The organism is Hydrogenophaga laconesensis, from assembly GCF_031457235.1.
Classification (GTDB): Bacteria; Pseudomonadota; Gammaproteobacteria; order Burkholderiales; family Burkholderiaceae_C; genus Hydrogenophaga; species Hydrogenophaga laconesensis.
Genome location: NZ_JAVDWE010000008.1, coordinates 56,132 through 113,225 on the forward strand (window position 1 = coordinate 56,132; position 57,094 = coordinate 113,225).

At 66.2% G+C, this 57,094-nt stretch carries 48 protein-coding genes (2 of these 48 cut by a window edge); 23 read left to right on the top strand and 25 right to left on the bottom strand.

From position 1 onward, the window contains the following. Together J2X09_RS14825 and argC are read right to left on the bottom strand one after the other, a co-directional pair. Positions 1-1,211, bottom strand: the 5' portion of a protein-coding gene (locus J2X09_RS14825; RefSeq protein ID WP_204734165.1) for an MFS transporter. Its footprint begins 331 nt before the window's first position; 1,211 of the gene's 1,542 nt are visible here — the first part of the coding sequence; the start codon lies at positions 1,209-1,211; its stop codon lies beyond the left edge, outside the window. Between the two features lie 130 nt (positions 1,212-1,341). Then, complete coding sequence (argC, locus tag J2X09_RS14830) at positions 1,342-2,253, bottom strand: N-acetyl-gamma-glutamyl-phosphate reductase (protein ID WP_204734166.1); 912 nt, start codon at positions 2,251-2,253, stop codon at positions 1,342-1,344. Positions 2,254-2,419: 166 nt separating this feature from the next. On the opposite strand from argC, the gene sucC reads away from it, so the two are divergent. The 9 genes from sucC to tfpZ all read left to right on the top strand — a co-directional run bounded on the left by sucC (position 2,420) and on the right by tfpZ (position 13,225). Next, positions 2,420-3,580, top strand: a complete 1,161-nt coding sequence (gene sucC, locus J2X09_RS14835; RefSeq protein WP_204734167.1) for an ADP-forming succinate--CoA ligase subunit beta — start codon at positions 2,420-2,422, stop codon at positions 3,578-3,580. A gap of 15 nt (positions 3,581-3,595) precedes the next feature. Then, positions 3,596-4,489, top strand: a complete 894-nt coding sequence (gene sucD / locus J2X09_RS14840) for a succinate--CoA ligase subunit alpha (RefSeq protein WP_204734168.1) — start codon at positions 3,596-3,598, stop codon at positions 4,487-4,489. A 290-nt stretch (positions 4,490-4,779) separates the two neighbouring features. Next, positions 4,780-7,407: a CHASE2 domain-containing serine/threonine-protein kinase gene (locus J2X09_RS14845; protein ID WP_310308656.1), complete on the top strand. Its 2,628-nt coding sequence runs from the start codon at positions 4,780-4,782 to the stop codon at positions 7,405-7,407. A gap of 9 nt (positions 7,408-7,416) precedes the next feature. Beyond that, a complete protein-coding gene (locus J2X09_RS14850) occupies positions 7,417-8,202 on the top strand; it encodes a Stp1/IreP family PP2C-type Ser/Thr phosphatase (RefSeq protein WP_204734170.1) in 786 nt (261 codons plus the stop codon). A 42-nt stretch (positions 8,203-8,244) separates the two neighbouring features. Then, entirely contained in the window at positions 8,245-8,874 is a 630-nt protein-coding gene (locus J2X09_RS14855; protein ID WP_204734171.1) for an FHA domain-containing protein, read from the top strand. A 194-nt stretch (positions 8,875-9,068) separates the two neighbouring features. Beyond that, positions 9,069-9,872 carry a 3',5'-cyclic-nucleotide phosphodiesterase gene (locus tag J2X09_RS14860; RefSeq protein ID WP_204734172.1) on the top strand — a complete coding sequence of 268 codons (804 nt, stop codon included), beginning with the start codon at positions 9,069-9,071 and terminating at the stop codon, positions 9,870-9,872. A 189-nt stretch (positions 9,873-10,061) separates the two neighbouring features. Beyond that, positions 10,062-10,550, top strand: coding sequence for a pilin (locus J2X09_RS14865; RefSeq protein WP_204734173.1), 489 nt, complete (start codon positions 10,062-10,064; stop codon positions 10,548-10,550). Positions 10,551-10,627: 77 nt separating this feature from the next. Continuing rightward, positions 10,628-12,448 (top strand): PglL family O-oligosaccharyltransferase, encoded by a 1,821-nt coding sequence (locus J2X09_RS14870; RefSeq protein ID WP_204734174.1) that lies wholly within the window; start codon positions 10,628-10,630, stop codon positions 12,446-12,448. A 15-nt stretch (positions 12,449-12,463) separates the two neighbouring features. Continuing rightward, positions 12,464-13,225 carry a TfpX/TfpZ family type IV pilin accessory protein gene (gene tfpZ / locus J2X09_RS14875; protein ID WP_204734175.1) on the top strand — a complete coding sequence of 254 codons (762 nt, stop codon included), beginning with the start codon at positions 12,464-12,466 and terminating at the stop codon, positions 13,223-13,225. On the opposite strand, the gene moaC is transcribed toward tfpZ, so the two are convergent. Then, the gene (gene moaC / locus J2X09_RS14880; protein ID WP_204734176.1) at positions 13,222-13,725 is read right to left on the bottom strand and encodes a cyclic pyranopterin monophosphate synthase MoaC; all 504 of its coding nucleotides are present in this window, start codon (positions 13,723-13,725) and stop codon (positions 13,222-13,224) included. The genes tfpZ and moaC overlap by 4 nt on opposite strands. Before the next feature lie 57 nt (positions 13,726-13,782). On the opposite strand from moaC, the gene J2X09_RS14885 reads away from it, so the two are divergent. After that, positions 13,783-15,474, top strand: a complete 1,692-nt coding sequence (locus J2X09_RS14885) for a M48 family metalloprotease (RefSeq protein ID WP_310308659.1) — start codon at positions 13,783-13,785, stop codon at positions 15,472-15,474. 28 nt (positions 15,475-15,502) lie between these two features. Here J2X09_RS14885 and J2X09_RS14890 read toward each other — a convergent pair whose 3' ends face one another. Next, on the bottom strand, positions 15,503-15,853 hold the full coding sequence (locus J2X09_RS14890; protein WP_204734177.1) for a phage holin family protein: 351 nt from the start codon (positions 15,851-15,853) through the stop codon (positions 15,503-15,505). A 103-nt stretch (positions 15,854-15,956) separates the two neighbouring features. Continuing rightward, the gene (locus J2X09_RS14895) at positions 15,957-16,709 is read right to left on the bottom strand and encodes a TerC family protein (protein ID WP_204734178.1); all 753 of its coding nucleotides are present in this window, start codon (positions 16,707-16,709) and stop codon (positions 15,957-15,959) included. A 463-nt stretch (positions 16,710-17,172) separates the two neighbouring features. Between J2X09_RS14895 and J2X09_RS14900 the strand changes: the two genes are divergently transcribed. Next, entirely contained in the window at positions 17,173-17,595 is a 423-nt protein-coding gene (locus J2X09_RS14900; protein ID WP_204734179.1) for a DUF3717 domain-containing protein, read from the top strand. 16 nt (positions 17,596-17,611) lie between these two features. Here the strand turns inward: J2X09_RS14900 and purB are convergent, their stop codons facing one another. After that, positions 17,612-19,039 (bottom strand): adenylosuccinate lyase, encoded by a 1,428-nt coding sequence (purB, locus tag J2X09_RS14905; RefSeq protein ID WP_204734180.1) that lies wholly within the window; start codon positions 19,037-19,039, stop codon positions 17,612-17,614. 123 nt (positions 19,040-19,162) lie between these two features. On the opposite strand from purB, the gene J2X09_RS14910 reads away from it, so the two are divergent. Further along, the gene (locus tag J2X09_RS14910) at positions 19,163-19,777 is read left to right on the top strand and encodes a glutathione S-transferase N-terminal domain-containing protein (RefSeq protein ID WP_204734181.1); all 615 of its coding nucleotides are present in this window, start codon (positions 19,163-19,165) and stop codon (positions 19,775-19,777) included. Between the two features lie 93 nt (positions 19,778-19,870). Here the strand turns inward: J2X09_RS14910 and J2X09_RS14915 are convergent, their stop codons facing one another. The 9 genes from J2X09_RS14915 to J2X09_RS14955 all read right to left on the bottom strand — a co-directional run bounded on the left by J2X09_RS14915 (position 19,871) and on the right by J2X09_RS14955 (position 28,051). Further along, the gene (locus J2X09_RS14915) at positions 19,871-20,320 is read right to left on the bottom strand and encodes a nuclear transport factor 2 family protein (RefSeq protein WP_204734182.1); all 450 of its coding nucleotides are present in this window, start codon (positions 20,318-20,320) and stop codon (positions 19,871-19,873) included. A gap of 6 nt (positions 20,321-20,326) precedes the next feature. Beyond that, positions 20,327-21,106, bottom strand: coding sequence for an SDR family NAD(P)-dependent oxidoreductase (locus J2X09_RS14920; RefSeq protein ID WP_204734357.1), 780 nt, complete (start codon positions 21,104-21,106; stop codon positions 20,327-20,329). A gap of 80 nt (positions 21,107-21,186) precedes the next feature. Beyond that, the gene (locus tag J2X09_RS14925; RefSeq protein ID WP_204734183.1) at positions 21,187-21,726 is read right to left on the bottom strand and encodes a DUF3833 domain-containing protein; all 540 of its coding nucleotides are present in this window, start codon (positions 21,724-21,726) and stop codon (positions 21,187-21,189) included. A gap of 9 nt (positions 21,727-21,735) precedes the next feature. Beyond that, positions 21,736-23,052 (bottom strand): MFS transporter, encoded by a 1,317-nt coding sequence (locus tag J2X09_RS14930; protein ID WP_204734184.1) that lies wholly within the window; start codon positions 23,050-23,052, stop codon positions 21,736-21,738. Beyond that, on the bottom strand, positions 23,049-23,627 hold the full coding sequence (locus tag J2X09_RS14935; protein WP_204734185.1) for a chalcone isomerase family protein: 579 nt from the start codon (positions 23,625-23,627) through the stop codon (positions 23,049-23,051). Before J2X09_RS14935 ends, J2X09_RS14930 begins: the two co-directional genes overlap by 4 nt. A 9-nt stretch (positions 23,628-23,636) precedes the next feature. After that, complete coding sequence (locus J2X09_RS14940; protein ID WP_204734186.1) at positions 23,637-24,866, bottom strand: SAM-dependent methyltransferase; 1,230 nt, start codon at positions 24,864-24,866, stop codon at positions 23,637-23,639. After that, complete coding sequence (locus J2X09_RS14945; RefSeq protein WP_204734187.1) at positions 24,863-25,693, bottom strand: DUF1365 domain-containing protein; 831 nt, start codon at positions 25,691-25,693, stop codon at positions 24,863-24,865. The genes J2X09_RS14940 and J2X09_RS14945 overlap by 4 nt, the downstream gene beginning before the upstream one ends. Further along, the gene (locus J2X09_RS14950; protein ID WP_310308665.1) at positions 25,690-27,111 is read right to left on the bottom strand and encodes an NAD(P)/FAD-dependent oxidoreductase; all 1,422 of its coding nucleotides are present in this window, start codon (positions 27,109-27,111) and stop codon (positions 25,690-25,692) included. Before J2X09_RS14950 ends, J2X09_RS14945 begins: the two co-directional genes overlap by 4 nt. Positions 27,112-27,445: 334 nt before the next feature. Then, positions 27,446-28,051, bottom strand: a complete 606-nt coding sequence (locus J2X09_RS14955) for a glutathione peroxidase (RefSeq protein WP_204734188.1) — start codon at positions 28,049-28,051, stop codon at positions 27,446-27,448. A 181-nt stretch (positions 28,052-28,232) separates the two neighbouring features. On the opposite strand from J2X09_RS14955, the gene J2X09_RS14960 reads away from it, so the two are divergent. After that, on the top strand, positions 28,233-29,075 hold the full coding sequence (locus tag J2X09_RS14960; RefSeq protein ID WP_204734189.1) for a ferritin family protein: 843 nt from the start codon (positions 28,233-28,235) through the stop codon (positions 29,073-29,075). Between the two features lie 26 nt (positions 29,076-29,101). On the opposite strand, the gene J2X09_RS14965 is transcribed toward J2X09_RS14960, so the two are convergent. Both J2X09_RS14965 and glnE read right to left on the bottom strand, forming a co-directional pair. Further along, positions 29,102-29,710, bottom strand: a complete 609-nt coding sequence (locus tag J2X09_RS14965) for a rhomboid family intramembrane serine protease (RefSeq protein ID WP_204734190.1) — start codon at positions 29,708-29,710, stop codon at positions 29,102-29,104. A gap of 14 nt (positions 29,711-29,724) precedes the next feature. After that, entirely contained in the window at positions 29,725-32,544 is a 2,820-nt protein-coding gene (glnE, locus tag J2X09_RS14970) for a bifunctional [glutamate--ammonia ligase]-adenylyl-L-tyrosine phosphorylase/[glutamate--ammonia-ligase] adenylyltransferase (RefSeq protein WP_204734191.1), read from the bottom strand. Positions 32,545-32,558: 14 nt separating this feature from the next. Here glnE and J2X09_RS14975 point away from each other — a divergent pair, with 14 nt between their 5' ends. The 4 genes from J2X09_RS14975 to J2X09_RS14990 are packed head-to-tail and all read left to right on the top strand — an operon-like array spanning position 32,559 to position 40,373. After that, on the top strand, positions 32,559-36,767 hold the full coding sequence (locus tag J2X09_RS14975; protein WP_204734192.1) for a YhdP family protein: 4,209 nt from the start codon (positions 32,559-32,561) through the stop codon (positions 36,765-36,767). A gap of 57 nt (positions 36,768-36,824) precedes the next feature. Next, the gene (locus tag J2X09_RS14980; protein WP_204734193.1) at positions 36,825-37,631 is read left to right on the top strand and encodes a carbon-nitrogen hydrolase family protein; all 807 of its coding nucleotides are present in this window, start codon (positions 36,825-36,827) and stop codon (positions 37,629-37,631) included. A 22-nt stretch (positions 37,632-37,653) separates the two neighbouring features. Then, positions 37,654-39,720 carry a two-component system sensor histidine kinase NtrB gene (locus tag J2X09_RS14985; protein WP_204734194.1) on the top strand — a complete coding sequence of 689 codons (2,067 nt, stop codon included), beginning with the start codon at positions 37,654-37,656 and terminating at the stop codon, positions 39,718-39,720. Between the two features lie 23 nt (positions 39,721-39,743). Further along, positions 39,744-40,373 (top strand): response regulator transcription factor, encoded by a 630-nt coding sequence (locus tag J2X09_RS14990; protein ID WP_204734195.1) that lies wholly within the window; start codon positions 39,744-39,746, stop codon positions 40,371-40,373. 13 nt (positions 40,374-40,386) lie between these two features. Here J2X09_RS14990 and J2X09_RS14995 read toward each other — a convergent pair whose 3' ends face one another. After that, the gene (locus tag J2X09_RS14995) at positions 40,387-40,530 is read right to left on the bottom strand and encodes a hypothetical protein (RefSeq protein WP_204734196.1); all 144 of its coding nucleotides are present in this window, start codon (positions 40,528-40,530) and stop codon (positions 40,387-40,389) included. Here J2X09_RS14995 and mltA point away from each other — a divergent pair. Then, complete coding sequence (mltA, locus tag J2X09_RS15000; protein ID WP_204734197.1) at positions 40,463-41,734, top strand: murein transglycosylase A; 1,272 nt, start codon at positions 40,463-40,465, stop codon at positions 41,732-41,734. The two genes, J2X09_RS14995 and mltA, sit on opposite strands and share 68 nt — an antisense overlap. Positions 41,735-41,740: 6 nt before the next feature. On the opposite strand, the gene J2X09_RS15005 is transcribed toward mltA, so the two are convergent. From J2X09_RS15005 to J2X09_RS15035, 7 genes are all read right to left on the bottom strand, one after another. Beyond that, positions 41,741-42,214 carry a hypothetical protein gene (locus J2X09_RS15005; protein WP_204734198.1) on the bottom strand — a complete coding sequence of 158 codons (474 nt, stop codon included), beginning with the start codon at positions 42,212-42,214 and terminating at the stop codon, positions 41,741-41,743. A 64-nt stretch (positions 42,215-42,278) separates the two neighbouring features. Continuing rightward, on the bottom strand, positions 42,279-44,261 hold the full coding sequence (locus J2X09_RS15010; protein ID WP_204734199.1) for a carboxypeptidase-like regulatory domain-containing protein: 1,983 nt from the start codon (positions 44,259-44,261) through the stop codon (positions 42,279-42,281). A gap of 8 nt (positions 44,262-44,269) precedes the next feature. Continuing rightward, positions 44,270-45,100 (bottom strand): hypothetical protein, encoded by an 831-nt coding sequence (locus J2X09_RS15015; RefSeq protein ID WP_204734200.1) that lies wholly within the window; start codon positions 45,098-45,100, stop codon positions 44,270-44,272. A 6-nt stretch (positions 45,101-45,106) separates the two neighbouring features. Then, positions 45,107-45,568, bottom strand: coding sequence for a hypothetical protein (locus tag J2X09_RS15020; RefSeq protein WP_204734201.1), 462 nt, complete (start codon positions 45,566-45,568; stop codon positions 45,107-45,109). Next, positions 45,565-46,218: a hypothetical protein gene (locus J2X09_RS15025; RefSeq protein WP_204734202.1), complete on the bottom strand. Its 654-nt coding sequence runs from the start codon at positions 46,216-46,218 to the stop codon at positions 45,565-45,567. The genes J2X09_RS15020 and J2X09_RS15025 overlap by 4 nt, the downstream gene beginning before the upstream one ends. 175 nt (positions 46,219-46,393) lie before the next feature. Continuing rightward, complete coding sequence (locus J2X09_RS15030; protein ID WP_204734203.1) at positions 46,394-46,993, bottom strand: hypothetical protein; 600 nt, start codon at positions 46,991-46,993, stop codon at positions 46,394-46,396. A 201-nt stretch (positions 46,994-47,194) separates the two neighbouring features. Next, positions 47,195-47,707, bottom strand: a complete 513-nt coding sequence (locus tag J2X09_RS15035) for an Lrp/AsnC family transcriptional regulator (protein ID WP_204734204.1) — start codon at positions 47,705-47,707, stop codon at positions 47,195-47,197. Between the two features lie 183 nt (positions 47,708-47,890). On the opposite strand from J2X09_RS15035, the gene J2X09_RS15040 reads away from it, so the two are divergent. The 5 genes from J2X09_RS15040 to J2X09_RS15060 form a co-directional block, all read left to right on the top strand. Next, positions 47,891-51,487: an indolepyruvate ferredoxin oxidoreductase family protein gene (locus tag J2X09_RS15040; RefSeq protein ID WP_204734205.1), complete on the top strand. Its 3,597-nt coding sequence runs from the start codon at positions 47,891-47,893 to the stop codon at positions 51,485-51,487. Between the two features lie 117 nt (positions 51,488-51,604). Beyond that, positions 51,605-51,928, top strand: a complete 324-nt coding sequence (yajC, locus tag J2X09_RS15045) for a preprotein translocase subunit YajC (RefSeq protein WP_204734206.1) — start codon at positions 51,605-51,607, stop codon at positions 51,926-51,928. 117 nt (positions 51,929-52,045) lie between these two features. Next, positions 52,046-53,920 carry a protein translocase subunit SecD gene (secD, locus tag J2X09_RS15050; protein WP_204734207.1) on the top strand — a complete coding sequence of 625 codons (1,875 nt, stop codon included), beginning with the start codon at positions 52,046-52,048 and terminating at the stop codon, positions 53,918-53,920. A 15-nt stretch (positions 53,921-53,935) separates the two neighbouring features. After that, a complete protein-coding gene (gene secF, locus J2X09_RS15055) occupies positions 53,936-54,889 on the top strand; it encodes a protein translocase subunit SecF (protein WP_204734208.1) in 954 nt (317 codons plus the stop codon). Between the two features lie 82 nt (positions 54,890-54,971). After that, a protein-coding gene (locus J2X09_RS15060) for a DUF1631 family protein (protein WP_204734209.1) crosses the window boundary here: on the top strand, positions 54,972-57,094 show its 5' portion. Its footprint extends 217 nt past the window's final position; the window shows 2,123 of its 2,340 coding nt (coding positions 1-2,123); its start codon is at positions 54,972-54,974; its stop codon lies off the right edge, out of view.

Below are 57,094 nucleotides of genomic sequence, written 5' to 3' on the forward strand. Positions count from 1 at the left end.
GCCGACGCGGCCCCGGCGCGCTCGGGCGGGGCCGCGCTGATGACGATGTCGTTGCCCAGCGTGAACACGGGCGCCATGCCGATGCCCATGAGCGTCATGCCGACGATCAGTGCCACCAGCCCGTGCGGCCCGTCGACCAGCGTCACACCCGCGAAGCCGATGGCCGCCACCGCCAGGCCCGACACCATGGTGGTGGGCGCCGTATGGCGCTGCGCGATGGCGGGTGTGAGCATCGAACCCACCACGAACGACAGGGCCCAGGGCACCGTGCAAAGGCCGGCCACCAGCGGCGACAGGCCCAGCACCAGTTGCAGGTGCTGCGAGATGAAGATGTAGACGCCAAACATCGCGAACGAAGTGAGGGCGTAGGTGCAGATGGCGGCAGCAAAACGCGGTTGCCCGAACAGCTGCAGATCCAGCAGTGGGTAGTCGATCCGGCGTTGACGGCGAACGAATGCAACGCCGGCGGCCAGCCCGGCGGCGGCCACCATCCAGGTGGTTGCACCAAGCTGTCCCTCGGCCGCCTGTTTGAGCGCGAACACGCCGCCGAGCACGGCCGCCAACGAGAGTGCCACACTGACAAAGTCCAGCCGGCCGGCCTCCGGATCCCGGTACTCCGGCAACAGGAAGGGCCCCAACGCAAGCAGCAGCAGCATGACCGGCACCGCGGCCCAGAAGATCGCCGGCCAGGCGAAGTATTGCAGGATCACACCGCCCACCAGAGGCCCGATGGAGCCACCGACCGAATAACTCGATATCCAGATGCCGATGGCGACGCGGCGCTCACGTTCGTCGCGGAACATGTTCGAGATGAGCGAAAGTGTGGAGGGCGCCAGCGTGGCGCCTGCGACACCGAGCAGGGCGCGCGTGGCAATGAGCGCGTGCGCGGAGGTCGACAGCGCGGCAGCCACCGAGGCCGCTGCGAAGGCGGCGGCTCCAACCATCAGCAGCCGGCGGCGGCCGAGCTTGTCACCCAGCGTGCCCATGGTGATCAGCAACCCCGCCACCATGAAGCCGTAGATGTCGACGATCCAGAGCAGCTGGGACGCCGTCGGCCGCAGATCGGCGCTGATCGCCGGCAGGGCGAGGTTGAGCACGGTGAGATCCATCGCGTAGACCAGGCACGGCAGGGCGATCACGCCCAGCGCCACCCATTCGCGGCGTGTGGCCCGAGGTGGTGCGACGTCGGTGGTGGGCGGGATGGCGGACATGCGGTCTCCTTGTGGTTCGGCGCTGGACCGTGCCGGGGTCCAGGCCGGCGCTTTCAGGGGTACGACGAATGGAGGCCCGGGGTTTCGACAGTCCCTGTGCAGGACAATCCGGCGTTGCGCCGGAATGCGCCTACAAGCCGAGCATCAGCTTGAGGTTCTGCACGGCGGCGCCGCTGGCGCCCTTGCCCAGGTTGTCGAGCCGTGCCACCACCACCGCGTGCCGCGCCTCGGCGTTGCCGAACACGCGGATCTCGAGCCGATTGGTGTTGTTCAGGGCCAGGGCGTCGAGCTTGCCGTCGTCGGTGGCGGGCTCGACGCTCACCCACTCGCTGCCCGCGTAGTGCTTGTCATAGATGGCGTTCAAGGCATCCAGCGTGGGCTGGGTGGGCAGCATGTCGAGGTGCAGCGGCAACTGCACCAGCATGCCCTGCGCGAAGTTGCCCACCGAAGGCGTGAAGATGGGCCGGCGCTTGAGGCCGGTGTAGGCCAGGATTTCAGGGATGTGCTTGTGCTTGAGGCCCAGCGCGTACAGCTCGTAAGCCGGCGCCTCGCCCTTTTCATAGGCTTCGATCATGGTGCGGCCACCGCCGCTGTAGCCACTGACCGATGGCAGGCAGACCGGGTGATCCACCGGCAGCACGCCGGCGTCCACCAGCGGGCGCAGCAAGGCGATGGCACCTGTGGCATAGCAGCCGGGGTTGGCCACGCGGCTCGCCTTGACGACCGCCTCGCGCTGGCCTGCGGCGAGCTCGGGGAAGCCGAACACCCAGCCAGGTGCGGTGCGGTGGGCGGTGGATGCGTCGATGATCTTGGGCTGCCGTCCCGGCAAGGCATCGATCATGGCGACGGATTCGCGGGCGGCATCGTCGTGCAGGCAGAGGATGACGAGGTCGACCTGTGCCATCAGTTCACGCTTGGCCGCTGGATCCTTGCGCAGTTCGGGCGCGATGCTCACCAGTTCGATCTGCGGCAGGCCCTGCAGGCGTTCGCGGATCTGCAGCCCGGTGGTGCCTGCTTCGCCGTCAATGAAAACCTTGGCCATCGCGCTCTGCCTCGTCAGTGGGTATTCGGGGTAAGGAACCAACCTTGCGCGGTGCGCAGATTTGGTGCGTTGCACCATGATACAGTCCTCGGTTGCTGTTTTCAGTGCCCATCCGCGGCCCGACGGGCTTGGCCGCCCTCTTTTACCTGTTCCTGAGAGAGACCTCATGAAAATCCATGAATACCAAGGCAAGGAAATCTTGCGCCAGTTTGGTGTGCCCGTGCCCCGCGGCATTGCGGCATTTACGGTGCAGGAGGCGGTGGAAGCCGCTCAGAAGCTCGGCGGCCCGATCTGGGTGGTCAAGGCCCAGATCCACGCCGGTGGCCGTGGCAAGGGCGGTGGCGTCAAAGTCGCCAAGAGCATCGACGACGTCAAGCGTCTGGCGGGCGAAATCCTGGGCATGCAGCTCAAGACGCACCAGACCGGCCCCGAAGGCCAGAAGGTCCGCCGCCTGTACATCGAAGACGGCGCCGACATCAAGAACGAACTGTATGTGTCGCTGGTGACCGACCGCGCCACGCAGAAGGTGGCCCTGATCGCGTCGAGCGAAGGCGGCATGGATATCGAGGAAGTCGCCCATTCCACGCCCGAGAAGATCATCACCGAGATGATCGATCCGCTGACCGGCATCACCGCCGAGCAGGGCAAGAAGGTGGCCGCGGCCATCGGCCTGACCGGCGCTGCCGTCGACCAGGCCCTGGACATCTTCTCGAAGATCTACAAGTGCTACATGGACACCGACGCGTCGCTGGTGGAAATCAATCCCCTGAACTGCGATTCCAAGGGCAACCTGATGGCCCTGGATGCCAAGTTCAACTTCGATGCCAACGCGCTGTTCCGCCACCCCGAGATCGTGGCGTTCCGCGACCTGGACGAAGAGGATCCCGCCGAAGTGGAAGCCTCCAAGTTCGACCTGGCCTACATCAGCCTGGACGGCAACATCGGCTGCCTGGTGAACGGCGCCGGCCTGGCCATGGCGACCATGGACACCATCAAGCTGTTCGGCGGCGAGCCGGCCAACTTCCTGGACGTCGGCGGTGGCGCCACGGCCGAGAAGGTGACCGAGGCCTTCAAGATCATGCTCAAGAACCCCAACGTCAAGGGCATCCTGGTCAACATCTTCGGCGGCATCATGAAGTGCGACACCATCGCGACTGGCGTGATCACGGCCTGCAAGGCGGTGAACCTGTCCGTGCCGCTGGTCGTGCGCATGAAGGGTACCAACGAAGAGCTGGGCAAGAAGCTGCTGGCCGAATCCGGCCTGCCCATCATCGCTGCAGACACCATGGCCGAAGCCGCGACGAAGATCGTTGCTGCCGTCAAGTAAGCCCGGAGAACACTCATGTCGATCTACATCAACAAAGACACCAAGGTCATCACCCAGGGCATCACGGGCAAGACTGGCCAGTTCCACACCGAGAAGTGCCAGGAATACGCGAACGGCAAGAACGCCTTCGTGGCTGGCGTGAACCCGAAGAAGGCCGGCGAGTCGATCTTCAACATCCCGATCTACGCCTCCGTCAAGGAAGCCGCAACGCAGACAGGGGCCACCGTCTCCGTGATCTACGTGCCGCCCGCCGGCGCCGCCGCCGCCATCTGGGAAGCTGTGGAAGCCGACCTGGACATGGCCATCTGCATCACCGAAGGCATTCCCGTGCGCGACATGCTGGAAGTGCGCAACAAGATGAAGGCCAAGGAAGCCGCGGGTGGCAAGAAGACCCTGCTGCTCGGCCCCAACTGCCCCGGCCTGATCACGCCCGACGAGATCAAGATCGGCATCATGCCCGGCCACATCCACCGCAAGGGCCGCATCGGCGTGGTCTCGCGCTCCGGCACGCTCACGTACGAAGCCGTGGCGATGCTGACCGAAGTCGGCCTGGGTCAATCCACGGCCGTGGGCATTGGTGGCGACCCCATCAACGGTCTCAAGCACATCGACGTCATGAAGGCCTTCAACGACGATCCCGACACCGACGCCGTGATCATGATCGGCGAAATCGGTGGTCCGGACGAGGCGGACGCCGCCCGCTGGTGCAAGGCCAACATGAAGAAGCCTGTGGTGGGCTTCATCGCAGGTGTGACCGCGCCTCCCGGCAAGCGCATGGGCCACGCTGGCGCGCTGATCTCCGGTGGTGCCGACACGGCAGACGCCAAGCTTGCCATCATGGAAGAGTCTGGTTTCGTCATCACTCGCAACCCGTCGGAACTGGGCAAGCTGCTCAAGGCACAGCTCTGAGCTGACCGCCAGAGCGTGAAAAGGGCAACGCTTGCGTTGCCTTTTTTTATGGCCGCGCACTGATTGAGGTGCCGAACCCACAAAGTGCCTTGCCGTGACGAAGGCTGGTGCAACAAAATGCAACACTCTAGGACTGGCGCCTGTCGCCGGCACCGACGGTGCGCTTGTTTCTGACCTTCGGGCAGTTCGCGGCGACCAGCAAGCGAACCAACCGGAGAATGCAGAGCGTGTTCAAAAGCGAGACAACCCCTGGGAAAGGCCGAGGCAGGATCTGGCGATCCGATGCCTTCATGGGCCTGCTCGTGGTGCTTGCCGTCTTCGCGCTGCACGCGTCCACCGACTTTTTCGATGGGCTGGAGCGCCGCTTCTACGACTTCGCCAGTTCGGCCAGCGGCCGCCAGCCCAGTGACCGCATCGCCATCATCGCGATCGACGACCAGAGCATTGCCAACATCGGCCGTTGGCCCTGGCCGCGCGAGGTGCATGCGGAGCTGATCGACCGGCTCAGCGCGGCCAGGGCCAAGACGGTCGCCCACACCGCCTTTTTCTTTGAACCCCAGGCCGACCGGGGGTTGACACAGCTGCGCGAACTGCGTGGCCAGCTCGATGGCACCGCTTCCGACGCTGGCGTGTGGCCTGACCTGGGTGCCGCATCGCGCCAGCGCCTGCTGAGGTTCATCTCACAGGCCGAGCAGCGGCTCGATGCCGATGCCCGGCTGGTCGACAGCATGGCGCGCGCGGGCAACGTCATCGTGCCTTCCCTCTTCACGCTGGGCGAGCCGCTCGGCCGGCCCGATGAGCCCCTGCCGGCCTTTGCGCAACGCAGTGCCGTGGCCGACAACACCGGCTTCGGCCTGCCCGCCGCGCGCACGCAGCAGCCGCTGACGGCGGTGGGTGAGGCGGCGCAGGCCGTGGGCCATCTCAACCAGTTTTTTGATGTCGATGGGGCGGTGCGCCGAGAGCCTCTGCTGGTCCAGTTCGACGGCTTCGCCGTGCCGTCCATGGGCCTGACCGTGGCTGCGCACAGCCTGAATCTGGGGGTCAACGACATCCGCCTGTTGCCCGGCGAAGGGGTCCAGCTGGGGCGCACCCGCATTCCGACCGACGGCGCCGCCCGCTTGCTGCCCCAGTTCTATGCCGACCGCGACGGCAGGCCGGCATTCACCGTGGACTCCTTCTACGATGTGATTTCGGGCCGGATCCCTGCCAGCAAGTACGCCGACAAGATCGTCATCATCGGTGCCACCGCTGCGGGCGTGGGCACCCTGATCACCACGCCGGTGTCCGCGGCGATGGCGCCCACAGCGATCCTGGCCCACATCACGTCGAGCATCCTCAACGGGCACTTCATCGCGCAGCCTGCCTGGGGTGGTTTGGCGGTGCTGGGGGTGCTGCTCCTGGTCGTGGGTTATCTGCTGCTGGTGTTGCCGCGCCTGTCGGCCGCCGCTGGCGCTGCCGTGACGGGCCTGTCGTTCATGGTGCTGCTCGGTGCGGAGTACCAGTTGCTGGCTTCGGCGGCGCTGTGGCTGCAGCTGGTGCTCCCGGTGGCGCTGCTGCTCATCGGCCACCTGGCGCTGACCACCCGGCGTTTCCTGGCGACCGAAGCCGGCAAGATCCGGTCCGACGAAGAGTCGGCCGAAACCAACCGCATGATGGGTCTGGCGCTGCAAGGGCAGGGCCAGCTCGACATGGCATTTGACCGCCTGCGCCGCGTTCCTCACAGCCCGGCCTTGATGGACAATCTCAGGCACCTCGCGCTGGATTTCGAACGCAAGCGCCAGTTCAACAAGGCCGGTGCGGTGTACGAACACATGGCGCAGCTGGACCGCACCGATGCCGACGTGCTGAAGCGCCTGGAGCGCACCAGGAACCTGTCGGAGACCGTGGTGTTGGGTGGCGTTGCACATCCTGGTGGCACCTTGCTGCTGGACGGGGGGGGTGTCGAAAAGCCCATGCTCGGCCGCTACCAGATCGAGAAGGAACTGGGCAAGGGTGCGATGGGGGTGGTGTACCTTGGCCGCGACCCGAAGATCGGCCGCACGGTGGCCATCAAGACCCTGGCCTTGAGTGCCGAGTTCGAGGGCTCGGAACTGGTCGATGTGCGCGAGCGATTTTTCCGCGAGGCGGAGACCGCGGGGCGCCTGCAGCACCCGAACATCGTCACGATTTTCGATGCCGGCGAAGAGCACGATCTCGCTTACATCGCCATGGAGTTCCTGCAGGGACACGACTTGGGAAGGCACACGCGCGAAGGGCAACTGCTCGCGGTGGACACGGTGCTGTCCATTGGTGAACGTGTGGCACTGGCGCTGGACCACGCACACCGCCAGCAGGTGGTGCACCGCGACATCAAGCCCGCCAACGTGATGTACGACGCCAGCACGGACACCGTGAAGGTCACCGACTTCGGCATCGCACGCATCACCGGTTCCAGCAAGACGAAAACCGGGATGGTGCTGGGCACGCCGAGTTTCATGTCGCCGGAGCACCTGGCGGGCCAGCGTGTGGATGGCCGCGCAGACCTTTATTCGCTGGGCGTGATGCTGTTCCAGTTGCTCACCGGCAGCCTGCCATTGCGGGGCGATTCGATGGCCGCGTTGATGTACCAGATCGCCAACCAGCCTGCGCCCAGCGTGCGCGAGTGTCGCCCTGAACTGCCCCAGGCACTGGCCGATATACTGAGCAAGACCCTGTCGAAATCCCCTTCCCAAAGGTACCAGACGGGCGCCGAAATCGCCGCCGACCTCCGCTCCATCCGCGCTGTCCTGCCGATGTCCACCGACTCCGGCGAGGCGTCCAGCCGCATGTCCGACCCGGACAGGCAGGCCAACGAAAGCGCGATGCTCGCCACAGTTTTCACGCCGGCCCCGATTTCGTCGCCCCTGCCCGCGACGGCCAGTTTCGATATCCGCTTATAAATCCAACGTATGATTTTTGAGTATTTTTGTCTCACAGATCCGGGGCTGGTCAGGGACAACAACGAGGACTCTGTGGCCCTCGATCCCGACAACCAGGTCGTGGTGCTGGCCGATGGCATGGGCGGATACAACGCGGGCGAAGTGGCGAGCGCGATGGCGACCACCTTCATCCGCACGGAGCTTGGACGCTGGATGTCCGAAGGCGGCCATGAGGCCAGCGCGCGCGAACTCAAGCGCGCGATGGAAATCTGCATCGACAACGCCAACCGCTCGATCTTCAACGCGGCCAACTCCAATGCGCAATACGCTGGCATGGGCACCACCCTGGTCATGGGCGTGTTCCACGGTGCTCGCGCCATGATCGGCCACGTCGGCGACTCGCGCTGCTACCGGTTGCGCACCGGCAGCTTCATGCAGATCACACGCGACCACTCGCTGTTGCAGGAGCAGATTGACGCCGGACTGATTTCGCTCGAACAGGCGCAATACGCGACGCACAAGAACCTCGTCACCCGTGCATTGGGGGTCGAGGACACGGTGTTGCTGGAAGTCAACGAATACCGCGTGGAAGACGAAGACCTCTATCTGTTCTGCTCTGACGGCCTGAGCGACATGGTCAGTGACGAGCGCATTGCGGCCATCCTCGTGGCTGCGGGAACACTGGAAGAAAAGGCGCAGGCTTTGGTGGACGCGGCCAACGACAGTGGTGGGCGCGACAATATTTCGGTGATACTGGCGTCTGCTCGTTCACGGCCGATCCGCAAGGGCCTTCTGTCGCGGATGCTCGGCAAGTAGCCGTATTCAGAATTCAATCAATAGGTTCCAGAGGAGTCGGCCATGCCGAAAATGATCGTTTCCATCGATGGTGTCGTCATCAAGGAAGTGCAACTCACCAAAGACCGCACCACGCTGGGCCGGCGTCCTTACAACGATATCGTGATCGACAACCTCGCGGTCAGCGGTGAGCACGCCGTGATGCAGATGTCGGGCATGGACGTTTTTCTGGAAGACCTCAACAGCACCAACGGGACGTACGTCAACGGCAAGGCGATCAAGAAGCAGCAATTGCAGAATGGCGATGCCATCGAGATCGGCAAGTACAAGATCAAGTTCGTTCACGAAGGCGCAAGCGAAACCTACGAGAAAACCACGGTCATCAACGCCGGCTCCGTCGTGGAGCCTGGAGAGGGCCAGGGCGCGACGCTGGGCAATGCGGCCATCAAGGTCGTGTCCGGCAACGCTGCGGGTCGTGAAGTGCCGCTGGTCAAGGTCGTGACGACCATCGGCAAGCCCGGTGTTGCCGTGGCGGCCATCACGCGCAGGCCCCATGGCTATGTGGTCGCACTTGTCGAAGGCACCCAGAAGCCCACCATCAACGGCAGCCCGATCGGGACCGAGGCCGTGAACCTTCATCATGGCGACCTGCTGGAGCTGGCCGGTACCCAGATGCAGTTCGTCCAGCACTGACACCCGGCCGATCCGCCCCCCCGCGGGCGGTGGCGGTCATGGGCAGAACTGCCAAAAAATTCCTTTCCGGCGCGTTGTCAAACGGGTAGCCTTCGGCAGTCGGTTGCTGCGCCACCTTGAAGGTGGGGCAGGCAGCCTGTTCTGTTACATCCGATGCGCCGCGTGCTGCGGCCACGCCACTGCCAAAGCTGCCAATGAGGGTTCGTGTACTGGGGTGCTCTGGCGCCATTGCCCAAGGGTGCCGCACCACCTCTTTCCTGCTCGATGACAACGTCCTGATCGACGCTGGCACGGGTGTGGGCGATCTGACGCTGGACGAAATGGCGGCCGTGGACCATGTCCTGCTCACCCACTCCCACCTCGACCATGTGGCGGCACTGCCCCTCATGCTCGATGCCGTGGCCGCCCGGCGTCTGGCCAGCGGTGCCCCCCCGCTACAGGTGCATGCACTCCCCGGCACCATCGCCGCACTGAAGGTACACATCTTCAACAACCTGATCTGGCCAGACTTCTCGTCCATCCCCAGCGTGGACACGCCGCTCATGCGGTTCGTCTCCATCACCGTCGGCGAGGTTCTGCAGGTCGGCGGCAAGGCGGTCGAGGTATTGCCCGCTGTGCACACCGTCCCTGCGGTGGGCTTCGCGGCCGCCACTGCCTCGGGCCATTGGGTGTTCAGCGGGGATACCGGCCGCAACCCGGCGTTCTGGAAGCGCGTCAATGAACTGACCGTGGCCCTGCTCGTGATCGAGACGGCTTTCAGCGACCGCGAGCACGAACTCGCCCGGCGCAGCCTGCACCTCGCGCCGTCGCTGCTGGCCCAGGAGCTCGAGCAGATCGACAGCGGGCACTGCTACCCGATCTACATCACCCACACCAAGCCGGCGGAAACCGGCCTGATCATGGAAGAGATCCAGCGCTTCGATGAGGCGCCACAAAAGCCGGCGTCGACGCGGCACGACATCCGCTGGCTCAGCGCAGGGCAGACCTTCGAGCTGTGACAAATCCTGTCGGCCCAGCTCGGGGTGACAAAAATTGTCGGTGCTTGCCCGCTTCAAGGGCCACCAAATGTCACCGACAACGGCCAAAGCGTGAAAAAGGCCGCAGAAAACAGGCTATTTCGGGTTGGCACGGCGTCTGCTGATACACACGCGTTCTTAACCCAACCCTGTCTCCCAAGGAGTGTCCACATGAAGCTGAAGCGTTCCCTGCAAAAAGGTTTCACCCTGATCGAACTGATGATCGTGGTGGCCATCATCGGTATCCTGGCCGCCGTCGCGTTGCCCGCTTACCAAGACTACACGGTGCGCGCCCGCGTGTCGGAAGTGGTTCTGGCCGCTTCGTCGTGCCGCACCTCGATCACCGAGACCGTTCAGGCAGCGGCCCCTGGTACCGACATCAGCTCGGCGATCGTCGCCGCTTGCGCCATCACCCCGACCCGCATGGTGACTTCTGGTGGCTCCAATGGCAACGGCATCATCACCATTGTCGGGAATGCCGCCAATATCGGTGGCGGTGTCACGGCCACCACCAACCAGATCCAGCTGGCGCCGTTTGTTTCCGCCGCCGCGCTGAACGGTACCACCCACGCTGGTCAGGTAATCACCAACTGGGTCTGTGGTCCTTCTACTGCCAACCCGTTGCCTGCTCGCTTCCTGCCCGGTTCCTGCCGCGGTTGATAGGGCACGCGCCCATGCGAAAAGGCCGCTTTGCGGCCTTTTCTTTTGTTCTGCGCATTTTTGACATCCAGTAGCCGATGCGACCTGCCTACTCCCCGCTGCAGCAAATCGAGAATGTCCTCGCGGCGCTGTTGCTGTCGCTGGTGTGGTTGATGCCCAACCACCAGTTGCCCTGGAGCGCCTTTCATCACGAGTTGGTGATGGGCGTGATGCTGGGGTGGATGGCGCTGGTGTTGGCTTGGCAGACGCCATGGCGCCTGCCGATCTCCGTGCCCGCGGTGGTATTGCTGCTGGTGGCGTGTGTGCCCTGGTTGCAATGGTTTGCCGGCCTTCTGCCGAAAGCGGGAACGGCGGCCGTCTCGTCTGTGTACGTGGGTGCGCTGGCGCTGGCGTTCGTACTGGGTCATGCCGCACGCCTGCAGGGACACAGGCGCCTTCTGGACATTCTGTTTGCCGCTCTGGCTCTGGCGGCAGCGCTGAATGTGGTGGTGCAATGGATTCAGTGGATGCAGTGGTACTCCACCGATTTCGAGTCCTTCTTGCTGATGCTGGTCACGCCACTCCACGCGGGCGCTCGTCCCTCGGGCATGATTCTTCAAGCCAACCAGTTGGCCACGGTACAGGTCTGGGGCCTGATCGGTCTCACATGGTTCCGGCACCACCGCGTATTAAGCTTGTTCGTGTTCGGCCTGCTGTTTGTCTGGATTGGGATAGGCCTCGGCCTGACGCAGTCGCGTGCCGGCCTTCTGGAGGGGGGTGTTGTGTTCGTGCTGCTTGTGCTTGCACTGAGGGGGGATTCGCGACGCTCCATCTTGGCTGTCTGGCTCGTCGGTCTTGCGTTGCTGGTCGCCTGGTCGTTGTACTTCAGGGAAGTGGCGCAATGGATCGGCATTCAGTACAGCGTCGAGGCGCGATTGACGGCCGTCGATGGCGCCCGGATTGACGCCTGGCGGGCTTTCTGGGCTGCGTTGCTGGAGCAGCCCTGGCTGGGGTACGGCTTGACGGATGTGGGGCGGGCCTACGTGTCGGTGGCCCACTTGCATCCAGAGATTTTCATTGGTGAACGTTTTGGCCATGCGCACAACGTGATCCTGGATGTACTGCTCTGGTTCGGCCTGCCTCTGGGCCTGTGCCTTCTGGGTGCGGCGGGCTTCTGGCTGGGGCGGCGACTGTGGGCCCTGCGCACGTCCTCGCAGGATGTGCTTCCGGTGGCGTTTCTGTGTGCGCTGCTCGTCCATTCCATGCTGGAGTTGCCGCACCAGTTTCTCTATTTCCTGGCGCCGGCAGGGTTCGTTGCCGGTTGGCTGATGCCGTCAAGTGGTGGCGGTGCGATCGCCACGCTTCCCCGGCCTTCGTGGTGGGCCGCCGGCGGCATCGCGCTCGGCATGGCGGCCTGGATTTCGGCCGACTACTTCCCCTACCAGGAGCGCTACACCGAGTGGCGCTTCGAAAACAACCGGATTGGCAAACGACCGGACGTCGAAGTTCATGAGCCGCGGATACTGAACCAGATTCATGACGAACTGGTGCTGTACCGGATGCCAATGAAGCCAGGCATGAAGCCAGACGAACTTCGGTGGATTGCCGACACCGCTGGTACCGTGAGTTCTCCACCCGGGTATTACGCGGCAGCAAAAGCCTTCGCCTTGAATGGTGATGCAGACTCTGCGCGCATATGGATGATGCGCTTCAATGCCGTGATGGGGGCGGGCGGAGTGCCTGTGATCCAATCGATCTGGTCGCGCGATCAGATGGCGCATCCGTCACTCGCTGCGTTGAAGTGGCCGGACTACCGGGGGCGACAAACCACATTCCAGTTCAGCCCATCCGACCGCGTGGAGCCTCTGCCCCTGCCGATACCGGACAGCCACGGCGTTGCATCTTCCATCACACCTTGAAGACCATCGTTGACCATGCCAACTGATCTCCGCCACCGTTTCAAATGGTCCATCGGACACTTCCTGGTCAGCGCGCTGATCATGCTGGTGATTGGCAGCATGATCTTCTTCGTGTGGTATCCCGACCCATACCGGGTGCTGTCGGGTGGCTTGAGCCTCTTCATGCTCGTGGCCGTGGTGGATCTCGTTCTGGGCCCCGTCTGCACGTTCGCCGTGGCGTCCGCCAAGAAGTCACTCAGGGAGCTGAGGTTGGACGTGGGCCTGATTGCGCTGGTGCAACTGGCTGCGCTGTCCTATGGCGCGTGGACGGTGTTCCAGGCGCGGCCTGTCCACCTGGCATTCGAGATCGATCGTCTGCGCGTGGTGCATGCGGTGGACGTGGACCCGGGCCTGTTGGCGCGCAGCACGCCGGAGTTCCGCACGCTGCCCGTGTGGGGCCCGGAACCTGTGGCGGTGCGCCCGTTCGTGTCCGAATCCGAGAAGATGGAAGTGACGATGGCTGCCCTGCAGGGGGTGGACATCGGCGCCCGGGCGGACCTCTGGGTGAGTTACGACTCGCAGGCGGCGGCGATCCGCTCTGCCTCGCTGCCGGTGAAGGCCTTGCTGAGCAGCAAGCCCCAGGAAGCGCCTGCGATCGAAGCAGCGCTGACGTCGGTGGGCCTGAAAGCCGACGACGCGCGCTATCTGCCCGTGGTCAGCCGGCAGTTGGCGTGGACCGCCATTCTTTCTCCGCAGGACGCACGCCCGGTGCGCTTCCTGCCGATCGATCCGTTCTAGGCGGGATCCGCGGCCACGAAGTGGCCGCTCTTGCCGCCGCTTTTCTCGAGCAGCCGCAGGTCCGACATCACCATGCCGCGGTCCGCTGCCTTGCACATGTCGTAGATCGTCAGCAAGGCGACCGACGCGGCGGTGAGGGCTTCCATCTCCACGCCGGTCTGGCCGGTGCATTCGGCCGTTGCGCGGCAGCGCACGCTGTGGGTGCCGGGCTCGATGTCGAAGTCCACCGCCACCCGGGTCAGCGCGATCGGATGGCACAGGGGAATGAGGTCGCTGGTCTTCTTGGCGGCCTGGATGCCGGCGATGCGGGCAATGCCCAGCACGTCGCCCTTCTTTGCCGTGCCCGCCTGGATCAGCGCCAGCGTCGCCGGCAGCATGCGGATGCGCCCCTCGGCCACCGCCACCCGGTGGGTGCTGGCCTTGGCCGCCACATCCACCATGTGGGCTTGCCCCTGGGCGTCGAAATGGGTCAGGGGGGATGAAGATTTTGTATCGGTCATGGGGGCTTGTTTCGCGGGCTTTACAGAACCGTCAGGCGTTGGCGGCATCATACGGGGATGCGTTTTTTCCTGACGTCGCTGCCCCCTTTCGTCCGCCGCGCCTCGAGCCTGGGCGTGCTGGCCCTGGCCATCTCGATGGCCACACCCGCCCCCGTTTCCCTTGCGCAAGCCGTGCGGGACAGTGCTCCCAACGCCTCATTGCCGAGCCTGGGGGACGGCCAGGGCATGTCGATTGCCGCCGAACGGCGCCTGGGCGACCGCATCGCGCGCGACATCTACCGGGATCCGGACTACCTGGACGACCCGGTGCTGGGCGACTACCTGCAGACCTTGTGGCAACCCCTGCTGGGTGCCGCGCGCGACCGGGGTGACGTGCCACCCGAACTCGCCGAGCGCATGAGCTGGGAACTGGTGGTGTCGCGCGACAAGCGCGTCAACGCCTTTGCCTTGCCAGGCGGTTATCTGGGTGTGAATCTCGGCCTGGTGGCGATCACCGACCGGCCTGAGGAGCTGGCCTCGGTGATGGCGCACGAACTCAGCCACGTCTCGCAGCGCCACATTGCCCGCATGATGACGCGCGAAGAGCGAATGGCACCCTGGATGATGGGCGCGATGATCCTGGGTGCCCTGGCGGCGGGCGCCAACGCGCAGGTGGCCGGTGCGGCCATTGCCGGCAGCTCTGCCGTCGCGGCGCAGTCGCAACTGAACTTCTCACGCGACATGGAGCGCGAGGCCGATCGGGTCGGCTTTGGCGTGTTGACCGGCGCGGGCTTCGACGGCCAGGGCTTCGTGAGCATGTTCGACAAGATGCAGCAATCGTCCCGCTACGACGACGGCTCGTTTCCCTACCTGCGCAGCCATCCCTTGACGGGCGAGCGCATCGCCGACATGCGTGGTCGTGTGCCGTCGGGGCCGGTGGCGGCGGCAGGTGTCAGTGCCGGCCCCGCCGGTGGCACGTCCCCGGCTGCCGGGGTTTCCCCGCCTGGGGGCACCTCGCCGTTGCGCCTGGAGTTGCCGCGCGCCCAGGGGGGCACGCAGGACCCGGCACTGAACTTCTCCATGCCTTCGCGCACCCAGCATGCGCTGGTGGCCGCGCGGGCCCGCGTGCTGGCCGAGAACAGCCCCGACCGCCAGCGCGCCTGGCTGGCCAACGGTCAGTCGGCGAATGCATCGGCGGGCGACCGTTACGCCGCCGCACTGTCCGCGCTGCGCCTCGGTCAACGCGACCTTGCGCTGGAGCTCGCGCAGCGTCTTCGGACCACCGTGCCTCCGGAGGCGCGTCCCACGGTCGATGCACTGACACTGGATGTGCTGCTGTCTCCGATGGCCGTTGGTGCAAGTTCCCTGCCGCCCGCACAGACGGCCTTGCTTGCGGAGCTGCGCGACCAGGCGCTGACGGGAACGTCTCGCGCCAGCGCCCTTCAGGGCGCCCAGGCCGCGCTGGCCACCGGCCAACCCCAGCGTGCCGTGGCGCGCCTGCAGGCCTGGGTGGCGGCGCAACCCCGCGACGCGGTCGCCTGGCAGACCCTCTCGCGCGCCTATGCCGCGCAGGGGCAGACGCTGCGCGCGATCCGTGCGGAGGCGGAGTCGCGAGCCGCGCATCTGGATTTCTCGGGCGCTGCGGAGCGTTTCAGGGCCGCTCAAGCCTTGCCGGCGGCACAGCGCACGGACGGCATGGAACTGGCCATCGTGGACAGCCGCCGGCGTGAGGTCGAAGCGCAGCTGCGCGAGTCCTTGCGCGAGGAATGAGCCTGGGGGTGGGCGCCGAGCCGTCGGCTCAGCGCGGCAGCACGGTGCGCACGGCCGAATTCACCACCAGCATCAGCACCGAGTAAATCAGTGAACCCAGCAGCGCGGCAAGGAAGCCGCTGACGCGGAAGCCGTCGAGCACGCTCGCGGCGGCCCAGAACATCAGCGCGTTGATGACAAACAGGAAGAGGCCCAGCGTGACGATGGTGACGGGCAGCGTGAGGATCACCAGGATGGGGCGCAGCACGGCGTTGAACAGGCCGATGACGGCCGCCGCGATCAGGGCGGACGTGAAGCTCTGCACCTGCACACCGGGGTACAGGTAGGCCACCACCAGCAGGGCGCAGGCCGCGAGCAGCCAGGTCAGGATGAGTCTCATGGGGGCCAGCATAGCACCGCCCGTGATGTCGCAGACAAGAAAAAAGGCGGCGCCCTCGCGGGCGCCGCCTTCCGGGATCAGGCCGCCAGAGCCGGTACCGTGATCAGCTTTCGTGCACCACCGGTGGGCGGCGCGAAGCGACCCACTTGCCCAGCGCGAGGACGATGAGGGCGCCCACGATGTGCGAGGCCCAGTACAGCGTGTCGGAGATGACGGCCATGCCCTTCTCGTCCACCGTGCCCAGCTTGGGCATCCACAGCCACTTGTCGGGGTTCACGAAGGCGGGGTCGGTCACCAGCATACCGCCGGCGATCCAGCCCAGCAGCATGCCGCCGAGGGTGATGATCATCGGGAAACGCGCCATCAGCTTGATGACCAGGGTGCTCCCCCAGACGATGATGGGGATGGAGATCAGCAGGCCCAGCACCACCAGCAGGAACGAGTGTTCGCCTGCGTTCTGGGCGGCGCCGGCGATGGCGATGACGTTGTCCACGCTCATCACCAGGTCGGCCACGATGATGGTCTTGATGGCCGCGAGCAGCTTGTCGCTGCCCTGGATGTCACCATGCGCTTCGTCATCGGGCGCCAGCAGCTTCACGCCGATCCAGACCAGCAGGATCGCACCGACCAGCTTGATGAACGGCACGGTCAGGAGTGTCATCGCGAACGCGATCAGGATCACGCGCAGGACGATGGCGCCAGCGGTGCCCCAGATGATGCCCTTGGTGCGCTGATGGGCGGGCAGCTTGCGGCAGGCCAGCGCGATCACGACCGCGTTGTCGCCACCCAGCAGGATGTCGATGATGATGATCTGTCCCAGGGCGACCCAGAACGCGGGCGATGTCAGGAAATCCATATGTTCCTCGTTGTCGTTTGTCCAAATGGGCGGGACGCGAACCCTTCTCGTCGTCGTCTTCCGCCCGGCCTTCTCTCCTGTCAGACCACCACCAGCGATCGGAAGGCGTTGTTTCATCTGCCCGTGATGCCGCAACCGCGCTGGCGAAGGGGATGGACAAAGCCTTGATCGGCCCATGGGGGCCTATCAAAGGTCTGGCTCGGCCTGGCGATGGGATCGCCGGGCCCGGGCTGCCGGGAACCGTAGGTTCCGTACTGACGACAACACCGAATGTCCAGCGATGGCGGGCTTTTCAGCCCCTCCGCACTGGATCTGGAGAGCTACTCCCCTTCGAGAAGCGGGATTGTAGCGGTCGACCATCTCGTGTGGCACGCCGACTGCATAAGCAGTTACCACAAGGCCGGGGCTGGTTCTGCCCGGTGGGGGCTCACCGCGGTGTGGGACTGGCTATGATCCTCACCCCATGGCCGGCATCCACATCACCGACATCGAAGCCGCGATCAACTACTGGCGTGAGCGCTCACCCTCGCCAGATGGTGTGTCGCTGTGCAAGGAATTGCGCGCGCTGGCCGAGGTGTATGCGCTGATGGTGTGGTTCCACGAAACCGAGGCAGACGAGGCCACGCTGCCCGCGAAGGCGCGCGAGGCCTGGCTGGCCTGGTACGACACCATGCCCGATACGCCCTGTATCGCGATCTGCTCGACCAGCCAGGGCGACGAGACCTGCAAGGGCTGCGGCCGCACATTCGACGAAGTGCAGCGCTGGACCGAGATGACGCCGGGGGAAAAGCGCGCGAGCTGGCGGCGCATCATCATCGAGGGCGATGCGTGGCGCTTCAACCGCTACGCCGAGCGCGCCCTGGAGGAGTCGGGCTCGGGTCGATAGCGCGGTGGGCCGGCACTCAGACGCGCCGGGCAAGTTCCGTGGCTTTGCCGATGTAGCTGCCTGGTGTCATGGCCAGCAGGCGGTCTTTCTCGGGCTGCGGGATGTCCAGGCTCCGGATGAGGGCGTGCAGTGCCTCGGCCGTCACGGTCTTGCCGCGCGTGACTTCCTTGAGCTTTTCATAAGCACCTGAGACGCCGTAGCGGCGCATGACGGTCTGGATGGGCTCGGCCAGCACTTCCCATGACGCGTCGAGGTCGGCCGCCAGGGCTTCCTCGTTGAGTTCCAGCTTGCCCAGGCCTACACCCAGCGAGTGGTAGGCCAGCACCGCGTAGCCCAGGGCCACGCCCATGTTGCGCAGCACGGTGGAGTCGGTGAGGTCGCGCTGCCAGCGGCTGATGGGCAGCTTCTCGGACAGGTGGCGCAGCAGGGCGTTGGACAGGCCCAGGTTGCCCTCGGCGTTCTCGAAGTCGATCGGGTTGACCTTGTGCGGCATCGTCGAGGAGCCGATCTCGCCGGCTTTGAGGCGCTGCTTGAAGTACCCCAGGCTCACATAGCCCCAGATGTCGCGCGCGAGGTCGACCAGGATGGTGTTGGCGCGGGCCACCGCATCGAACAGCTCGGCCATGTAGTCGTGCGGTTCGATCTGGATGCTGTAGGGCTGGAAGGTCAGGCCCAGGCCGAGCGGTTCGGGCTGCTCGATCACGTTGCGGCTGAAGGCTTCCCAGTCGAATTCGGGCCAGGCGCTCAGATGGGCGTTGTAGTTGCCCACGGCGCCGTTCATCTTGCCCAGCAGCTTGACGCTGGCGATGCGATCGCGCGCGGCGCTCAGGCGCACCAGGACGTTGGCCATCTCCTTGCCCACCGTGGTGGGGCTGGCGGTCTGGCCGTGCGTGCGGCTGAGCATCGGCACCGCGGCGTAGGCGTGGGCCATCTCGCGCAGCTTGTCGATCACCGCGTCCAGCGCGGGCAGCAGCACCATGTCTCGCCCGCCCTTGAGCTGCAGGGCGTGACTGGTGTTGTTGATGTCTTCGCTCGTGCAGGCGAAGTGCACGAACTCGGCCGCTTTCTCGAGTTCGGGGCGCGCCTCGAACTTGGACTTGATCCAGTATTCGACGGCTTTCACGTCGTGGTTGGTGACCTTCTCGATGTCCTTGATGGCCTGGCCATCCGCTTCGTTGAAGTTCTTCACCAGCCCCATGAGGTAGGTGCGAGCGCCGGGCGACAGGGGTTTGAATTCGGCCAGCCCGGCGTCGGACAGGGCGATGAACCAGGCAATTTCCACCTGCACGCGGCGGTGCATGTAACCCTGCTCGCTCATGAAGGGGCGCAGGTTTGCCAGGCGGCCCGCATAGCGGCCGTCGAGTGGCGAGAGGGCGGAGATGGCACTGGGCGTGCCCGGGTTGGCGTTGGCGGGAGAGGCGGGAGAAGTGGAGGTCGGGCGCATCCCGCGATTGTAGGAGGCCGACCCGGCGCGCTGGTCACCGCCGGGCGCGCTGGCCGGCGTCAGCGGGGTGCTTCCCGTGCTGGCTAGAATCGTGCTCCCAGTCCCAAAGCTCCTCCTATCCCCATGAAACTCATCGGTGCCGTCACCAGCCCTTACGTGCGAAAAGTGCGCGTCGTCATGGCCGAGAAAAAGCTGGACTACCAGTTCATCCTGGAAGACGTGTGGTCCGCCGACACCACGATCATGACCTCCAACCCGCTGGGCAAGGTGCCCTGCCTGGTGATGGAGGGGGGTGAAGCGGTGTTCGACTCGCGCGTGATCGTGGAGTACCTGGACACACTGTCGCCGGTGGGCAAGCTGATTCCGACGCAGGGGCGCGAGCGCGCCGAGGTCAAGACCTGGGAGGCGCTGGCCGACGGCCTGCTGGATGCTGCGGTGCTGGCCCGCCTCGAGGCCACCTGGCCCGGCCGTGGCGAGGGGGAACGCAGCGAGGCCTGGATCGCGCGCCAACGCGCCAAGATCGACGCCAGCCTCAAATCCATGAGCCAGGGCCTGGGCGAGAAGGCCTTCTGCTCGGGGATTCACTTCAGTCTGTCCGACGTGGCCGTGGGCTGCGCGCTGGGCTATCTGGATTTCCGCTTCCCCACCATCGACTGGCGTTCGCAGTACCCCAACCTGACGCGTCTGGCCGAGAAGCTCAATCAGCGGGCCAGCTTCGTCGACAGCAAGCCGAGCTAGATATCCCCACACCGCGCCTGCGGTGCGTCAATCCCGGGAGGCCATGCCGGCGATCTGGCAAAGCCGGCTCCGCAGCATCCGGGAAAAGACACCTTACGCCACTGCGCGCTTTTTCAGCCAGCGCATCAGGCCGCCCAGGCCCGGGATTTTTTCGTACAGCTCTTCCGCCGCGTCCCAGTAGTCGCGGTGGTCGCTGACGCGGCCGTCGGACGCCAGCCGCAAGTGCGAGCCGCCGCGGACCACCTGTTCGGTGGTGGCGTGGAAGCGTTTGAAACGGAAACGGAACTCCCAGGCCAGGAAACACTGGGCGCCGTCCACCAGACGGTTTGTCACCACAAAGCGGGGGTCGTGCAGGCTGTCGAACATGTGCTCGAAGATGCCCGCGATGGCGGCGGTGCCTTGCACCTCGTTGAACGGGTCCTTGAAGCGCGCGTCGGCCGTATAGAAGTTGCCGAGCGCCTCCAGCGAGGCGGGCGATAGCGATTCGAACCAGGTGCAGAGGCGGTCGATCGCCTCGTGTGGGATGGGGTTGTCTTCCGGCATGCGGGTTTATAGCCCGGTGACGCGTCGCACGACCGGAAAATACACGCGGTAGGGCAGCAGCCGCAGCAGCTTCATCCAGCGCGTGAAGCGCTTGGGGTAGTGAATGTCGAAAGCACCCTGTTGCCAGCCCGCCAGCATGGACTGCGCCGCCTGTGCGGGCGTGATCAAGGCTGGCATGTCGAAGCCGTTGCGGGCCGTCAGGGGCGTGCGCACGAAGCCCGGGTGCACCACACTCACGCCCAGACCCTGCGGCCGCAGGTCCAGGTACAGCGTTTCCGCGAGGTGGGTGAGCGCGGCCTTGGTCGGGCCATAGGCGAGGCTCTTGGGCAGGCCGCGAAAGCCTGCCACGCTGCTGATCAGGCTGATGTGGCCACCACCGCGCAACAGCATGGCCGGCACGGTGGCATCCAGCACGTGCAACGCACCGGTGTAGTTGATGTCCATGTGGCGCTGGAGATCGGCCAGATCCATGCTGGTGGCGCGCATCTCGTGGTAGTGGCCGGCGCAGTACAGCACCAGGTCGATCGGGCCCTGCAACAGGATCTGCCGCGCCGTGTGCGCGACGGCGGCGGCATCCGTCACGTCCAGTGGCCAGGCCTGTGCAGCGGCGCCGTGCACGGCTGGATGTGCGGCGACGAATGTGTCGAGTGCGGCGGCGTTGCGCGCCGAGACCAGCACCTGTGCACCCCGTGCGTGCAGCGCCGAAGCCGTGGCCTCGCCGATGCCGCTGGAGGCGCCCACGAGCCACACGCGCAGCCCGTGCCAGTCGGTGATGCGCGGGTTCATGGGTTTGAGCAAGGTGCCGCCGCGCGTGGTCTGTGCCGGGGCTGGCCGGGCGTTGGCATCGACGAAGGCGCTCGGCGTGCTCATGGCTGGCGCTTCACGAAAGACAGGGTGACCTCGCCCAGCCGCACGCCGAACTTGCTCATCACCGCCTTGTTGAGCATCACGCGGTCGTCCATGAGGTACATCCAGTCGTCGAACTGCACCTCGTACACCTTGTCGCCCACCGGCTGCCGCAGCGTGTAGCCCCACCGGAAGGCGTTGCCCCGCTGTTCACCCTGTGCGCTACCGACCACGTCGTCGGCGGTGCCGATGAAACGGCCGTCGCCCAGGTGCTTCATGCGCCACACCCGCTTTTGCTTCGTGCCGTCCGAATAGGTGAAGTCCTCGTCGAGCACGCCGTCGTCACCGTTCCACTGGCAGCGCATGACCACGATGAAGCGTTTGACGATCTCGCCCGAGCGGTCGGCGAAGACGCCGTAGGCGTCGAGCGTCCCATTGAAGTAAGTGCGCAGGTCGAGCACCGGCGTCTCGCTGGCGTAGCGAGCCACCTCCGGGCCCGCGCAACCCGAGAGAACGGCAGCGCCGGCGACACTGGCGGCGAGCAATTGACGTCGTTGCATGGCGGGCTTTCAGTGTGTGGGCAAGGGGTGGGGCGGTGGGGTAAGTCCCTGCCCCGGGCGGATGACCAGGGCGTAGAGCGCGCCCGCGGCGAGCAGCTTGAGCACGCAGGGCAACAGGCAGTAGGCGATGGTGAGAATCTGCAGCGCGGCGGGGTCGCGCGTGCCGGGGGTGTAGCCGAACCAGGCCAGCAGGGGCAGCGCCAGGCCGGCGGCCAGCGCAAGGTTGAGCTTGGTGGCGAAGTTCCACCAGCCGAAGTACGCACCTTCGCGCTGGCCGCGCTCCCCCAGACGGCTGATCAGTCCCGCGAGCAGTGCTCCGGGCATCGCCAGATCGGCGCCCAGTGCCATGCCGGAGAGCGCGCACACCGCGAGGAAGGGCCACGCGTCGCCCGCGCCGAGCAGGGCCGCCGAGATGAACACCGCCACCGCCATGGCCATGCCGGCCAGCCAGGTGCGCGCCAGGCCGAGGTGGTTCACCACCCGCACCCACAGCGGCATCGACAAAGCGGCGCACAGGAAGTACGTGGCGAGGAACGCCGGTTCCATCGCCGGGGAAGCCTGCAACCGGTCCTGTACGAAAAACAGCACCAGCGTGGCCGGCACGGCGCTCGCCGTGCCGTTGATCACGAACACCGCGAGCAGCCGCCGGAATGGCGCCTGCCGCAGCGGCGATGGGCCGTCCCCACTCGCCACGGTGGGATGGGCATGGGGCGGCACCGCGCGGCTCCAGGCCCACCAGCCCAGCGCCAGCAGCACGGCGAAGGTGGCGGTGGTCGCGCCCAGACCCAGGGTGGCGGGCAGCACGGCGGCGATCAGCACACCCACGAGCGCCAGTCCCTCTCGCCACGCCACCACGCGGCTGCGCTGCACTTCGTCGCCGCCCAGCCGTGCGCCCCAGGCCTGGTGGGCGACCGACACCACGCTGTACGCGACGTAGGTGATGGCCATCAGCCCGCCGGCCCATGCGAGCAGGGCTGACGTGCCTGCGGCGCGCACCGCCACCGGTGGAAACAGCAGGCCCCACAGTCCACCGGCGAGCACCGCCGACGCGCCTGCAGCCGCGCTCAGCAGCGCCGAGGTCGAGCGCGCGAACAGGCGATCGCACCAGCGGCCGATCCAGGGGTCGAGCACGGCGTCGATCAGTCGCGCGGCGAGCAGCACCGTGCCCAGCGCAGCCAGCGGCGCACCGAATGCCCGCGCATAGTGGTTGGGCAGGATCACATAGAGCGGCAGCGCAACAAAGGCCAGCGGCAGGCCCAACAGGCCGTAGCGCAGGCCGTGGCGCCACGCGCCAGCGCCGACGAAGTGGGCGGCGGGCTCGTTCATGGCGTGCGCGGCGGGCCGCTCATGGACTGGATCAAGGCCTCGCGCAGGCGCGGCTGCGAGGTCTTCGGCGACAGCCAGATGCCGAAGAACCGGCGCGAGAAGGCATCGTCGGCGATGTCGCCGATCCACCGACCGTTGAGATAGAAGCGCGCGCCGTGGCCGGGCGTGTGCACGCCGGTGATGCGGTCACCACGTTGCACATCGGGGAACAGTGCGCCCATGGCGTCACGCCAGCGCTTCGCCTGCGCGGGTTCGATGGGGGCGATGTCCTGCATCTCGTCGATGGAGCGCGTGGCGATGTCCGCGCTCTTGAAGGCGCGCAGGTACCGCAGCTCGAGGCTGAAGGCCTGGTCCTCGAAGCGCTGGATGTCGAAGCCGGGCGGCGCCAGCAGGGTCATGTCGTACACATCGAAGCCCCAGTAGCGCAGGCGCGCGGTGCCCAGCCGCGGGTGATCCGGCGGGGCATGGCCGGGTGCAACGGTCAACGCGGTGGTCGGCGTGGCCGGCGACTGTGCGCCCACGGGCACACCGGTCAGCAGCGCGGCGGCCACGAACAGGTGCGGGTTGAGGAGCATGGTGTGGCCTCAGGCCGGTTTGCGCAGTGTGTACTGCACGACGTCGATGCTCTGGCGCTCGAACGCAGCCTCGCAGTACGCGAGGTAGAACTCCCAGATGCGCAGGAAGCGCTGGTCGAAACCGAGCTGCAGCACGCGTTCCTCTTCCTGCAGGAAACGCTCGCGCCACAGGGAGAGCGTGCGCGCGTAGTGTTGGCCGAATGCGAACTCGTCCACCACTTCAAGGCCGGCCTGCACGGCCTGTGCGCGCATCTCGCGCGGGCAGGGCAGGCAGCCGCCCGGAAAGATGTACTGCTGGATGAAGTCCGTGCCCTTGATGTACCGGTCAAAGTGCGCGTCGTCGATCACGATGCTCTGGATGCATGCGCGCCCACCGGGTTTGAGCAGTCGCGCGACGCTCTGGAAGTACGTGGGCCAGTAGGCGCGGCCCACGGCCTCGACCATCTCGATCGAGCAGATCGCGTCGAACGGCGCGTCGTCGATGTCACGGTAGTCCTGCAGGCGCAGGTCGGCACGGTGTTCGCGGCCGATGTGGCGCATGCGTTGCTGCGCGAAGTCCAGTTGCTCGGTCGACAGGGTCACGCCCACCAGTGAGGCGTCGAATTCGGTGGTGGCTTTTTCGGCCAGGGCACCCCAGCCGCAGCCGATCTCCAGCACGCGGTCGCCTGGCCGCACGCCGGCTTGCTGCAGTGCGCGGCGCACCTTGGCGTGCTGCGCCATCGCCATGGGCTGTTCGGGGGTTTCGAACCAGGCCGACGAGTAGTTCATGGTCTCGTCCAGCCACAGGCGGTAGAACGCGTTGCCCAGATCGTAGTGGGCATGGATGTTCCGGCGGCTGTTGGTCCGGGTGTTGCGGTTGAGCAGGTGCCGGACGCGGTAGGCCAGACGGCCCAGCCATGAGCCGTAGACCATGTCTTCCACCTCGCGCCGGTTGGCCACCAGCAGCGACAGCAGCGAGGGCAGGTGCGGGGTGCTCCAGTCGCCGGCGATGTAGGTTTCGGCCAGCCCGATGTCGCCCGACTTCAGCACCGCGCCGCACACTTTCCAGTTGTGCAGCTTCATGCTGGCGTGCGGGCCATCGCCTTGCCCAAGGCGTTGCACCGAACCGTCGGGCAGCTGCAGGCTGAGGCTGCCATGCGCCAGGCGCTGCAGCAGCCGCAAGGTGGTGCGTGCCGCAGCGGGCGCGTTGCGCGGCAGTTCAAAGCCCAGGGGGCCGTGCGGGGCGGTCGTGCTGTTCATGGGACGTGTTGCTCGACGGAAGCCGCTGGGACCGCGGCGGTCACGAAGTCACCCGGTGCGGGTGGCTGGCGAAAGAAAGGGGCTTTCTGGCGCCACAGCCGCAGGGCTTGCCAGTGGATGCGTGCGATCACGCCGAAGGTCATCGCCGGATGGGTCCACAGCGCCCGCCGCACCGTGCGGGCGTTCAGCGGATGCAGCTCGCCGCTGACGCTGGTGTTGAGCAGCGGTTCGGCACCCAGCGCGTCGTCGAAATAGTCGATGCGTGCGACGGTGCGTGGCGTGGCGCCCTCCGTGCGCATGAAGACGAAGCGGTAGCGGCCTTGCAGCGGGCAGAAGGGCGAGACGTGGAACACCTTGGCGGCTTCGCAGGGTTCGCCGTAGCGCGGCGCATCCAGCAGGTAGCAGTGACGTTCACCGAAGGTGTTGTTCACCTCGGCGAGCACCGCGCGCAGCGAGCCGTCTGCACGGTGGCAATACCAGAAGCTCACGGGTTTGAAGCAGTAGCCCAGCACGCGCGGGTAGGTGTGCAGCCAGACCTCGCCTTGCGCATCGTCGATGCCTTGCTGCTGCAGCACGCCGTCCAGCCAGGCCAGGCTGTCGGCACCGCCCTCGCCATGGTCGCGGTCGTGAAAGCTGAGCGCCGCGCGGCGGTTGCGCGCGAGGGCGCCCGGGCCGTTCGCGCGCAGGCTGCGCATGGGCAGCATGAGGAAGTACGTGGCGTAGGTGAAGGCGTTGCGGCTCGGGCGGTGGCGCGTGTGGCGCACCTGGCCGAAGCCGATCTGCGCCACCGGCACGCGCTCTGGCGGGAGGCCCGTCGAGGCCTTCATCCGAACACCCCTGGCAGGGCGGCGATTCGCCGCTCTCGATCGGCCGGCACGCTGACCAGGCCGAGCGCATCGATCAAACCGCGCGCGGCCTGCAGGCCTGACTTGAGCCCGTCTTCGTGGAAGCCATAACCCGTCCACGCGCCGGCAAACCAGGTGTGGCCCTGCCCTTGCAAAGTGGGGACGGCCGCCTGGGCCCGGATCGCGCCAAGGTCGAATACCGGGTGTTCGTAGTCGTACTCACCGAACACCTTCGTGGGGTTGATCTCGCGCTGCGGATTGAGCGAAACCAGCACGGGCTGTGACACCGGCAGGGGTTGCAGCCGGTTGATGAGGTAGTGCAGGCAGACGCCGGCCGACTCGGCACCGGCACTGGCGGAGCGCTCGTAGTTCCAGGCGGCCCAGGCGCGCGGGTTCTCTGGCAGCACCGAGGCATCGGTGTGCAGCACGGCGCGGTTGGGCTGGTAGCGGATGGCGCCCAGCACTTCGCGTTCAGCGGGGGTGGCCTGTGCACCGAGCACGCGCAAGGCCTGATCGCTGTGGCAGGCGATCACGATGGCATCGAACCGGTCCACCTGGCCCTGCGTGATCACGCGCACGCCGGACTCGTCGCGCAGCACCTGCTGCACCGGCGTGCCCAGACGCAGGTCGCCCATGCGCTCGATGATCTTGAGCACATACTGGCGCGCGCCGCCAGGAACGGTGTACCACTGGGGCCGGTTGCTGAGCTGGATCAGGCCATGGTTGTGGCAGAAGCGGACCATGGTCGCGACGGGGAAGGCCAGCATCTGGTCGGTCGGGCAGCTCCAGATGCAGCCCAGCATCGGCAGGAAATACCAGTCGCGGAATTCGTGGGAGAAGCGGTGTTGCCGCAGGAAGTCGCCCAGCGGCTGCAGCAATGGGCTGTCCGGGCGCAGGTCTTCGCCACGTTCCGCGAGCCGGGTGGTGATGCGGTTGAAGCGCACGATGTCGGTCAGCATGCGCAGGAAGCGCGGGTTGGCCAGATTGCGCTTCTGTGCGAAGACCGAGGCCAGGTCGCTGCCGCTCCATTCGAGCGCATCGCCGCGAGGCCCGGCACCCGGTACCTGGACCGAGAACGACATATCGGACGGTGCCAGTGGCACCTCCAGCTGCGCGAACAACGCCAGCAGGTTCGGGTAGGTGCGCTCGTTGAGCACGAGAAAACCGGTGTCGACGCCAAAGCTCAGCGGCATGCCCTGGGCATCGGGCAGGGTCACATCGACCGTGTGGGTGTGGCCTCCGAAATGGTCACCCGCCTCGTACAGCGTGATGTCGGCCAGGTCTTGCAGCGTGTGGGCGGCCGCCAGCCCGGCAATACCCGAGCCGACGACGGCCACGCGAACCTGCCGCCGGGGGGGCATACGCGGGCTGGACAGGGTGGAGTGGAAGCCCGGTTTCATGATCGGGCCCGAGTGCTGAGGAGGCCGCACCGGTGGGTGCGGCGACCATCAGCGTCAATACAAAAGACTGCGAAGCGCCCCCAGACGAACAAGGGAGGGAGGGAGGAGGAGGAGAAGCGCCTCGGGATTGCAGCCGGATCATGGAGATCCGGAAGGCTTCGCAGTTCAAAACCGGAATCGGGGGCTGGCCCCAAGGCCAACCTGCTTGCTACGACGCGGTGCGCGCACCAAAAGTTCCAGACTTTGCGTGTCTGGCGTGCAGCGCGGCGCTGGCGGGGCAGGGGCATGTCGCGGACTCACGATTTTACTCAATGGTTTTATTGTGACTCATCAGTCACAATTTAGTCGATAGAAACTTTTCAATATCCTTGAGCAGGGCAGGGTTTTTGGGGTCGACGCCGCTGGAGTAGCTGCGCACGGTCTGGCCGTCGCGGCCGATCAGGTACTTGTGGAAGTTCCAGCGCGGTGTCTCGCCGGTCTTCTCGGCGAGCTGGCGGAACAGCGGGTTGGTGTCGCGGCCCACCACACTGGTCTTGCTGAACATCGGGAATTTCACGCCGAAGGTGTTCTCGCAGAACTCGGCGATGGCCTGGTTGCTGCCCGGCTCCTGGCTGCCGAAGTCGTTGGCCGGGAAGCCCAGCACCACCAGACCCTGCGACTGGTAGCGCGCGTACAGCGCTTCCAGCCCTTCGTACTGTTTGGTGAAGCCGCAGAAGCTCGCGGTGTTGACCACCAGCACCACCTTGCCGCTGTACTGGCAGAGCGACTGGGGCTTTTCGTCCTGCAGCCGGTCGAACCGGTGTTGCAGCAGGCTGGGGCAAGCCGGCTCGGCCGCCATGACGGGGCCGCTCAGCCCGAGGCAGGCTGCCGCCAGCAAGAGCGCGCGGCCGGCCTGACGGGTGAGGCCGTGCAAGAAAGGGGGATGGTGCCGGGGGATCATGTCGTGGACTCCTGTGAGGACGTTGCGGTGCATTGCAGCATTGGAGCGTGGCAAAGACAAGCCGTTCAACGCGCGCTGGCGCTCCAGATCTTCTGCTCCCTCCAAGTCCCCGCGCAACATGATGATTTTGAAGAAGATTTTTCAATTGCACATAAAATGCCGCCAGTTTTGAAAGACCTGCATGCTCTATCCTGAACTCTTCAAGCAACTCGAATCCGTCCGGTGGGACATGGACAAGGACATCCCCTGGGACAAATTCGATGCCTCATCGCTGACGGATGAACAGGCCCAGACGATCAAGATGAACGCCATCACGGAGTGGGCTGCGCTGCCTGCCACCGAGATGTTCCTGCGCGACAACCGCGACGATTCCGACTTCTCTGCCTTCATGTCGATCTGGTTCTTCGAGGAGCAGAAGCACTCGCTGGTGCTGATGGAATACCTGCGCCGTTTCCGCCCCGATCTGGTGCCCACCGAGCAGGAGCTGCATGACATCCGCTTCGAGTTCGACCCTGCTCCGCCGCTGGAAACGCTGATGCTGCATTTCTGCGGCGAGATCCGTCTCAACCACTGGTACCGCCGTGCCAGCGAGTGGCACTCCGAGCCCGTCATCAAGCAGATCTACAGCACGCTCAGCCAGGACGAGGCCCGCCACGGTGGCGCCTACCTGCGCTACATGAAGCGCGCCATCGGCAAGTTCGGCAACGAGGCCCGCTCGGCCTTTGCCAAGGTGGGCGTGCTCATGGCCAGCGCGCGGCGCACGGCCCAGGCACTGCACCCGACCAACCTGCACGTGAACAAGAACCTGTTCCCGAACGACACCATCCAGAGCCGCCTGCCCAACCCCGAGTGGCTGGAGCACTGGCTGGACAAGCAGATCAACTTCGATGCCGTGTGGGAGACGCGCGTGGTCGACCGCATCCTGCACAACATGAGCCTGCTGATGGAGCAGAGCTTCAAGAGCGTGCAGGAGCTCAACCGCTTCCGCAAGTCGATCTCTTCGGCGGCGCCTTCGGCCGCCTGAGACCGCCCGCGCCAAGAAATAGCCCGCTACGGCGGGCTTTTTTGCGGGCGTTTCAGAACCAGGGGCACCACCAGGCCCAGCAGCACGCCCCAGAAAGCCCCGGTGACGTGCGCGGCCTGCACGACCGGGAGATTGCCTTCGGCGTTCCACACGATGGGTTGTGACCAGCCGCGTTCCAGGATCACCTTGGACATCACCACCGCGACCAGCAGCCACCCCCAGAACCGCGCGCCGCGGATGGGCAGGCGCACCAGCGCGACCTGCACCGCCAGCAGCAGCACACCGGCATGCATCAGCCCGGAGAGGCCTACCGCGTAGCCCACCTGCGGCCACCACAGAAGCGATACCTGTGTGAGCGGCCAGGCCATCAACCACGCGAGCGTGCATCGCCCATCGGGCTTCAGAACCCAGCCGGCGGCGGCGACACCGCCCATCGCCAGCACGTTGCCCACGAGATGGGCCAGGTTCAGGTGAACCCATGCGCTGGTCCACAACGTCCAGGGCCTGACCCACCCATCGTGTGCCCGCCACGTGAAGGCCTCGGCCACCACGGAGGGTGCCCACCACACCAGCAGGCTGAGCGCCGCATGCAGGCCGCACAGCCACCACCAGCTGCTGCGCCATGGTGGTGTCACGGGCGGTCGATCGCTCAAGGGGTCGGGATGACGCGACCCAGCACGTGCTGCCACAGCGCGAGCACCGCAGCGGACGCTTCAGCCACCTGTTCGGCATCCACCTGCGTGGGGGCCTCGTCCAGCCGCGCACGGTGCTGGATCTGGCGCAGTTCCCGGTAGGCGCGCGCCGCCGATTCCCCCATGCCGGGTTCGAGCAGGCCGGCATTCTCGGCGCGCCGCAGCAGGTTGATGTTGCCGGTGTTGGCCCGCAACTCCGGGTGTGCACGCGAATGCAGCAGCACGAGGTACTGCACCACGAACTCCACGTCGACCATGCCGCCGGGACTGTGCTTCACGTCGAAGCGCGCGCCACGCACCGGATGGGCCGCGCGCACCTTGCCGCGCATCGCGACGATCTCGGCGGCCAGCGAGGCCGCATCGCGTTGCGCGGTGATGACGGTCTCGCGCACCGCGTCGAAGCGGCCGGCCAGGGCGATGCCGCCCAGCACGAAGCGCGCGCGCGTCATGGCCTGGTGTTCCCAGGTCCACGCCGTGTTGCTGCCCCGCTGCTGCTGGTAGTTGGTGTACGCGGTGAAGCTGGTGACCAGCAGGCCGGAGTTGCCGTTCGGACGCAGCGCGGTGTCGATCTCGAACAGATCGCCCTCGCTGGTTTTCACGGTGAGCCAGTTGATCATCTTGCGCACGAAGGCGGCGTAGATTTCCGATGCGTTCTCGTGTTCGTCCTCGTAGACGAAGACGATGTCGAGGTCGCTGCCATAGCCCAGTTCCTTGCCGCCGAGCTTGCCGTAGCCAATGATGGCGAAGCTGGGCTCGTCGCGGTGGCGACTCTTCAGGCGCCCCCAGCACCAGCGCGCGGTGATGCGCAGCACCGAGTCGGCCAGGGCCGAGAGGTCATCGGCCACCTGTTCGACAGTGAGAACCTTTTCCACGTCGCGCGCGAGCGTGCGGAACACTTCGGCGTGGTGGGCGCGGCGCAGCAGGTTGAGCAAAGCCTCCTCGTCGTCCTCGCCGGTGGAGCAGAGCGCCGCGCGCCGCGCCTCGAGTTCGGCCTCGAACTGGGCGGCGTCGAAGCGCTCGGTCAGCAACTGCTGGCTCGCGAGTTCGTCGATCACGCCAGGGTGTTTGATCAGATAGCGTGCCGGCCATTTGGCCGCGCCCAGCAGACGCAGGAGGCGCTCGTGCACCGAGGGGCGTTCCTGCAGCAGCGCCAGGTAGCTTTCGCGGCGCAGCAGCGGCTCGATCCACTCGGTCATGCGCAGCGCGGCTTCTTCGCTCACGCGGCCTTCATCAAGCCATGCGCCAGTGCGTTGTACCAGCCGCACCAGCCGCACGCGCGTGTCCTCGCGCAGGGCGAGCACCCGCGGGTGTTCGCACCATTGGCCGACGCGGGCGGCGAAGGCTGCGGGCAGTTGCTCCAGCACGCTTTGCAGGTCGTCGGTCGTACTGCGGCCGTTCGCACCATTCTTCTGGCAGCGCTTGCCGTTGCAGCCGCCATTGGTGGGGCCGCCGAGCAGGGTGTCGAATTCCTGCGCCACCAGCTCGCGGTGGGCGTCCAGTGCATGCAGGAACGCGCAGACGTCGGGGTAGTCCAGCGTGGCGGCGAGCCAGGCGAGGTCGTCGTCGCGCGTGGGCATCACGTGGGTCTGCTGGTCGTCCAGGTACTGGATGCGGTGTTCGACCCGGCGCAGGAACTCGTAGGCCTGTGCGAGCGCTGTGGCGGTGGCTTGCGGCATCAGGCCTGCCTTGCAAAGGCGCTGCAGTGCGTCCAGCGTGGGCCGGGTGCGCAGCTCGGGAAACTGGCCGCCGCGCACGACCTGCAGCAACTGCACGATGAATTCGATCTCGCGGATGCCACCGCGCGAGAGCTTCACATCGTTCGAGCGACCGGGGTTGCCGGCGGCGCGCTTGGACGCGTGGTCGCGGATCTGGCGGTGCAAGGTGCGCAGCGCTTCGAACACGCCGTAGTCAAGGTAGCGGCGGAACACGAACGGTAGCACGGTGCCGCGCAGGGCGCTGGCGCTGCGGTCCTGCACGCACGCGGCGGGGGCGATCACCCGGCTCTTGAGCCAGGCGAAGCGTTCCCATTCGCGGCCCTGCACCAGGAAGTACTCCTCCAGCGCGCCGAGCGAGACGGCGCTCGGCCCCGAGTTGCCATTGGGCCGCAGCGCGAGGTCGACACGGAACACATTGCCGTGTTCGGTGGTCTCGCCCACTGTGTTGTAGATGTGCTTGACCGCCTTGCCGAAGTACTCGTGGTTGCTGATGCGTTGGCGGCCCTGCGCGTTGCCGGCGGTCTCGCCGTCGTGGTCGTAGACGTAGATCAGATCGATGTCGCTCGACACGTTGAGCTCGCGCGCGCCCAGTTTGCCCATGCCGATCACCCAGAGCTGCGCGCGCTGGGCCTCGCCCTTGCCGTTGTGGCATTGCGGCGCGCCGTGGATGCCGTCCAGGTCGGCAAAGGCCAGCCGGCAGGCCTCGTCGAGCGCGAGTTCGGCCAGTTCGGTGACGGCGCGCGTGACCACCGCCAGCGGGGCGGCCTGTTCGCCGTCCAGCACCACCAGCCGCTCCAGCACCAGCTGGCGCAGCACACGCAGCGCAGCCGGTGTCGGCAGGCCGGTATCAAGCAGGCGGCCCAGGCAGACGCGCATACTGGCATGCACCGGCTCACCGTCGGGAAGGAGTGGGAGTTCAGCGGCGTAACGGCGTCGCACCCGTTGCACGAAGCGCGAATGGTCGGCCTGGCGGTCACTCTCCGACAGGGGCCCACAGGGGTTCACATTTGATGACAAAACGGGCGCTTCCGCGGTGGAACCTGTGAAGTGGCTGGCCGTCATAATTTGCGGTGGACATGAATCAAAGCCCGGCCCCCTTCGCTCCTGCTCCGCGAACCCTCAAGACACTCTCGGTGGCAGCCCGGCTTTGCTTGTGGGTCGTGTTCCTGGCGTGGGGTCTTTTCGTACTGACCTGGGCCGCTTTGAATTGGTGGATTGTGCCCCGAATCGGCGAATGGCGTCCGGAGCTGGAACGCTGGGCCAGCCAGGCTGTGGGGGCACCTGTCCGGGTCGGCGAGATCCGGGCCGACAGCACCGCCGGCGGCGAGCGTTTCCTGCCCGACCTCATGCCGTCCTTCGAGTTGCGCGACGTGCAGCTGTTCGACCCTCAGGGTCGTGTCGCCCTGCACCTGCCGCTGGTGCGCACGGTGGTGTCGGTGCGGTCGCTGTGGCACCGCAACCTGGAACAGGTGGTGATCGAGCGGCCCGTTCTGGACGTGCGACGCACTTCCCAGGGCCGCATCGAGGTGGCCGGCCTGGATCTCGCGGGGCCTGGTGAGGGCGACGGCGCCGCCGCCGACTGGTTTTTTTCGCTGCGCGAGTTTGTCATCCAGGGTGGCACGGTGCGCTGGACCGACGAGCTGCGCGGCCGCCCAGTGCTGGCGCTGGAAGATCTCGCTTTCGTCGCGCGCAATACCGCCCGCACGCACCAGTTCCGGCTGGACGCGGCCCCGCCGGCCGAGTGGGGCGAGCGCATGAGCCTGCGCGGCCGGCTGCGCGAGCCTCTGATCGAACTGGGTCAGCGCGCGCCTGGTCAATTGCCCTGGCACAGCTGGGACGGTGAGCTCTACGCCGACTTCTCGCGCGTGGATGTGGCGCAACTCCGCGCCCACGTGGATCTTTCTACCTGGGGGGTGGAGGTGCGTGCGGGCCGCGGCATGGTGCGCGCCTGGGCCGATGTGGTCGATGGCGCGGTGGCCGGTGTCACGGCAGACCTGGCGTTGCGCGATGTGGACACCCAGCTCGGGCGCGAGCTGCCCGCCCTGGCGATCGACGAGCTGCAGGGGCGCCTGGCTGCGCAGTGGTCCGACGCCGGGTTCACCGTGTCCACCGACGACCTGCGCTTTCGCACCCGTGAGGGGGTGGACTGGCCGGGCAGCCGCGTGCGCGTGCAGCACACGGCGGCGCTGGGTGCGCGCGGCGCGAGCACCGAGCTCAGCGCCGAGCGGCTGGAACTGGGTGCGCTGGCGGCGATTGCGAGCCGCCTGCCCTTGCCCGCGGAGGCGCACCGACGCCTGGAGCAGCTCCAGCCGTCCGGGCGGGTGGAAAGCTTCTCTGCCCGCTGGCAGGAACGCGCCGGCCCGAGGCCTTCTGGCGGCTGGGACCCGGAGACCTATCAGGCCAAGGGCCGGGCCAGTGCCTTGTCGCTGGCGGGTGAGCCCAGCGGTCGCATGTCGGCATCGGGAAACTACCCGCTGCCAGGCCGCCCCGGCATTTCGGGTGCGACCGTGGACTTCGACCTCAACCAGAACGGCGGTCGCGCGCATGTCAGCGTGGCCAACGGCGCCGTGGATCTGCCCGACATCTTCGAGGAGGCCCGTGTGCCGGTGGACAGTCTGGAGGTCGACGCCACCTGGCGCGTGCAGGGTGACCGCATCGAAGCCCAGCTCGACAAGGTGCGCTTGAGCAACGCCGACGCCGAAGGCACGGCGCAGGTGAACTGGCGCACCAGCGACGTGCCGGCCGGTTCGAACGCCTCGCGTTTTCCCGGCGTGCTCGACCTCTCCGCCACGCTCACCCGCGCCGACGCCACCCGCGTGCACCGCTATCTGCCGCTTACGATCCATGCCGACGCGCGCCGCTACGTGCGTGAGGCCGTGCGGGCTGGCCGCTCGAACAAGGTGGTGTTTCGCGTGCAGGGCGACGTGGACCATGTCCCTTACGACCGACCGGGTGACAAGGGTGAGTTCCGCGTCAGTGCGCTGCTGCAGAACGTGGACTTCAACTACATCCCGCCCCACCTTCAGCAGACCGGCGAAGCCGCATGGCCGGCGGTGCGTGGCGTCTCGGGTGAGCTGCTGCTCGAGCGCGCTTCGCTCAGGCTCAGCACACTCGCGGGTGGGGTGGCTGGCGCTCCCGGTGTGCGGCTGAGCCAGGGTTCGGTGGACATCCAGCACCTCGGCCACGACGCCGTGGTGCGCGTCAATGCCCAGGCGGCCGGGCCGGCGAACGAGGCGCTCGGGTTCGTGCAGGGCTCGCCGCTCAACGCCGTGCTGGGGCAGGTACTCGCAAAAGCACGCACCGGTGCCGGCCCCGCGCAGGTCGGCTTCGATCTCAAGGTGCCCTTGGCGGACACGCATGCCACCCAGGTCAGCGGCACGGTGAAGCTGGACGGCAACGATCTGCAGATCAGCCCCGATGCGCCGGTGCTCGGACGGGCCAGTGGCACGCTGGCCTTCACCCAGGCCGGGTTCTCGGTGAAGGGCGCGCAGGCGCGCGTGTACGGAGGCGACCTGCGGTTCGAGGGTGGCATGCAGCCCGATGCCGATGGCGTCTCCCGGGTGCTGTTCCGCGGGCAGGGGCTGGCCAGCGCCGAGGGCCTGCGCGATGCCGGGCTGGGTTTTGTCTCGCGCGTGTTCCAGCACGCCAGTGGCAGCGCGGCCTACACCGCGCTGCTCGGGTTCCGGGGCGGTGTGCCCGAGCTGCAGGTGAGCAGCAACCTGCAGGGCATGGCGCTGGACCTGCCCGCGCCGCTGAACAAGACAGCCGACGCGAACCTGTCGCTGCGCTTCGACAACCGCGTGCTCACCATGGTGGGCGATCGCGCGCGCACCGATCGACTGGCCATCCAGCTCGGTTCTTCGCTCGCCCCTGTGGCCTCTCTCCAGTACGAGCGTGACCTCGGTGGCAGCGAAGCGCGCGTGCTGCGTGGCGCCATTGCTGTCGGCCTCGAGGGTGACGCGAGCGCGCCGCTGCCCGAGCAGGGCGTGGTGGCCAACGTGCAGCTTGCGCATCTCGACGCCGACGCCTGGGAGGGCACGTTCAACAGCGCCACCGGCGTGGACGTGCGCACGGCGGCGCTGACCGAGGCCACCGCGCTGCCGCGCGTGGGGCCCGCCGCACCCGAACAGAGTCCGAGCCTGACGTACCTGCCAACCACGCTGGCCGTGCGCGCGGACCGCCTCACCGTGCATGGACGCCAGTTCCATCGCGTGGTGCTCGGGGGCTCGCGCGACGGTGCGCAATGGCAGGCCAACGTCGATGCCAACGAGTTCAACGGCTATGTCTCGGTGCGCCAGTCGGGTCCGGGAACGGCCGGCAACATCTATGCGCGACTCACGCGGTTGCAGCTCGAACCCTCGGCGGCGAATGACGTCGAACAGCTGCTGCAGCAGCCCACCACCAGCGTGCCCTCGCTGGACATCGCGGTGAACGAGCTCACCGTGGCGGGCCGGCAGCTCGGGCGGGTCGAGGTGGAGGCCATCAACCGCGGGGGGCCATTGCGGGGCAGCGAATGGCGCCTGACCAAGCTGCGCGTCACTTCTCCGGAGGCCCGGCTGAACGCCACGGGTAACTGGGTCGCCGCGGGCGGTGGCATTCCCGGCCAGCGCCGCACCGCACTGAACTTCCGGCTCGATATCGACGACGCTGGCCAGTTGCTCGACCGCTTCGGCCGTGAGGGGCTGGTGCGCGGTGGCAAGGGGCGGCTCGAGGGCAATATCGGCTGGATCGGCTCGCCGCTGGCCATCGACCATCCCACGCTGTCGGGCCAGATCCACGCCGACATCGAGCGCGGCCAGTTTCTCAAGGTCGACGCCGGTGCGGGTCGGCTGCTGGGCGTGCTGAGCCTGCAGGCGCTGCCGCGCCGGCTGGCGCTCGATTTCCGCGATGTGTTCTCCGAAGGCTTCGCCTTCGATTTCGTGCGGGGCGATGCGCGCGTCGAACAGGGCGTGCTGCATACCAACAACCTCCAGATGAGGGGCGTGAACGCTGCGGTCCTGATGGAGGGCAGCGCTGATATCGCGCGTGAGCAGCAGGACCTGAAGGTGGTGGTGGTGCCCGAGATCAACGCCGGTACCGCCTCGCTGATCGCCACCGCGATCAATCCGGCCATCGGCCTGGGCTCCTTCCTCGCCCAGTTCCTGCTGCGCCAGCCGTTGCAGTCGGCGACCACGCAGCAGTTCCGCATCACGGGCAGCTGGGCCGATCCGCAGGTGGAGAAGATCGAGCGGGCCTCGCCGCCCGTCTCGGCCGCGCCGCGAGACCCGGAGCCTGTGCTGCAGTAAGCTGTAGCGCTGCGCGGCGGGGTGCCCCTGCCGGCAGGATCGTCGAAAGGACACTGAATGAAAGTCGCCGCCATCCAGATGGTCTCGGGCATCAGCCTGGACGTCAATCTCAGCGAAGCCCTGCGCCTGCTGCGCCAGGCCGCCGCTGGCGGTGCCGAGCTCGCGGTGCTGCCCGAGTACTTCTGCTTCATGGGCGCCAAGGACGAAGACAAGCTGGTGCTGGCCGAGACGCCCGGCCTGGGCAAGGTGCAGGACTTCCTCTCGGACGCCGCGCGCGACCTCAGGATGTGGATCGTTGGTGGCACGCTGCCCATGGCCACCGACGATCCCAGCCACGCCGCCAACGCCTCCGTGGTCTACAACCCGCGCGGCGAGAACGCCAGCCGCTACGACAAGATCCACCTGTTCCGTTACGACAACGGCACCGAGCACTACGACGAATCCGCCGTGCTCGTGGCGGGTGACACCCCCACGGTGTTCGAATGCCGCGACCACGCCGGGCAGGACTGGCGCGTGGGGCAGAGCGTCTGCTACGACCTGCGTTTCGGCGAGCTCTACCGCATGCTCGCGGCCGACATCCTGCTCGTGCCCGCGGCCTTCACCTACACCACTGGCCGCTCGCACTGGGAAGTGCTGCTGCGCGCGCGCGCCATCGAGAACCAGGCCTTCGTGGTCGCCAGTGCTCAGGGCGGCGTTCACGAGAACGGCCGCCGCACCTGGGGCCACACCATGGTGATCGACCCGTGGGGCGACGTGATGGCCATGCATGCCGAAGGGCCGGGTGTCGTGCTGGCCGACCTCGACATCGAGCGCCTGCGCAACGTGCGTGCGCAATTGCCTTCGTTGCAGCACCGCCGCCTCTGAGCCGCCGCAGGCCGAGCTGAGCATGGAGTTTCCGCAGCTGTTGCGCGTCTGGCGCGAAGGCCTGCGCTCGCGTCGCTGGCGGCTGTGGGCGGCCTTGCTGCTGCTGGTGGTGACGATGCTGGTGGTGATGGTGTTCCTGGCGGCGGAGTACGAAGAATCGCGCGACCAGACCGCGCTGGAACAGGACGCCGCAGCGCTCGCCAGCGACATCCGCAGCAGCCTCGTGCGCAATGTCCAGACCCTTCAGTCCCTGCACAGCGTGGCACCCACGGCGGATTCCTGGGACGGCCCGGCGGCCGAGCTCGTCGCCCAACACCGCGAGATGGTGCGCCTGGAATGGCGCGACAACGCCCAACGGCTCATCGCCTACCGCGACACGCCCTTCGTCTCAGACCTGTTTGGCTACCTGGGCCGTGACCAGGCCCTGCCCGAGGTGCGCCTGGCTTGCGATCACGCCCGGCGCCTGTCCGGCCCCGCGTACTCCAGCAGCTACTTCTGGCCGCTGCGCAACGGCAAGGGGCTGGAGCTGATCGAGATGTGCCTGCCGGTGGCGCGCGCCGGCCAGCCCAACGGGTTTCTCGTGGCCACGTATTCGCTGCCTGGCATGCTCTCCGAGCTGACCAACCGCGATCTTGTGCGTGGCCGGGGCCTTGCGTTCAACGAGGCCGACGGTACGCGCCTGGCGCTTCACAGCGTCGTCGCGGGTTCGCGCCGCAGTCTCACCGCGCGCAACGTGCTCGACCTCCCCGGCCACACGCTCATGTTGCAGCTGCAGAGCCCGCGTCTGGTGCGCGGCCTGTTTCCCAACGTGCTCACCGCCGTGGTGGGTGCGTTGTCGTTTGCGCTGCTGTCGGTGCTGTTCCTGCTGGGACGTGATATCCGCCGTCGCCTGCGCGCGGAACATGACGTGGCCGAAGCACTCGCCTTTCGCAAGGCCATGGAGGATTCGCTGGTCACCGGGCTGCGCGCGCGCGACATGCAAGGCCGCATCACCTATGTGAACCCGGCGTTCTGCGACATGGTGGGCCTCACCGCCGAACAGCTCGTGGGCACGGGCCTGCCGGCGCCGTGGTGGCCACCCGAACTCGTGGACGAATACCAGCAGCGCCAGATGGTGCGCCTGGCCGGTCAGGTGCTACCACGCGAAGGCTACGAGTCCGTGTTCCAGCGGCCCGACGGCACGCGCTTCCCCGTGCTCATCATCGAGGCGCCTCTGATCGATGCGCAAGGCAGGCAGAAGGGCTTCATGAGCGCCATCCTGGACCTGACGGAACAACGCCGTGTGGAAGACCTCAACCGCACCTCGCAGGAGCGCCTGCAGGCCACCGCGCGCCTGGCCACGGTGGGGGAGATGGCCTCCCTGCTCAGTCACGAACTCAATCAGCCTCTGGCTGCGATTTCCAGCTATGCCAGCGGCACGCTGAACCTGCTGGAGCCACCCGAAGGCGCGGCCGCAACGGCGGGCGATCCGGTGCAGGCCGATCTTGTGCAGGCCATGCGGCGCATTGGCGAACAGGCCGAGCGCGCCGGGCGGGTGATCAAGAGTGTGGCCGACTTTGTGCGGCGGCGCGAGCAGGTGCGCGAAGCAGTCACACCGCAGAGTCTGATCGATGCCATCCAGCCCCTGCTGAGCCTGCAGGCCAAGAAGCAGGGCATCCGGTTGCAGATCCAGATTGCGCCGGATTGCCCTACCGTGCTGTGTGACCGCACGATGGTCGAACAGGTCCTGCTCAACCTGGCGCGCAACGGCATGCAGGCCATGCCACTGGGCGATCCGTCGTCGCGCTCGGGACTGCGCCTGCTGCGCGTGGATGTGGGCCGGGCGCGCCTGCATTCGGGCCAGGCGCCCGGTGGACTGCCGCAGAAGGTGTGGGTGGCGTTCGCGGTCACGGACCACGGCCTGGGTCTGAGCGAGGATGTGCAGGCCAAGCTCTTCACACCCTTCTTCACCACCCGCGCCGAAGGCATGGGTCTGGGCCTGAGCCTGTGCCGCACGGTGATCGAGCAGCACGGCGGTGCCCTCACGCACGAACCCCATCAACCGCGTGGCACCGTGTTTCGCTTCACCCTGCCGGCGGCACCGGTCTGACCCCTCCTCTATCATTCCGCGACATGACGCAGCATCCCGACGCCAAGATCTACCTGGTCGACGACGACGCCGGTGTGCGCGAAGCGCTCGCCTGGCTGCTGCGCACGCGCCGCCTGCTCAGCGAGGGCTACGACAGCGCCGAAGCATTCGAGGCCGAGGCCGCCGTATGGAAGGAAGCGCCCGAGGCGCCCTGCTGCGTGCTGCTCGATGTCCGCATGCCCGGCATGAGCGGGCTTGCCCTGTTCGAGCGCATGTTGCTTCTGCCCTGGCAGGCGGGGGTGCCGGTGATCTTTCTGTCCGGCCATGCCGACGTGCCCACCGCCGTGGATGCCGTCAAGCGGGGTGCCTTCGATTTCTGCGAAAAGCCGTTCTCGGACAACGCGCTGGTCGACCGTGTCGAGCAGGCACTGGACCGATCGGCACAGGTGCTCGCTCGCCAGCGTGTCAAGCGCGAACTTCAGCAGCGCCTGGACAGCCTCACCGATCGCGAGCGCGACGTGATGGACCTGGTGATCGCCGGGCTGCCCAACAAGCTTGTGGCGGACCAGCTCAACATCAGCGTGCGCACAGTCGAGGTGCACCGCTCGCGCGTGTTTGACAAGATGGGTGTGAAGTCCGCCGTCGAGCTTGCCAACGTCCTGCGTCCGTCATGACCCAGCGCGCACTTCAGACGCGCGGAGGAGGCTTCGTCTCGTCCTTCGTGGCTTCATCGGGCAGCTCGCCTTTCTTGCGGCCCGAAAACATGGTCCACCACACGATGAACACCAGCAACACCAGCGCACCGAGCGCTTCAAGCAACAACAGGGTCATGGGTCGTGAGGACGTTTCTTCGCTGGGGGTTGATGGGACAGGCCGGGCGGCGCTGCGCTGGCTCCTGGGGGTACTCATTGTAGGAAGCCTTGCCGCGTGCACCGGGGTGCCGCGTGTCCAGGCACCGGCGCCCCAGGTGCCGCCGGCGGTCGGCCTGCCGCCGATGGTGGGCATGCCCGATGACACCGTGCTGCCCGCGCCAGTGCAACGCGGCAAGAGCCTGTGGGTGCCTGTGCGGTGGAGCGAGCTGCCGGGTTGGGGGCAGGACAACCTTTACGAAGTGTGGAACGCCTGGGTGCGTGGTTGCGAGCGGCCGGTGCCCGGTCATGCGGGCTTGTGCGCCGAGGTGCGGCAGCTCTCCATCGCCACCGCCAGCGAACAGCAGGCCTGGGTCATGCGCCGTTTCCTGCCTTACCGCATCACGGAGACCGATGGCAGCCTGCCCGCCGGCCTGCTCACGGGTTACTACGAGCCCATCATGGCCGCGAGCCGCGTGCCCACCAGCTCCTATCGGGTGCCATTGTTCGGGCCGCCAGCCGGGCTTCGCTCCGGGCAGCCCTGGTACAGCCGCCAGGAGATCGACACGCTGCCCGCCGCGCAGGCCGCGCTGCAGGGCCGCGCCGTGGCCTGGCTGGCCGATCCGATCGACGCGCTGATCCTGCAGATCCAGGGCTCGGGGCGGCTGAACATCGTCGAGTCCGATGGGCGCACGCGCCAGGTGCGCGTGGCCTTCGCGGCGCACAACGGACATCCGTACCAGAGCGTGGGTCGCTGGCTGCTTGACCAGCGCGCCATCAACGAGGCCTCATGGGCGGCCATCAAGGCGTGGGCCGTGCAGAACCCGGGGCGTCTGAACGAGATGCTGTGGAGCAACCCGCGCACGGTGTTCTTCCGGGAGGAAGCCTTGTCGGAACTCGATGCGCGCTTCGGCCCGCGGGGTGCGCAGAACGTGCCGCTCACGCCCGGCCGTTCGATCGCGGTCGATCCGCAAAGCATTCCCTACGGCACGCCGGTGTGGATGGCCACGCAGGGGCCCACGCTCAATCTGCAGCGCCTCGTGATGGCGCAGGACACGGGGGGGGCGATTCTGGGTGCGGTGCGCGCCGACCTGTTTACCGGGTGGGGCGGCTGGAGCGATGAGGCCTACACCGTTGCCGCCGCGCTGAAGCAGCCGCTGCAGATGTGGGCGTTGCTGCCCCGTTGACGCGCTTTACAGCGCGGTGATGTCGGTCTGCACCGGCCAGCGCAGGGCACCGGTGGTGGCCTTGTTCGCGGCGTTGAATTCGTGGTCGAGCAGCAGGGTGTACCGCCCGGCGCGCGGTGCGCACAGGCGATAGCCGTCGCTCACCTGCGTGAGTGTCACGTCGTGCTGCGCCGTCTTCAGTCGCCAGTCATCCACCTCGGGTGTGCTCATGCGCAGGGTGACGCAGAAGCCGCGCTTCATGTTCGACACCACCACCAGCCTTTGCTGGGCGCTCCAGTCGCCGGAGGCTTCCGCGGCCAGCGATTGGGGATGGGAGTTTTCCAGCACCCGCATGATCGGGGGAATGACGATGCGGAAATCCAGCGACGCGCCGGCCTTGCCCTGTTGAACCAGCGTGCTTTCGCCCATGCTGGTGGCAGGAACCAACAACAAGGCACCGACCAGCCATGCGGAGAAAAGCGGGGGTTTCGGGGCGGACATGACCCACTATCGACCCCCATTCCGCGAACTTGAGCCCGCCCCATGGCTGGGCGGGCAACCCCGCTCACTCGTTGCGCTGCACGGGAATGCTGACGGAAACGCTCTCGCGCAGACGCACGTCCACCTTGGCCTGGCCCTGGTCCACCACGTTCCAGGGCAAGGGCAGCGTCTCACCCCGCACGGTCACGGTCCGGGGTCCGCCGGCCACGAAAGGGAACTCGAAGCGGCCCTGGCTGTCGGTGCGCACGGCGTAGCGGTTGTCCAGGTAGACCGTGACGTTGGGCACGCCCTGTTCACTGGCTTCCTGCGTACCACTGCGGTTGGCATCGAAGTACACCGTGCCTTCGATGCGGCCGCCTCCCTCGCTTGCCCGGCCGCCCAGCGGCACGTTGCGACTGCCCGCCTCAAGTTCGTAGCGCAGCACGGCGTAGAACGAGCGGTCCGACTCCGGGAGGAAGAAGGTCACGGGCAGGGCCAGGGGGTCGAGCGATTCGTCGTAGCGGCTGCGACCGGTCGAGCGGTTGTAGTTGGCCTCCATGCTCCAGCGCGGGCTGACGCGCCAGTAGCCGCCGAGGTTGACGCTGTGCCGGGAACCGTTGATGGTGCGCTTCTCGGTCGTCAGGTTGCCACGCAGGCTGACCTTGTTGGTCAGCGGCGCCGAAACGCTCAGGGCCGCGTTCCAGGCAGATTCGGCGGCGCGGTTCTGACTGGCATCGTAGGCGCCGACACCCAGGCTGGTGGACACGGCCCAGCCCTGCGGGACCAGCCATTCCTGGTCCCAGGTCAGCCAGCGCGAATTGATCTCGTTGGAGCCGTGCGTGAATTCCAGCCGCAGGCCACTCGTGCCCCAGCCGTTGTGGAAGCGCCAGTCGCCATAGCTGCTCCAGGCGTCGCCGTCAAAGCGGCGCACGGTGGTGCCGGCCCCCACGGAATGATCGCGGTTGAGGCGCCAGCGCGCCGCGCCGGTGGCGAAGAAGCCGCTGCCGCTGCGCCCACTGATCGAGTCCAGCCAGTCGATCGAACCTTCCGCCGACCACTGACGGGTGCGCCAGCTGCTGCGCATGTACGCACCAACGAGATCGCTGGCCAGGGGTTGGTTGGCCCAGGTCAGGTCTTCTTCGAGGCGGTACGCCCCCACACCATGCTTGCGGGGACCATCGTCCCACTCGGCGTCGATCCAGAAGCCGGTGCGAGCGCCATCCACGTTGGTCGCCTGTGTGCGCAGCACCTGGCCCTGGATGCGGCGCTCGGCACCTTCGTGGCGCAACGCGAGCAGCGAGGAGTTCGCGTCGACGATGTCGCTGGCCTGCGTGGGCACGTCGTAGTTCGACACCTTGCGCGCGTCCTCGTGCTGCATCGCCACCGTCCAGCCCCGGTTGGACATGAAATCCGTTTCGTCCGCGCCGAGGCGCCATTGCCCACCGAAGGTGGTGCGCTCACCGGCCAGCTTGCGAAAGCCATTGGCCGGCAGAAAGCCCAGCCGCCCGGGCTCACCCATGCTGGCCTGCAACTGGACGCCCCGGCCGGGGTTCTCCCATTCGGTGCTCAGGCCTTGCATGATCGTGGACGGCAGGTAGATGCGCGCCGGCAGTCGCATGATGCCCGGCACGGGCGGGTTGATGACGCCGAGTTCATTGCTGGTCAGCCAGCCGCCCGAGAGGGGCATGGCGCGCTGGCGCAATGTAAGCGTGCCGCTGCTGTCGCTTGGCGCATAGGTGCCGTCGATGGACAGCGTGCCGTGGTTGGGCGTTTCCAGAAGTCCGTAGATGCCGTAGCCGATGCGCGTTCTGCGCGACTGATCGAACGGCTGAGTGCCCAGACGGGTTTCCAGGCGGAGGAAGCGTGGCCATCCCTCGCGGTCATAGGCCTGGGCGTCGGGATCTTCGGCCGGTTCGGGGGGCAGGCCCTCGATCACGCGGTCCACATACGATGGCGCGCTGTTGCTGCCGCTGGTGGCGGTGTCGGCCTGAGGCTGTTGTGCCAGCCCTTGCATCCAGGGAGCGGATGCGCCAAGAAGCGCAAGAACGCAGGGGAGCGCGCGCGGCATCACTCCCTTCATGGAGTGAAACTCGCGTCCAGCGGGAGGCGGTTCTTGCCCCATTCCAGATTGCCTTTGACCGTCAGCGGGAAGCGCACGTCAGGTGCTGGCTTGCCTTGTTCGACGATCGGCACGATGGTCACGCGGCGGGTTTCACCCGGTAGGATCGGCAGATCCGAAGGAGCCATCTCGTAGCGCGTGCCACTGGCATCGGTGCCGTTGACGAAGCCCTCCAGCCGGCCATGGGCGTTGCCCCGGTTGCGCACGTCGATCGCGGCCACCGGCTTGCCATCGACCCTGACCACGCGGGTTCCGGTGATGTCCAGCTGCGGTGCCGCGTCGCCGATGGTGGCATAGACGATCACGCCGATACGGCCGCCCACGGGAAAGTTGATGTCGCCTTGAACGCGCGCGGGATCCAGACCTTCAATCATGAGCGCGAACCGGCACTCACGCGCCGGCGTGCCCGGCGGCGGGGTGATCTCGAAACGGTAGCGGTAGCGAGCGCCGGGCTCGATGACCAGTTCGCGCCGCTCGATCGCCACCCAGGGTCTGCAGCTGTCTGCCGCCAGCGTGTCGCTGAAGGTCACTGAGTTGTCTGGCTGCAGGGTCCAGTCGTTCGTGTAAAGGCGGTAGTGACCCCGCTGCTGACCGACGTGCTGGATTTCCACGACCTGCCTCAGATTCTGGCCGGGTGCGACCTGCACTTCGAAGCGCGGCGGTGTGATGTAGGCGGCGAAGCCCTGGGCCTGGGCATGGGGTGCCAGGGCAGCCAGGGAGAGCGCGCACAGCCAGCCTGACGGGGAGAAGGAAGGAAAGCAGAAGAGGCTCAGGATGGCAGAACGCATGGTGGATCAGTCGGCATCCAGTTCGAAATGGAAGTTCAGGCGACGGCTGTTCGACTGCCAGTCGGCATTCGAGCGCAGCCTCACGAGGAGCTGGTCTTCCAGCGTGGGCGTGTTGATCCGTCCTGCATAGACCAGGGCGCGCTCGCCCGACAGCAGGCGACCCGCCTGCAGGCGGCCTTGCGTGGTCCATGCGGCCTCGATGCTCGAGGCTTCGTCGCGCGGCAGCACCATGTAGATGCGTCCACTGCGCCCGACCCAATCGCGCGTGTCGATGCGGATGTTGACGCGCAGCCGGGCTTCCATGCCACCAGCGTAAGGCTGGCCGGATTTCAGCGGCAGCCACTGCATCTGCACGTTCGGTGGAACGGTGTGGCTCAGGGAGTCGTCCAGACGGTGCGGGTTGGCCCACGATCCCGTGGCAACGAGCCATCCCATGAGCATGGCCGTGAAAGATCTGCGCACGGTCATGGACTGCTCAAGGTGTAGGTCACGGTGCCGTTGTAGGTGCCGGCGGCCCGCACCGCGCTGTTCGCGTAGACGAACGAGTGGCAGTTCTCGAAGTAGGTGTTGCCGGGCACCGTGGCGAGCGTCAGCGTGCCGCCATTGAAAGTGCCGGCCGGTATCACGTTGGGTGCACCGCTGCCGGGCGCGGAGACGGTCCAGCTGATCTCCGTGAACGGAATGGTGTCCGTACCGCTGGTCAGGTTGGCGGGCGAGGACACGCTGAGCGTCGCATTGGCTGCACCGCTGTTGCGGCGGTATCCCGCGCCGACCATCACCTGACTGGAGGGTGTCGGGCAGGTGTTGTTGCCGTCGCCATACAGGCTGACCGACTGTGTGCTGTTGCTGGTCATGTCCAGGTCGGTACCGTTGCCCATCTGCGCGACCGGCACGGTAACTTGCACGAGGTTGACGACACCGCTGGTACCCGCCGTGCCATTCAGCGTGCCACTGGTTCCGCTCACAGCACCATTGCCCACATGAAGAAACAGACGGCGAGAGCCCGAGGTGATGGTCAGTGACCACGCATGTGCTGCTCCTATTTCCGCGAGGCACAACAGGACCAGGCAAGCCTGGGTCGCGTGGCGGGCAGTGATGCAGCGGGTCTGGCGCTTCATGAGTTGCATGTGACCGTGGCAGCGCAATCGCACTGGCAGATTGTCTTCCGCGACGTGCGGGAGGCGTACCGGGAAAACGCGATTGGGAAGCGCGTGGCATCCCCATCTCCCCGCCTGGCGACCTGGGACGGCGCTTGAGCTTGAAGTCGCGCGGTTGTCCCAGGCTTCGCCTGGGTCAGGGCATTGCGGCTGTGTAGGTCACGCGACCATTGTTGGCAACGGTGGCACCGTAGGTACCAGGTGCCACCACTGCCGAGTTGGCATAGCTGAAAGTCCAGTTGGCGCTGCGGTCCGTGATCTTCGTGCCCGACGACAGCGTCACGTTGCTGGCGGCACCGGTGCCCGTGGCGGGAATCACCGGGCTGGGCAAGGCGGCAAGGTTGGTTGTGGCGCTGATCTCGGACCAGGGAATGGTGTCGCCGGAACCGTTGGAGAGTGCACCCGTGGTGGCGGCAGTCAACGTGATCTGACCGTTGTTGCCCAGAACACGCACAGGCACCACGTTGCCGGTGATCGCGCCGGCAGCGGCGCCGGTGCCTACCGCAGCGGGGTTGGTGGTGTAGTCGAACGTCACCATGTCGATGGTGGCATTGTTGGCCAGACCGGCAGCACCAGTGCCCACGCCCAGGAACAGCACGCGAGGAACGATGACGCGGAAATCAAGGCGCGCGGTGGCACTGCCTGCACCCGTGACAAGCTGGGATTCGGCCGAGGCCATCAACGGGGAGGCCACCACCACGGCAGCAGCAAGCTTGACGAATAGAGCTTTCTTCATGGAGGTCTTTCTTTGTCAAAGGTACAAAATGTGAAATGCATGCTTTTGATGTATGCATTTATGCGGGTTGACGGCGGAATATTACGGGAAGTCCCTTCGATTCGGTAGCGGCTGGTAGGATAAATTTCACATATTTCAAGCACTTGCAGCGACTTTGTTAACCAGCGGTGGAAAAAGAATGACAGTCGGTTAAAAAAGCACTCAAGTGAAACCAATCTTTGCCGAGGCCATACTTTTGGTTGCAGAAAGGTGGTGCAGAGGCAGTGCGCTGCCGGACTTCACTTCACCCAGCGAAAAGCTGGTGTGGAGATCCTTCACATTGGGCAGATTGAGCAGCACTTCGCGGGCGAATTGGCTGAAGTGGTTCAGATCCCGGCTCACAACCTGCAGCTCGAACGTACCGGAGCCACTGATGTAGTGGCAGGACACCACTTCCGGGATGCGGCGGATGGCGTTTTCCAGACCGCGGGTGACGTCTCCACTGTTGCGGTCGGCGTCGAGTCGCACGAACGCCAGAACGCCCAGGCCAATTTTTTCGCGGTCAATCTCGGCCCGGTAGCCCCGGATGAAGCCGGCCTCTTCCAGCGCGCGCACGCGCCGCCAGCAAGGCGCCGCCGACAGGCCCACGCGCTGGGCCAGTTCGGCATTGGTCAGGCGCCCATTGTTCTGCAGTTCTTGCAGGATCGCGATGTCGAACTTGTCAAGTGTTTCCATGGATGCTACTTATTGGAATGAATCTTTCTCGATCATCGCCAAACAAGGCATGAAACGCAAACACCTGTCGCGCACTGAGGCATACACTTTGCGCCAAACTGGAGCCAGACGCCTACCCGGCGTCGGCCTCGTTCTCGATTCGCCCACAAGGCGGAGTTCCATATCCCTCACGGAGACAAGCCGATGAACGCCCCACTGCCCGACCACATCCGCCGCGCGCTCGAGACGGTCACCCTGGATGACAAATACACGCTCGACCACGGGCGGGCCTTCATGAGTGGCGTACAGGCGCTGGTGAGGCTGCCGATGCTGCAGCGCCAGCGTGACGCCTTGGTCGGCAAGAACACCGCCGGTTTCATCAGCGGCTACCGGGGGTCGCCCCTGGGGGGCTATGACCAGGCTTTGCAGAAGGCTGCGCCCTATCTGAAGGCGCAGAACATCGTGTTCCAGCCCGGCGTGAACGAGGAACTCGCTGCCACCGCGCTATGGGGCACTCAGCAACTGGGGTTTGCGCCGCCCGGCACCAATCGATTCGACGGTGTATTCGGCATCTGGTACGGCAAGGGCCCCGGTGTTGACCGCTGCTCCGATGTCTTCAAGCACGCCAACATGGCGGGCACCACGCCGTGGGGCGGCGTGATCGCGGTGGCCGGGGACGACCATGTGGCGAAGAGCTCCACCGCCGCGCACCAGAGCGACCACATCTTCAAGGCCTGCGGCCTGCCTGTGTTCTTCCCGACCTCCGTGCAGGACATCCTCGACCTCGGCCTGCACGCGTTTGCCATGAGCCGCTTCAGCGGCGTTTGGGCGGGCATGAAAACCATCCAGGAGATCGTGGAGTCCAGCGCCACCGCCGAAATCGACCCGGACCGCGTGAACATCGTCATCCCCGAGTTCGAGATGCCCCCAGGGGGGCTGCACATCCGTTGGCCCGATCACGCGCTCGACCAGGAAGCCCGCCTGTTCGACTACAAGTGGTACGCCGCCCTGGCTTACATCCGCGCCAATCGGCTCAACCACAACGTCATCGCGGGTCCGAATGACCGGTTTGGCCTGATTGCCAGTGGCAAGGCGTTCAACGACACCCGCCAGGCCTTGCTGGACCTGGGACTGGACGATGAAACCTGCCGCCGCATCGGCCTGCGGCTGCACAAGGTCTCGGTGGTCTGGCCGCTCGAGGCCCAGACCACGCGCGAATTCGCCACCGGCCTGCGCGAGATCCTGGTGGTGGAGGAGAAGCGTCAGGTCATCGAGTACCAGCTCAAGGAGGAGCTCTACAACTGGAGGCCTGACGTGCGCCCGAACGTGCTCGGCAAATTCGACGAGGTCGAGGGCGACTTCAGTGGCGGTGAGTGGAGCATGCCCAACCCCAGTGCCCGCACTCTGCTGCGCGCCAACGCCGACCTCTCGCCAGCGATCATCGCCCGTGCCATTGCCAAGCGGCTCAAGAAGATCGGTGGCGTGCCGGAAGATGTGATGTCGCGCATCGACGCGCAGCTGGCGATCCTCACGGCCCAGGAGCAGTCGCTGCAGACCCTGCTGACGCAGGGCGTGGCCGGAGCCGAGCGCCAGCCCTGGTTCTGCTCGGGATGCCCGCACAACACGAGCACCCGTGTGCCCGAGGGTTCGCGCGCCATGGCCGGTATCGGCTGCCATTTCATGACGATCTGGATGGACCGTGCGACCGTGGGCTTCACGCAGATGGGTGGAGAAGGGGTGCCATGGGTCGGGCAGCAGCCCTTCAGCAAAGACCAGCACATGTTCGCCAACCTGGGCGATGGCACCTACTTCCACAGCGGCCTGCTGGCGGTGCGCCAGAGCATTGCCGCAGGGGTGAACATCACCTACAAGATTCTCTACAACGATGCCGTGGCCATGACCGGTGGTCAGCAGGTGGGCGAGCGCCCGGAAGGGCACAGCGTGGTGCAGATCGCGCAGAGCATGCGCGCCGAGGGGGCGGTGAAGATCACCATCGTTACCGACGAACCGGAAAAGTACGCCAGTGTGAAAGGTCTGCCCGAGGGCATCGCGATCCAGCATCGTGACACGCTGGATGCGGTGCAACGCGAATTCCGCGAGATCAAGGGCACCACGGTCATCATCTACGACCAGACCTGCGCCACCGAGAAGCGCCGCCGCCGCAAGCGCGGGACCATGACCGATCCCGACAAGCGTGTGGTCATCAACGAACTGGTGTGCGAAGGTTGTGGCGACTGCGGGGTGCAGTCCAACTGCCTGTCGGTCGAGCCGCTGGAGACCGAATTCGGCCGCAAGCGCACGATCAACCAGAGCACCTGCAACAAGGACTTCTCGTGCGTGAAGGGGTTCTGCCCCAGCTTCGTCACCGTCGAAGGCGGGCAGCTGCGCAAGAAGGACAAGGGTGGCGCCAAGCGGGAATGGACCGGCGGCGATCTGCCGCAACCCGTTCTGCCCAGACTGGACACGGAGGCCTGGGGCGTCATCGTCGCCGGCGTCGGTGGTACTGGCGTCATCACCATTGGCCAGCTGCTCGGCGTCGCCGCGCATCTGGAGGGCAAGGGCATCGTCACGCAGGACGCGGCCGGTCTGGCTCAGAAGGGCGGTGCGACCTGGAGTCACGTGCTCATCGGTGCCCGGCAGGAGGACATCCGCACCACGCGCGTCTCGGCCGCCTCGGCGGACCTGATCCTGGGTTGCGACCCCATCGTCAGCGCCCACAAGGAAACGTGGCAACGCCTGCGCGCCGGCCGCACCCACGTGGCGCTCAACGTGAATGCCACGCCCACCGCTGCCTTCGTGAAGAACCCTGACTGGCAGAACCCGGCGCAGGCCTGTGTCGACGCACTCGTGCAGAGCCTTGGCCATGAGGCCGTGGGCACGTTCGACGCCGAAACCGCCGCCATGCGTTTGATGGGCGACAGCCTGTATACCAATCCCATGATGCTGGGTTACGCATGGCAGAAGGGCTGGCTGCCGCTGGAACACGAGTCGCTCATGCGTGCCATCGAGCTCAATGCCGTGCAGGTCGACAAGAACAAGGCCGCCTTTGAATGGGGCCGCCGCGCCGCGCACGACCCGCAGGCTGTCAGGGCGATGTGGCAGCAGGTGGCTGGCGAACAGGTGATCCAGTTCAAGAAGCGCGACTCGCTCGACGACCTGATCGCGCGCCGCGTCGAGTTCCTCACCGCCTACCAGAACGCCGCCTATGCCGCGCAGTACCGCAGTTTTGTCGACCGTGTCCGGGCTGCCGAAGCTCCACTGGGCAAGTCTTCGTTGAGCGAGTCGGTGGTGCGCAACCTGTTCAAGCTCATGGCCTACAAGGACGAGTACGAGGTGGCCCGCCTGCACAGTGATCCTGCCTTCCATGCGCGGTTGGCCAGCCAGTTCGAGGGCGACTACAAGCTCAAGGTGCACCTGGCGCCGCCCCTGACCGCGAAAAGGAACGAGCGCGGTGAACTGATCAAGCGGCCATTCGGGCCCGCCATGTTCACAGCTTTCAAGGTTCTCGCGCGGCTCAAGGGCCTGCGCGGCACGGCGCTGGACATCTTCGGCCGCACGGAAGAGCGCCGCACCGAGCGTGCACTCATCGGCGAATACCGGGCCGATGTCGAAGCCTTGCTGCCGGCACTGCACATCACCAACCACGCCCTGGCGGTGGAAATCGCCCAGATTCCCGAGCAGATCAAGGGTTTCGGCCACATCAAGGAGCGCCACCTCGCCGCTGCGCGCAGCCGGCGCGCGGGCCTGCTGCAGCAATGGAACCACCCGGAAAAGGCCGCCAGCCTGGCGCGGGCAGCCTGACCCGCGGCGCCACCCCCGGCATACAATTGCCGGTTGAGTCCGGAGTGCCCGGCGCCGCCCATCCGGTGGCCCGGGCCTTTGGCATTGTTGTGACCCCGAACCTGTTGGAGACCCTCTGTGTTCATTTCCTCCGCTTATGCCCAAGCCGCTGCCGGTGGCGACACCCAATCCACCCTGCTGGGCATGCTGCCCCTGGTGTTGATGTTCGTGGTGTTGTATTTCGTGATGATCCGCCCTCAGATGAAGCGCCAGAAGGAGCACAAGGCCATGGTGGAAGCGCTGGCCAAGGGCGATGAGGTCGTCACCGCTGGGGGCTTCCTCGGCAAGGTGTCCAAGATCGGTGAGATTTATGTGGGTGTGGAACTTGCCGACGGCATGGAAGTCCAGATGCAACGCACCGCTGTCGTGCAGGTGCTGCCCAAGGGCACGATCAAGTCATAAGTAAAACCCTGCGCGGGCCGGTTGACGCCAGCCCGCTCCCCCACAAGGGGGCGGCGTCGAGGGCCCGGCCGAGCCGGTGCCCAGACGCCTCTGGAAACGTACCGCCAAGGCTTTTTCATGAACCGATACCCGCTGTGGAAGTACGCGATCATCGTGGTCGCTCTGCTGATCAGTGCACTTTATGCGCTGCCCAACCTGTTCGGGGAGTCGCCCGCCGTGCAGGTGTCGGCAGCCCGCTCCACGGTCCGAGTGGACACGAGCACGGTCACGGTGGTGGAGCAGACACTTGCTGCACAAGGAATCTCGTCCTCGCTGATCCAGCTGGACGCCAATTCCGTCAAAGCGCGCTTTGACAGCACCGACGACCAACTCAAGGCGCGCGACGCACTTGAGAAGGCGTTCAATGCGAACCCGGCCGACCCCAGCCACGTGGTGGCGCTGAACCTCCTGCCCCGCACGCCGGCATGGCTTGCCTCGCTGGGTGCTTCGCCCATGTACCTGGGTCTGGACTTGCGGGGGGGCGTGCATTTCATGCTCCAGGTGGACATGCAGGCGGCACTGGTGCGCCGAGCCGACGTGCTTGCCACCGATCTGCGCACCGTGATGCGTGAAAAGGGCTTGCGCCACGGCGGCATCAACCGCAGCGGTCAGACCATCGAGCTGCGTGCGGGTGACGCTCAGACCCTGGGCGCCGCGCGCGATCTGATCCGCAGCCAGTTCGCCGACCTGCAGGTCACCGAAACAGCCGACTTCCGCCTCGTCGGCACCATCAGCCCCGAAGCCGCACGCCGGGTGCAGGACCAGGCGCTCAAGCAGAACATCACCACCCTGCACAACCGGATCAACGAACTGGGCGTGGCCGAGCCGGTGATCCAGCAGCAGGGCGCAGACCGCATCGTCGTGCAGTTGCCCGGCGTGCAGGACACCGCCAAGGCCAAGGACATCCTGGGCCGCACCGCCACGCTGGAAGTCCGTCTGGTGGACGAAAGTGTGGAGGGCCAGGCCGCCGCGCGCGGCACGGGCCCGGTGCCTTTCGGTGCCGAGCGTTACCCCGAACGGGGCGGGCAGTCCGTGGTCGTCAAGCGCGAGGTGTTGCTGACCGGCGAGAACCTCAGTGACGCCCAGGCCGGCTTTGACAGCCAGACCCAGGAGGCGGCGGTGCACCTCACGCTCGATGCCAAGGGCGCTCGTGTTTTCCGCGACGTGACGCGTGAGAACGTGGGCAAGCGCATGGCCATCATCCTGTTCGAAAAAGGGCGTGGTGAAGTCGTGACGGCCCCTGTGATCCGCGGTGAGATCGGTGGCGGGCGCGTGCAGATTTCCGGCGCCATGAACACCGTGGAGGCCAACGACATCGCCCTGCTGCTGCGCGCCGGCTCGCTGGCCGCCCCGATGGAGATCATCGAGGAGCGCACCATCGGCCCGAGCCTGGGTGCCGAGAACATCAGCAAGGGCTTCCACAGCGTGCTGTGGGGTTTCATCGCCATCGTCGTGTTCATGTGCGTGTACTACGCGCTGTTCGGTGTGTTCTCCAGTATCGCGCTGGGCTTCAATGTGCTGCTGCTCGTGTCGCTGCTGTCCATGCTGCAGGCCACGCTTACGCTGCCCGGCATCGCCGCCATGGCGCTGGCGCTGGGCATGGCGATCGACTCCAACGTGCTGATCAACGAGCGCATTCGCGAAGAATTGCGCCGCGGTGCCTCGCCGCAGGTGGCGATCAACACGGGTTATGACCACGCGTGGTCCACCATTCTGGATTCCAACGTCACCTCGCTGATCGCAGGCATTGCTCTCCTGATCTTTGGCTCGGGCCCCGTGCGCGGCTTCGCCGTGGTGCATTGCCTGGGCATCGTCACGAGCATGTTTTCGTCGGTGTTCTTCTCGCGCGGCGTCGTCAACCTCTGGTACGGCCGCCAGAAGAAGCTCAAGACCGTCGCCATCGGCACCGTCTGGCGCCCCGAAGGGCAGAACGCCCCGGCCAAGGCCGACTGATCAGGAAATCACGCCATGGAATTCTTCCGCATCCGCCGCGACATCCCGTTCATGAAGAACGCGCTGGTGCTCAACGCGATCTCTTTCCTCACCTTCATCGCCGCGGTCTTCTTCCTGACCACACGCGGCCTGAACCTCTCGGTGGAGTTCACGGGCGGTACCGTCATGGAGGTGGCTTACGAGCAGCCTGCCGACCTCGAGGCGGTGCGCAAGGTGATCGAATCGTTGGGCTACATGGAGGTGCCTGTTCAGAACTTCGGCACCTCGCGCGACGTGCTGCTGCGTCTGCCCGCGCAGGCGGGCCAGTCGTCAGGCCAGCAAAGCGACGCCGTGCTGGCCGCCCTGAAGGCGCAGAACCCGGCTGTGGAATTGCGCCGTACCGAGTTCGTGGGTCCGCAGGTGGGTCAGGAACTGTTCACCAGCGGTCTCATGGCCCTGGGCCTCGTGATCGTGGGCATCATGATCTACCTCGCCTTCCGTTTCGAATGGAAGTACGCGGTGTCGGCCATCGTCGCCAACCTGCACGACGTGGTCATCATCCTGGGCTTCTTTGCTTTCTTCCAGTGGGAGTTCTCGCTCGCGGTGCTGGCGGCCACTCTGGCCGTGCTGGGTTATTCGGTCAATGAGTCGGTCGTCATCTTCGACCGGATCCGGGAAACCTTCCGACGCCAGCGCAAGATGAACACGCAGCAGGTGATCGACCATGCCATCACCTCCACCATCAGCCGCACGATCATCACCCACGGGTCCACGCAGGCCATGGTGTTGTCCATGCTGGTGTTTGGTGGTCCCACACTGTTCTATTTCTCCCTGGCCCTGACCATCGGCATCTGCTTCGGTATCTATTCTTCGGTGTTTGTGGGGGCGGCCATGGCCATGTGGCTGGGCATCAAGCGCGAAGATCTCATCAAGACCAGCAGCAAGACCGAGGGTGATCCCGACGATCCGAACGCCGGCGCTGTGGTTTAAGCGCGAACACCGGGCGGGGGGTAGCCGCCCGGCGGCGGAGGGAGCCTGGGAATGAATCCATCCGTGTCATACTGCACACATTGTGTCGCCACCCGATCAGCACGTTTCATCCCTGGCCAAGCAGGCACGTGAACTCTTCGTGGTTCATGTGGGTAGGGCGCTTCCCGAACTGGTCAAGGCCTGCGACACCCGGCTGACCTCCATCCTGGACCAGGCCGGTTCAGCCCGCGAGATGCAGGCCAGGCGCGATGCCTGGACCGGGTTCCAGAAAAACCAGACCACGTGGCTCAACCAGAGCCGCAAGTCCTTGCAGCGCACGCTGCTGCCCCGTTTCTCCAATTCCGGCACCCCGACCAGTGTGTCCGGGCAGCTCGAACTGGTGGCTGAAGGTGCCATCGACGACCAGATCCTGGCGTCCCGGCTGGCCATGCAGGTGCTGGACAAGTCCTCCACCGAGCTCAACGAACTCCGTCTGCGCATCCAGCACTTGGAAGGTCGACAGGAGCTACCGCGCGGCGACGTGCTGCTGCCCGATGTCACTGCGCGCATCCTGGTGGACCAGTGGCTCGAAGCGCACATGACGCGAGAAGCCTGGTCGCTGGTGCAGGACGCACTGTCGCCGATTCTGGCCAACAAGTTGCACGAGGCCTACAAGGCAGCTAACGAATTTCTGGTGGCCAGCGGTGTGATGAAGGAAATCGACCTGCAGGCGCTGGTCAAGCGGGTGCCTGGTAGCCGGAGCGACGCGCCGTTGGTACGCCGCGATGCGTCGGCTGCGGGTGCGCCCTCGCGTCCGCACACCGGCCCGGTATCGATACCGGGCTCCGTGCCCGGTGGCATCAGCCGCACGGGGGCCCCTTCGTCCGGCATGGGGGTGCATGACGAAACCCGGCTCATGACCAGTACCTCGCCGCTGGCGCGGGCGCGCTTGCGCGCGCAGGGTGTGGTGGGTCGTCTCCGGCGCATGCTGGCCGACCGGGTGGGCGGCGATTTCGAGGCCACGCAGCTGCTGCCGCCCTCGCCCCGGCTGCAACAGGCGATCCAGCAACAGATGGCCTCGCCGAGCGTGGCCGCGAGCCTGTATGTGTCCGGGTCTTCCGGCCTGGCCGCTGTCCAGGTGGATACGGCCCATGTGGAGCGGGCGGCGTCCTCGCTGCGCCATCGCACGGCGGAGCTGAAGCAGGCCGCCAGCACGCCGACCGAAAAGGCCACGATCGAGGTGGTTGCGCTGATGTTCCAGAGCATCCTGGCCGAAGAGCGCATTCCTCCCAGTGTGCGGGTGTGGTTCGCCCGGCTTCAGATTCCCGTCCTGCGTGTGGCGCTGGCCGAACCTGAGTTTTTCAGTGCCTTGCAGCATCCGGCGCGCCAACTGATCGACCGCATGGGCTCCTGCGTCATGGGCTTTGAATCGAATGTGGGGTCGGCGGCCCTGGAAGCAGAAATCAAGCGCGTGGTGCAGGTGATCGAGCAGTACCCGGAGACCGGGCGACGCGTGTTCCAGCTCGTGTTCGACGAGTTCCAGAAATTCCTGGCCACCTACCTCAGCGAGAAAGGCAGCGCCAGCCGTTTCGTCAGCGTCGCGCAGCAGGTCGAGCAGAAGGAGACGCTCTCCGTGCAGTACACGATCGAGTTGCGCAGGCTCCTCGATGACATGCCGGTGCGCGACGAGGTTCGTGACTTCCTGTTCAAGGTGTGGGCGGACGTGCTGGCGGTGGCCAGCGTCAAATACGGTTTGAAGCATGAGGAGACCACCGCGCTCAAGCAGGTGGCGTCTGACCTGTTGTGGGCCGCGAGTGCCAAGCCGAACCGGAATGACCGCGCCCGCGTGATCCAGCAGTTGCCGGGCCTGCTGCAGCGCCTGCGGCATGGCATGGGCCTGCTGGGTTTCCCCAGCAGCCTGCAGGATCAGCACATCAAGTCGGTGAGCGATACGCTGGCCGATGCCTTCATGTCACGCACGGAGTCCATTTCGCAGGAAAGCCTGGACAACCTTGCGGATCGCCTGGCCAATCTGGAAGACTATCTGCCGGCCAACGGTTTGGGCGATCTGGATCTGGACAACGAGAGCATCGAGATGATCACGGGTGTGGATGCCAGCAACATCGAGGTGATCAACCAGGGTGGGAGCCAGCCCAACGAAGCCATGCGATCCTGGGCCGTGGAGTTGCAGATTGGCTCCTGGTTCGGCCTGGACCACAACGGCAA

Excerpts from the sequence above, each read along its gene's own strand:
- argC (WP_204734166.1), bottom strand. The coding sequence starts at position 2,253 with ATGGCCAAGGTTTTCATTGACGGCGAAGCAGGCACCACCGGGCTGCAG.
- sucC (WP_204734167.1), top strand. The coding sequence starts at position 2,420 with ATGAAAATCCATGAATACCAAGGCAAGGAAATCTTGCGCCAGTTTGGT.
- sucD (WP_204734168.1), top strand. The coding sequence starts at position 3,596 with ATGTCGATCTACATCAACAAAGACACCAAGGTCATCACCCAGGGCATC.
- J2X09_RS14845 (WP_310308656.1), top strand. The coding sequence starts at position 4,780 with ATGGGCCTGCTCGTGGTGCTTGCCGTCTTCGCGCTGCACGCGTCCACC.
- J2X09_RS14850 (WP_204734170.1), top strand. The coding sequence starts at position 7,417 with ATGATTTTTGAGTATTTTTGTCTCACAGATCCGGGGCTGGTCAGGGAC.
- J2X09_RS14855 (WP_204734171.1), top strand. The coding sequence starts at position 8,245 with ATGCCGAAAATGATCGTTTCCATCGATGGTGTCGTCATCAAGGAAGTG.
- J2X09_RS14860 (WP_204734172.1), top strand. The coding sequence starts at position 9,069 with ATGAGGGTTCGTGTACTGGGGTGCTCTGGCGCCATTGCCCAAGGGTGC.
- J2X09_RS14865 (WP_204734173.1), top strand. The coding sequence starts at position 10,062 with ATGAAGCTGAAGCGTTCCCTGCAAAAAGGTTTCACCCTGATCGAACTG.
- J2X09_RS14870 (WP_204734174.1), top strand. The coding sequence starts at position 10,628 with ATGCGACCTGCCTACTCCCCGCTGCAGCAAATCGAGAATGTCCTCGCG.
- tfpZ (WP_204734175.1), top strand. The coding sequence starts at position 12,464 with ATGCCAACTGATCTCCGCCACCGTTTCAAATGGTCCATCGGACACTTC.
- moaC (WP_204734176.1), bottom strand. The coding sequence starts at position 13,725 with ATGACCGATACAAAATCTTCATCCCCCCTGACCCATTTCGACGCCCAG.
- J2X09_RS14885 (WP_310308659.1), top strand. The coding sequence starts at position 13,783 with ATGCGTTTTTTCCTGACGTCGCTGCCCCCTTTCGTCCGCCGCGCCTCG.
- J2X09_RS14890 (WP_204734177.1), bottom strand. The coding sequence starts at position 15,853 with ATGAGACTCATCCTGACCTGGCTGCTCGCGGCCTGCGCCCTGCTGGTG.
- J2X09_RS14895 (WP_204734178.1), bottom strand. The coding sequence starts at position 16,709 with ATGGATTTCCTGACATCGCCCGCGTTCTGGGTCGCCCTGGGACAGATC.
- J2X09_RS14900 (WP_204734179.1), top strand. The coding sequence starts at position 17,173 with ATGGCCGGCATCCACATCACCGACATCGAAGCCGCGATCAACTACTGG.
- purB (WP_204734180.1), bottom strand. The coding sequence starts at position 19,039 with ATGCGCCCGACCTCCACTTCTCCCGCCTCTCCCGCCAACGCCAACCCG.
- J2X09_RS14910 (WP_204734181.1), top strand. The coding sequence starts at position 19,163 with ATGAAACTCATCGGTGCCGTCACCAGCCCTTACGTGCGAAAAGTGCGC.
- J2X09_RS14915 (WP_204734182.1), bottom strand. The coding sequence starts at position 20,320 with ATGCCGGAAGACAACCCCATCCCACACGAGGCGATCGACCGCCTCTGC.
- J2X09_RS14920 (WP_204734357.1), bottom strand. The coding sequence starts at position 21,106 with ATGAACCCGCGCATCACCGACTGGCACGGGCTGCGCGTGTGGCTCGTG.
- J2X09_RS14925 (WP_204734183.1), bottom strand. The coding sequence starts at position 21,726 with ATGCAACGACGTCAATTGCTCGCCGCCAGTGTCGCCGGCGCTGCCGTT.
- J2X09_RS14930 (WP_204734184.1), bottom strand. The coding sequence starts at position 23,052 with ATGAACGAGCCCGCCGCCCACTTCGTCGGCGCTGGCGCGTGGCGCCAC.
- J2X09_RS14935 (WP_204734185.1), bottom strand. The coding sequence starts at position 23,627 with ATGCTCCTCAACCCGCACCTGTTCGTGGCCGCCGCGCTGCTGACCGGT.
- J2X09_RS14940 (WP_204734186.1), bottom strand. The coding sequence starts at position 24,866 with ATGAACAGCACGACCGCCCCGCACGGCCCCCTGGGCTTTGAACTGCCG.
- J2X09_RS14945 (WP_204734187.1), bottom strand. The coding sequence starts at position 25,693 with ATGAAGGCCTCGACGGGCCTCCCGCCAGAGCGCGTGCCGGTGGCGCAG.
- J2X09_RS14950 (WP_310308665.1), bottom strand. The coding sequence starts at position 27,111 with ATGAAACCGGGCTTCCACTCCACCCTGTCCAGCCCGCGTATGCCCCCC.
- J2X09_RS14955 (WP_204734188.1), bottom strand. The coding sequence starts at position 28,051 with ATGATCCCCCGGCACCATCCCCCTTTCTTGCACGGCCTCACCCGTCAG.
- J2X09_RS14960 (WP_204734189.1), top strand. The coding sequence starts at position 28,233 with ATGCTCTATCCTGAACTCTTCAAGCAACTCGAATCCGTCCGGTGGGAC.
- glnE (WP_204734191.1), bottom strand. The coding sequence starts at position 32,544 with ATGACGGCCAGCCACTTCACAGGTTCCACCGCGGAAGCGCCCGTTTTG.
- J2X09_RS14975 (WP_204734192.1), top strand. The coding sequence starts at position 32,559 with ATGAATCAAAGCCCGGCCCCCTTCGCTCCTGCTCCGCGAACCCTCAAG.
- J2X09_RS14980 (WP_204734193.1), top strand. The coding sequence starts at position 36,825 with ATGAAAGTCGCCGCCATCCAGATGGTCTCGGGCATCAGCCTGGACGTC.
- J2X09_RS14985 (WP_204734194.1), top strand. The coding sequence starts at position 37,654 with ATGGAGTTTCCGCAGCTGTTGCGCGTCTGGCGCGAAGGCCTGCGCTCG.
- J2X09_RS14990 (WP_204734195.1), top strand. The coding sequence starts at position 39,744 with ATGACGCAGCATCCCGACGCCAAGATCTACCTGGTCGACGACGACGCC.
- mltA (WP_204734197.1), top strand. The coding sequence starts at position 40,463 with ATGGTCCACCACACGATGAACACCAGCAACACCAGCGCACCGAGCGCT.
- J2X09_RS14995 (WP_204734196.1), bottom strand. The coding sequence starts at position 40,530 with ATGACCCTGTTGTTGCTTGAAGCGCTCGGTGCGCTGGTGTTGCTGGTG.
- J2X09_RS15005 (WP_204734198.1), bottom strand. The coding sequence starts at position 42,214 with ATGTCCGCCCCGAAACCCCCGCTTTTCTCCGCATGGCTGGTCGGTGCC.
- J2X09_RS15010 (WP_204734199.1), bottom strand. The coding sequence starts at position 44,261 with ATGCCGCGCGCGCTCCCCTGCGTTCTTGCGCTTCTTGGCGCATCCGCT.
- J2X09_RS15015 (WP_204734200.1), bottom strand. The coding sequence starts at position 45,100 with ATGCGTTCTGCCATCCTGAGCCTCTTCTGCTTTCCTTCCTTCTCCCCG.
- J2X09_RS15020 (WP_204734201.1), bottom strand. The coding sequence starts at position 45,568 with ATGACCGTGCGCAGATCTTTCACGGCCATGCTCATGGGATGGCTCGTT.
- J2X09_RS15025 (WP_204734202.1), bottom strand. The coding sequence starts at position 46,218 with ATGAAGCGCCAGACCCGCTGCATCACTGCCCGCCACGCGACCCAGGCT.
- J2X09_RS15030 (WP_204734203.1), bottom strand. The coding sequence starts at position 46,993 with ATGAAGAAAGCTCTATTCGTCAAGCTTGCTGCTGCCGTGGTGGTGGCC.
- J2X09_RS15035 (WP_204734204.1), bottom strand. The coding sequence starts at position 47,707 with ATGGAAACACTTGACAAGTTCGACATCGCGATCCTGCAAGAACTGCAG.
- J2X09_RS15040 (WP_204734205.1), top strand. The coding sequence starts at position 47,891 with ATGAACGCCCCACTGCCCGACCACATCCGCCGCGCGCTCGAGACGGTC.
- secD (WP_204734207.1), top strand. The coding sequence starts at position 52,046 with ATGAACCGATACCCGCTGTGGAAGTACGCGATCATCGTGGTCGCTCTG.
- secF (WP_204734208.1), top strand. The coding sequence starts at position 53,936 with ATGGAATTCTTCCGCATCCGCCGCGACATCCCGTTCATGAAGAACGCG.